At 42.9% G+C, this 51,513-nt stretch carries 35 protein-coding genes and 1 pseudogene; 8 read left to right on the top strand and 28 right to left on the bottom strand.

Going from position 1 to position 51,513, the window contains the following annotated elements; translation table 11 throughout:
- Positions 1–86: 86 nt before the first annotated feature.
- The 4 genes from HWQ41_RS30415 to fdxB form a co-directional block, all read right to left on the bottom strand.
- Entirely contained in the window at positions 87–686 is a 600-nt protein-coding gene (locus HWQ41_RS30415) for a heme-copper oxidase subunit III (protein WP_292771327.1), read from the bottom strand.
- 540 nt (positions 687–1,226) lie between these two features.
- Positions 1,227–2,918 (bottom strand): cytochrome c oxidase subunit I, encoded by a 1,692-nt coding sequence (gene ctaD, locus HWQ41_RS30410; RefSeq protein ID WP_292771325.1) that lies wholly within the window; start codon positions 2,916–2,918, stop codon positions 1,227–1,229.
- A 257-nt stretch (positions 2,919–3,175) separates the two neighbouring features.
- A complete protein-coding gene (locus HWQ41_RS30405) occupies positions 3,176–4,165 on the bottom strand; it encodes a cytochrome c oxidase subunit II (protein WP_292771322.1) in 990 nt (329 codons plus the stop codon).
- A gap of 673 nt (positions 4,166–4,838) precedes the next feature.
- Positions 4,839–5,132: a ferredoxin III, nif-specific gene (fdxB, locus tag HWQ41_RS30400; RefSeq protein WP_292771319.1), complete on the bottom strand. Its 294-nt coding sequence runs from the start codon at positions 5,130–5,132 to the stop codon at positions 4,839–4,841.
- A 1,070-nt stretch (positions 5,133–6,202) separates the two neighbouring features.
- Here fdxB and HWQ41_RS30395 point away from each other — a divergent pair.
- On the top strand, positions 6,203–7,792 hold the full coding sequence (locus HWQ41_RS30395; RefSeq protein ID WP_292771317.1) for a helix-turn-helix domain-containing protein: 1,590 nt from the start codon (positions 6,203–6,205) through the stop codon (positions 7,790–7,792).
- A 172-nt stretch (positions 7,793–7,964) separates the two neighbouring features.
- Here the strand turns inward: HWQ41_RS30395 and HWQ41_RS30390 are convergent, their stop codons facing one another.
- Together HWQ41_RS30390 and HWQ41_RS30385 are read right to left on the bottom strand one after the other, a co-directional pair.
- The gene (locus tag HWQ41_RS30390) at positions 7,965–8,942 is read right to left on the bottom strand and encodes a sucrase ferredoxin (RefSeq protein WP_292771314.1); all 978 of its coding nucleotides are present in this window, start codon (positions 8,940–8,942) and stop codon (positions 7,965–7,967) included.
- A 276-nt stretch (positions 8,943–9,218) separates the two neighbouring features.
- A complete protein-coding gene (locus tag HWQ41_RS30385) occupies positions 9,219–9,386 on the bottom strand; it encodes a hypothetical protein (protein ID WP_292771311.1) in 168 nt (55 codons plus the stop codon).
- 425 nt (positions 9,387–9,811) lie between these two features.
- On the opposite strand from HWQ41_RS30385, the gene HWQ41_RS30380 reads away from it, so the two are divergent.
- Positions 9,812–10,582, top strand: a complete 771-nt coding sequence (locus HWQ41_RS30380) for a Mut7-C RNAse domain-containing protein (protein WP_292771309.1) — start codon at positions 9,812–9,814, stop codon at positions 10,580–10,582.
- A gap of 18 nt (positions 10,583–10,600) precedes the next feature.
- On the opposite strand, the gene HWQ41_RS30375 is transcribed toward HWQ41_RS30380, so the two are convergent.
- Positions 10,601–10,822 (bottom strand): hypothetical protein, encoded by a 222-nt coding sequence (locus HWQ41_RS30375; protein ID WP_292771306.1) that lies wholly within the window; start codon positions 10,820–10,822, stop codon positions 10,601–10,603.
- Between the two features lie 111 nt (positions 10,823–10,933).
- Between HWQ41_RS30375 and HWQ41_RS30370 the strand changes: the two genes are divergently transcribed.
- Both HWQ41_RS30370 and HWQ41_RS30365 read left to right on the top strand, forming a co-directional pair.
- Complete coding sequence (locus HWQ41_RS30370) at positions 10,934–11,944, top strand: ROK family protein (protein WP_292771303.1); 1,011 nt, start codon at positions 10,934–10,936, stop codon at positions 11,942–11,944.
- Between the two features lie 16 nt (positions 11,945–11,960).
- Positions 11,961–12,602 (top strand): HAD family hydrolase, encoded by a 642-nt coding sequence (locus tag HWQ41_RS30365; RefSeq protein WP_292771301.1) that lies wholly within the window; start codon positions 11,961–11,963, stop codon positions 12,600–12,602.
- A gap of 197 nt (positions 12,603–12,799) precedes the next feature.
- Here HWQ41_RS30365 and HWQ41_RS30360 read toward each other — a convergent pair whose 3' ends face one another.
- From HWQ41_RS30360 to HWQ41_RS30310, 11 genes are all read right to left on the bottom strand, one after another.
- A complete protein-coding gene (locus tag HWQ41_RS30360; RefSeq protein ID WP_292771299.1) occupies positions 12,800–13,387 on the bottom strand; it encodes a Uma2 family endonuclease in 588 nt (195 codons plus the stop codon).
- A 52-nt stretch (positions 13,388–13,439) separates the two neighbouring features.
- Positions 13,440–14,549 (bottom strand): glutamate 5-kinase, encoded by a 1,110-nt coding sequence (proB, locus tag HWQ41_RS30355; protein ID WP_292771297.1) that lies wholly within the window; start codon positions 14,547–14,549, stop codon positions 13,440–13,442.
- Positions 14,550–15,005: 456 nt separating this feature from the next.
- Positions 15,006–15,545: a YqeG family HAD IIIA-type phosphatase gene (locus tag HWQ41_RS30350; protein WP_292771295.1), complete on the bottom strand. Its 540-nt coding sequence runs from the start codon at positions 15,543–15,545 to the stop codon at positions 15,006–15,008.
- Between the two features lie 53 nt (positions 15,546–15,598).
- Positions 15,599–16,225, bottom strand: coding sequence for a hypothetical protein (locus tag HWQ41_RS30345; RefSeq protein ID WP_292771293.1), 627 nt, complete (start codon positions 16,223–16,225; stop codon positions 15,599–15,601).
- 307 nt (positions 16,226–16,532) lie between these two features.
- Positions 16,533–17,105, bottom strand: coding sequence for a DUF3727 domain-containing protein (locus HWQ41_RS30340; RefSeq protein ID WP_292771291.1), 573 nt, complete (start codon positions 17,103–17,105; stop codon positions 16,533–16,535).
- 141 nt (positions 17,106–17,246) lie between these two features.
- Positions 17,247–17,744, bottom strand: a complete 498-nt coding sequence (gene ruvX, locus HWQ41_RS30335) for a Holliday junction resolvase RuvX (protein ID WP_292771288.1) — start codon at positions 17,742–17,744, stop codon at positions 17,247–17,249.
- Positions 17,725–18,981, bottom strand: coding sequence for a GNAT family N-acetyltransferase (locus HWQ41_RS30330; protein ID WP_292771284.1), 1,257 nt, complete (start codon positions 18,979–18,981; stop codon positions 17,725–17,727). Before HWQ41_RS30330 ends, ruvX begins: the two co-directional genes overlap by 20 nt.
- Positions 18,982–19,652: 671 nt before the next feature.
- Positions 19,653–19,859 (bottom strand): hypothetical protein, encoded by a 207-nt coding sequence (locus tag HWQ41_RS30325; protein WP_292771330.1) that lies wholly within the window; start codon positions 19,857–19,859, stop codon positions 19,653–19,655.
- A 144-nt stretch (positions 19,860–20,003) separates the two neighbouring features.
- Positions 20,004–20,495 carry a hypothetical protein gene (locus tag HWQ41_RS30320; RefSeq protein ID WP_292771281.1) on the bottom strand — a complete coding sequence of 164 codons (492 nt, stop codon included), beginning with the start codon at positions 20,493–20,495 and terminating at the stop codon, positions 20,004–20,006.
- A 175-nt stretch (positions 20,496–20,670) separates the two neighbouring features.
- Positions 20,671–22,812, bottom strand: coding sequence for a pentapeptide repeat-containing protein (locus HWQ41_RS30315; protein ID WP_292771279.1), 2,142 nt, complete (start codon positions 22,810–22,812; stop codon positions 20,671–20,673).
- A gap of 185 nt (positions 22,813–22,997) precedes the next feature.
- Positions 22,998–23,339, bottom strand: a complete 342-nt coding sequence (locus tag HWQ41_RS30310; protein ID WP_292771276.1) for a hypothetical protein — start codon at positions 23,337–23,339, stop codon at positions 22,998–23,000.
- 638 nt (positions 23,340–23,977) lie between these two features.
- On the opposite strand from HWQ41_RS30310, the gene HWQ41_RS30305 reads away from it, so the two are divergent.
- Complete coding sequence (locus HWQ41_RS30305) at positions 23,978–24,412, top strand: hypothetical protein (RefSeq protein WP_292771273.1); 435 nt, start codon at positions 23,978–23,980, stop codon at positions 24,410–24,412.
- A 35-nt stretch (positions 24,413–24,447) separates the two neighbouring features.
- Here the strand turns inward: HWQ41_RS30305 and HWQ41_RS30300 are convergent, their stop codons facing one another.
- The 3 genes from HWQ41_RS30300 to HWQ41_RS30290 all read right to left on the bottom strand — a co-directional run bounded on the left by HWQ41_RS30300 (position 24,448) and on the right by HWQ41_RS30290 (position 27,069).
- Positions 24,448–24,819, bottom strand: coding sequence for a hypothetical protein (locus HWQ41_RS30300; RefSeq protein ID WP_292771270.1), 372 nt, complete (start codon positions 24,817–24,819; stop codon positions 24,448–24,450).
- A gap of 68 nt (positions 24,820–24,887) precedes the next feature.
- On the bottom strand, positions 24,888–26,069 hold the full coding sequence (locus HWQ41_RS30295) for a glycosyltransferase family 4 protein (RefSeq protein WP_292771267.1): 1,182 nt from the start codon (positions 26,067–26,069) through the stop codon (positions 24,888–24,890).
- A 10-nt stretch (positions 26,070–26,079) separates the two neighbouring features.
- Positions 26,080–27,069 carry a GDP-mannose 4,6-dehydratase gene (locus HWQ41_RS30290; protein ID WP_292771265.1) on the bottom strand — a complete coding sequence of 330 codons (990 nt, stop codon included), beginning with the start codon at positions 27,067–27,069 and terminating at the stop codon, positions 26,080–26,082.
- A 273-nt stretch (positions 27,070–27,342) separates the two neighbouring features.
- On the opposite strand from HWQ41_RS30290, the pseudogene HWQ41_RS30285 reads away from it, so the two are divergent.
- Positions 27,343–27,651 (top strand): annotated as a pseudogene (locus HWQ41_RS30285) (zinc ribbon domain-containing protein); the annotation flags it as partial.
- A gap of 35 nt (positions 27,652–27,686) precedes the next feature.
- Here HWQ41_RS30285 and HWQ41_RS30280 read toward each other — a convergent pair.
- From HWQ41_RS30280 to petB, 3 genes are all read right to left on the bottom strand, one after another.
- Positions 27,687–28,130 carry an anti-sigma regulatory factor gene (locus HWQ41_RS30280; RefSeq protein WP_292771262.1) on the bottom strand — a complete coding sequence of 148 codons (444 nt, stop codon included), beginning with the start codon at positions 28,128–28,130 and terminating at the stop codon, positions 27,687–27,689.
- A gap of 362 nt (positions 28,131–28,492) precedes the next feature.
- The gene (gene petD, locus HWQ41_RS30275; protein WP_292771259.1) at positions 28,493–28,975 is read right to left on the bottom strand and encodes a cytochrome b6-f complex subunit IV; all 483 of its coding nucleotides are present in this window, start codon (positions 28,973–28,975) and stop codon (positions 28,493–28,495) included.
- 259 nt (positions 28,976–29,234) lie between these two features.
- Positions 29,235–29,882: a cytochrome b6 gene (gene petB / locus HWQ41_RS30270; protein ID WP_292771256.1), complete on the bottom strand. Its 648-nt coding sequence runs from the start codon at positions 29,880–29,882 to the stop codon at positions 29,235–29,237.
- Between the two features lie 404 nt (positions 29,883–30,286).
- Here petB and ctpA point away from each other — a divergent pair, with 404 nt between their 5' ends.
- Together ctpA and aroQ are read left to right on the top strand one after the other, a co-directional pair.
- Positions 30,287–31,531, top strand: a complete 1,245-nt coding sequence (gene ctpA, locus HWQ41_RS30265) for a carboxyl-terminal processing protease CtpA (RefSeq protein ID WP_292771254.1) — start codon at positions 30,287–30,289, stop codon at positions 31,529–31,531.
- Between the two features lie 217 nt (positions 31,532–31,748).
- On the top strand, positions 31,749–32,429 hold the full coding sequence (gene aroQ / locus HWQ41_RS30260) for a gamma subclass chorismate mutase AroQ (protein ID WP_292771251.1): 681 nt from the start codon (positions 31,749–31,751) through the stop codon (positions 32,427–32,429).
- 46 nt (positions 32,430–32,475) lie between these two features.
- On the opposite strand, the gene HWQ41_RS30255 is transcribed toward aroQ, so the two are convergent.
- From HWQ41_RS30255 to HWQ41_RS30240, 4 genes are all read right to left on the bottom strand, one after another.
- Positions 32,476–33,177, bottom strand: coding sequence for a Uma2 family endonuclease (locus HWQ41_RS30255; protein WP_292771248.1), 702 nt, complete (start codon positions 33,175–33,177; stop codon positions 32,476–32,478).
- Positions 33,178–33,234: 57 nt separating this feature from the next.
- Positions 33,235–39,138: an AAA family ATPase gene (locus HWQ41_RS30250; RefSeq protein WP_292771246.1), complete on the bottom strand. Its 5,904-nt coding sequence runs from the start codon at positions 39,136–39,138 to the stop codon at positions 33,235–33,237.
- Positions 39,139–39,213: 75 nt separating this feature from the next.
- On the bottom strand, positions 39,214–44,670 hold the full coding sequence (locus HWQ41_RS30245; RefSeq protein WP_292771244.1) for an ATP-binding sensor histidine kinase: 5,457 nt from the start codon (positions 44,668–44,670) through the stop codon (positions 39,214–39,216).
- A gap of 75 nt (positions 44,671–44,745) precedes the next feature.
- A complete protein-coding gene (locus tag HWQ41_RS30240; RefSeq protein WP_292771242.1) occupies positions 44,746–51,051 on the bottom strand; it encodes an AAA family ATPase in 6,306 nt (2,101 codons plus the stop codon).
- Positions 51,052–51,513 lie beyond the last annotated feature (462 nt).

Here is a 51,513-nt window from a genome sequence, read left to right as displayed (position 1 = left end):
GAAGTGGGGATAAGGGGGATGAGGGGGATGAGGAAGACAAAGAGAAGTTTTTTCCAATGCCCAATGCCCCATGCCCCATGCCCAATTTAAAACAAAGTGAGAACGTACACTAAGGTAAATAAAACAATCCAAATAATGTCTACGAAGTGCCAGTAAATTTCTGCCATTTCGATGAAAGTATGATTGGTTGCAGAATATTCGCCGGCAAGACGCGATCGCCACAATACACGTAATATCAATAACAGTCCGATAAAAACGTGCAAACCGTGGAACCCTGTCATGATATAAAAGCAGTTGGCGAAGACGTTGGTAGTCAGCCCGTATCCTAATGTTGAGTACTCATAAACCTGACCACCCAAGAAAATTGCACCCATGATTGCAGTAATTGCATACCACAGTTGCATTCCCTTGACATCATTCTTTTTAATCGCCGTATCTCCGAAGTGAATCACGAAACTACTAGACACCAGAATAATGGTGTTAATCGTCGGCACAAGTAATTCTACTTCACTTCCTTCTGGAGGCCAAACCGCTGTAGTACCTCGGAAAAACAAATAAGTGGCAAAAAATCCTCCAAACATCAGGGATTCAGAGGCGAGGAATGTCAACAGTCCCCAAACTCTTAAATCTGGATGTTCTTCGTGTCCCGCACTGTGATCTTCGCTTGTCGTTGTAGCTATAGTCATAGATTTATTGAGAATATTACTGCTACGTCTCTTGTGGAAGCTTGAATAAAGAATGAAGTGTAAAGCGGCAAAATTTTCATTCCTCATCCAAAATCTTTATTTCCAGCAGTTTTCATGTATTTGAACCACATCTGTCGTAGGGGCACAGCAGTGCTGTGCCCCTACTGCGTGGTCTATTTACCTGAAAATAGCTGTAACCCCAATCCTCACTTGTTCAGGAATTCTAAAAATTCCCAGTTTCAAGTTCAGAAGCTCAAGTTCCGAGTTCTGAGCTTGGCCTTTCGTGTTCTAAGCTTGTCCTTTCGTGTTCTAAGCTTGGCCTTTCGTGTTCTGAGCTTGGCCTTTCGTGTTCTGAGCTTGTCCTTTCATGTTCTGAGCTTGGCCTTTCGTGTTCTGAGCTTGGCCTTTCGTGTTCTGAGCTTGGCCTTCCGAGTTCCAAGCTTGGCCTTCCGAGTTCCAAGCTTGGCCTTCCGAGTTCTCAAATCAAATGACTAGAAATTGCAGTCACCTTAACAGGGATAGCGGTACTCACTCTACTAACTAAGCAGTAGCTTCCGGCGTTGCAGATGGCTGTATTTCAGTACTATGACCATGACCGTAGTCATAAGGGCCATGAGTGACAACCGGCAACACTTCCCAGTTTTCAATTGCAGGTGGTGAGCTAGTTGTCCATTCTAAAGTCAAAGCTTGCCAAGGATTATCACCTGCCAAAGGCCCCTTCAGCCAACTGTAGATCATGTTGATGGCAAAAGGAATTACCGATATTCCCAAAACAAATGAACCAAAGGTACAAATCTGATTGAGGTCGATAAATTGCGGGTCATACATTGCCACTCGTCGCGGCATTCCTTTCAAACCCAACTCGTGCATGGGTAAAAATGTCAGATTTGTGCCGATGAAGGTAAGGGCAAAATGGACACGTCCCCAGGTTTCATTCAGCATTCGTCCGGTCATTTTGGGGAACCAGTGATAAATGCCGGCGTAAATGCCAAACACAGAACCGCCAAACAGAACGTAATGAAAATGTCCGACAACATAATATGTGTCGTGGACGTGAACATCAAAGGGGGCTGTTCCCATCGTCACACCGCTTAAGCCGCCCATGACAAACATCGACAACAAGCCGATGGCGAAAAGCATCGCAGTGGTGAAGCGGATTTTACCACCCCAGAGGGTAGCAACCCAGGCAAAAATCTTTACGCCAGTGGGAACTGCAACTATGAGCGTAGAGATAGTGAAGAACATCCGCATCCAACCGGGTGTGCCACTGGTAAACATGTGGTGTACCCAAACGAACAAACCGACAACGCAGATTGCTACACTGGAATAAGCGATCGCTTTATAACCAAAGATCGGCTTGCGCGAGTGAACTGGAATTACCTCCGACATGATGCCGAAGATGGGCAGAATCATTAAATATACTGCCGGGTGAGAATAAAACCAGAACAAGTGTTGATAAATGACAACGTTACCGCCTGCATCTGGTTTAAAGAAGGAGGTGCCAAAGTTGAGGTCAAACAACAGCAGTATTAAACCGGCTGCTAATACAGGTGTGGAGAAAAGTGCTAGCAGGGAGGTTGCCAAGATTGCCCAGCAAAACAGGGGCACTTGATCCCATTTCATGCTAGGAACCTTCATCATCAAAATGGTGATCACAAAGTTCAGTGAACCCAAAATTGAAGAAGTTCCTACCAAGACGATGGCCAGTATCCACATAGTTTGAGCGATTGGTGCTGTCACCAAACTCAATGGTGGGTAAGCTGTCCAACCAGATTGCGAACCGCCAAAAATGAAACTACCTAATATGAGCGCACCGGCTGGTGGATTTAACCAAAAGGCGATCGCATTCAGCTTCGGGAAAGCCATATCCCTTGCACCAACCATCAACGGCACCAAATAATTACCAAATCCCCCAATGGCGCTAGGGACAATCCACAGGAAGATCATGATCGTCCCGTGATTGGTCATGAAAGCGTTATACACATTGGGGTCTAGGAAGTCTGCATCTGGTGTTGCTAATTCGACACGCAGAGCAACAGCCATCAGTCCACCAATGAGATAGAACACAAACGCCGTCACCAGGTATTGAATACCAATAACCTTGTGGTCAACATTAAATGTAAAATAGTCCTGCCATTTCCACGCCTGCGGATGGGAGGTGTGCCCAGCCACCAGAGTTTTCGGTTTATTTTCTTCTGGTGGAGTATTCCGGGGAAATTCTACCTGCGTCATATTTTTGTCCTACCCTACGGGAAGCCGCCCTCCGGGCGTCTATGTCGTTTGTCATTTGTCATTTGTCCTTTGTCTTTTGTCCTTTGTCATTTGTCAGTTATATAATGTCGCCCATAGTAAAAGCACCCCAAAGAGCCAAAGTTGCGCTTTTGCTCCCCTCCTCGCTTGCGGGGAGGGGTTGGGGGTGGGGTTCCTCTTAATAATGGTTAATTGAGCGGACATAATATTACCAATGACCAATGACTAATGACCAATGACTAATGACTAATGACCAATGACTCTAAAGTTGCTGCACTAATTCCCATATCATGGGTGTGGGGCGCGAGAAACTCTGATGTTGATAAGTCGGCTGGATTAACTGCAACGACTTGATTGAGGTTTTGCTGTAGAGCAATCTGGTTTTCTGTCCGCCAGCTATTATATTCTTCTGCTGTGTGGACAATTACCTGTGTCCGCATTGAACCGTGATAACCACCGCATAACTCAGCACAAACTACGGGATATGTACCTGGTTTGGTGGCGACAAATCGTAGTTCGGTAGGGATACCGGGAAGTGCATCTTGTTTCAGGCGGAAGTTTGGCACCCAGAATGAGTGAATTACATCTTGTGCTGAAAGGTTGAGTTGCACATCAGCACCAACGGGTATGTGCAATTCCCCAGAAGTAATGCCACTATCGGGGTAATTAAATATCCAGGCGTACTGAATCCCTTTGACATCAACAACTAAGTCGGCTGGTTTGTTTAGGGTTTGAGGAGACGCACCGATGCCAATTGTTGGGGCAATTCTTGGGGCAGTTGTTGCTTGGGAAGTATCGCTTAATGTCGCTGCAAGAGCGCTTCCCGGCATCTGAGCAACATGATCTGCTGAATGAGGATGACCCGCAGGCTCAAAGCCTCCCATTCGGTTAAAAACATCTACACTGTAGATGCCCAAGAGGAGGACAATCACTGTTGGAATTGCTGTCCAAAAGATTTCTAAGGGAACGTTGCCTTCCACTCGCACGCCATCGGTTTCGTCACCCGGACGGTGACGAAACTGAATCAAAAAAAGCACAATTGTTCCTTCTACCACTAAGAAGAGTGCGATCGCAATGGTAAACATGACGTTGAAAAAACCGTCTACCAAAGGCGCTTGTTGCGATGCTTGCACCGGCATGAGAGTGTGGTTTTGACCAATCCAAATGCTGATTGCTGTAACTACTATCCCAGCAACCAGAGTCCATAGTGAAACAGGAACTTGTTGCATACATGCTACCTGCTCTGTAAACCGTCTTTTAAGGTGTGATTTTCTGGATTTTGGGAATTGGGTATTAGGAAAGTTTTTTCTCAGTCCCCAATCCCTAGTCCCCATTCCCCATTCCCGATTCCCTTTTCACTTATTAACTTTCTAACGTGCAGCCATAAAAAATGGGGGAAACTTCCAGATTTTTTCCATATCTTTCCCCCAGAAAATTACAAATTATATTTCAACTCCTATGACAAAGTTAGCCCCCTGCTTTCACAAAAGCTAGTTGTTCCAAGGGACACTGTTAGACTCAGAGCTATTTAGTTCTAGACATAAACCGCCCAGAACTAAAGTTCCGGGCTAATAGCTAAAGTCCGTTAAAACGGACTATAATCTTTTCTCAGTCGTCTTTAGACGACTTTCGCTATTAGACTCAGAATTCATTCTGAGGCGGGCTAGATGAGAATGAAATAGCACTGTTGTTAGACCTAATATTGATTAGGCTATATTAGCAGCAAGTTTAAATTTGTTAATAGCTAACATTTTGCGATTTACGGATTTGTTTACCGTGAACTTTTTCTGAGTTCAGGTAAATATTTAAGATTCCCCTCAAGTTACCTTGCCTAGCGCATTTGCGCTTTATACAAACAGTGCCTCCTTGAATGAACAACAATTTTGACTAACTCCAAAAATCTTAATTGTTTAATGCAACATGGGTGTAGCAGTTCTTGGGACAAATCCGTGAACACGCTTCACAACCAATACAGTTATCTGGAGAAGTAACTGCCATTACTTTCCGTTCAACTTCTTCATCATCTTCATCTTCTACAAATTCACCTTCTTCATTGAGTGCCTTCAAACCTAGCACATTGTACCCGCATACTTTAACGCATCTGCCACAGCCGATACATTTATCCTTATCGATTTCCTGAGCAAATTTTGGTGTCCAAGTCTTACCGCCAAATGTCAAGCCTGTTAGTTGTGCCATGAATAAATCCTCAGCAATTTTGCCTGTCAATCTGTTTGTGCATTAATCATCATATTATCCTAATCTTTTATTTCTTTGTTATTCAAAAATTACTTTTGCCTCATAAAATTTCGATGACTTTGAACACAATGCTAAATTATTTTTTATTTCAAACAATAGATGAAAATTATTACCAATAATATGTTTTCCTCGTTCCTATGTAGAGCATAGGAACGCATTCATCGAGTCTCTGACTCAATATCTGACTGGAGGCAGCAGCCCCTAATCAGCCATTCCCATGCTCTGCATAGGAACGAGAGAAGGAAAAATTGAGGGCTTGAAACCTACCTTGGTGGGTAAAGCCTCGTGTAGATACGGTTTCTAACCGCCGATTTAACTATTATTTCCAGCAAATGCAACTATATCTATAACAGTGATGATATTCTTTTTCAAATATATTTAGATTTAAGCAAATAAATCTAGATAAACAGTATATGTATATACAAAATTAGATGTTCATTAGTTACAATTTGATATATGCAATATGTATTTTATCAAGCAACAGGTTTCAATTTATTTGATTCAAATATTTAGAGAAATGGTGACAAAATAAATATTATGGTTTACCTCCCCAAAGATAATTAATTTATGAAGGAACTGTAAACTTCATGGCAGAATATTACCCTACATTAAATATTAAAATTATTAATAAATCAGATGCAGTCCAATTGGAATAGGCTGAATTTTTTATTAAAAACACCTTAAGTAAGGTTTTATGGTCAAAGCTTAAATGTTCATTAAGTACCTAATAAAAGAAATGTTAAGATTTTTTTCTAAGCTCAGGACGAACAAATTAATCATTTTTTTAATGAAATGTATAGTTAATAAGAAGTTTTCTTAGGCTCAGTTTTAAAGCCTTAAATATCTTCCAATTGGATGCGAAGTCAAAATATGGATGTGGGGAGTGAGTGTGGTGAGAAAAGATGATTCTCGCCAGAAAGATAATGTGGTAGCGAGTCATGAATAAACAGGACTCATCCAGGGGAGACCTGAGACAGACATCTCAACGATTAGAGTGGGAAAAGAGCCAAATGCCTTATACAATTCCTAACAACAGTTGCGTTGGATGTGACAACTGCCGCCCCCAATGTCCTACGGGTGCAATCAAAATAGAGGACAATGAATACTGGGTTGATCCTGGTCTTTGTAATAATTGTGAGGGCTATTATTCAGAACCGCAATGTGTAATAGCTTGTCCAACTAATTCTCCTATTCCCTCGCAGGCGAAAAAGGGGAGATGCAAAGTTGAGCCGAGAGATGCTACCAGCTTAGACTTGTTTTCTAACGGCAAGAATAACCCATTTGCTTCAGCGATCGCAATTTGGGAAGCTTGTAATGTATTAGCACAACGCACATCCCTACATTGGGAAACCGATGAAGAAGGCTACATAAGTTACAGCCGACAAGTCAATCAAGGACGAGGTGCGATCGCTTTTCACATCCAAGATCCATTCAAAGTGAACGACAAGGCCACAGATTTAGCCGCAATTGAGGGGCTTGACATCAGAGCCGCTTGCATACATCTGATTTTTGCAGCTTATGCCACAGCTTTAGATCAACCTTGGGAGCAAGAATTTGCGATCGATGAACGACAAATCGAGAAATATTTGGGGATGGAAAAACGCAAAGATTTGAGCAAAGCTGCCAAGCTAGCTTTAATGAAAAATATCGTTCAGCAAGCTTGCTCTCTGATTATCTCCATTGACTGGCCCCAACAAGGTCGAATTAACGGATTCTCTGTTGTAGGAAGCCGCTTATGGCACTTAGTAGATATTCAGCACCACTTTCAAGAAGATAATCTTGGATGCAAATATCTGATTGGGCTAACTTTTAAGGTGAAAGCAGGCATTTGGGCACAATATTTTTTAAACAAACAAGCGTGTAAAGAGCGAACCGCATTCTATCAATACGGCAGTCTCCCCAAAACGCTGCTAACCACAGTCATGAGCATTTGGCAGCAACATGAAGGTGCAGTCCGACTAATGCTGTGGTTGCTGTTTAAAACCAAAATGGGCAAGGAACAACGCATTACCATTCCTACCTTGCTGCGTATTGCTTACGGTGAAGAAAAAGTTGCCCTTGCATCCAGACAACGGGAAGAACGCAAACGTCTGCTGCGAACTTTTGAAAGCGATTTGGAAATTCTCAATCACTATGGAATGAAACCACTTTTCGATCCAGTTACCTACCCACCAGAAATTCAACCTTTGTGGGCGAAATTAGTTGATCTTCCCGAAGATCCAGATGAAGCATTGGAATTTTGGACTAATGACGGTGGTGCCGAAACTCGCCTCACAGATACAGGCCCCCGTGGTAAGTGGAATCTGCTAATGAATGCACGGATTTTGGCTTTTGAACTCCCACCAGAATGGGAACAGCAAATTTCAGAATCGGAAAAAAAGAAAACAAGAACTGCTAAAGCCAAAAGGAAGCCCAAAGCTACAAACGATTTGCTGGGTGAACAGATTTTGCAGGCGCGAAAAAATTTGAATCTCTCCCAAAGGGAGTTAGCAAAGCTTACAGGTAAAAGTCAAAGCTGGATTCGAGATATCGAAAATGGTCGTTTAAAAGCCAAATTAGAAGACCAAATACTCTTACGGAAAGTCTTAAATATGCCTTAATCTCGATTCGGGATTGGGAATTTGGAATTTAAGCGCAGAGGGGCGCAGAGATTTTGTTAAGAATTTATGCAATGTTGTATTTAGTACAACATTTAATTAATTCATAGTGAACTAAATTTGGCAAGACTCTGAGTTACTTTGCATCCCTTTGCGTTTAAAAACACTACAGTTATTATGTACTATAACTCATTACCTTATTAGAGGTGAGCCAGAGACTACCTACAGCATATTTAGTTACTACCAACTCTTGTGTAGCATTGCATGAACTCTTCAGTTGTTGAGTCTTGGTTTCATCTTTCAGAAGTTTAGCCTGGTAAGTGTAGAAAGAACCAGAAGGCTTTTCAAAACTTAGTTCAGCGAGAATAGTATTATTGTCTAAACTTTGCTCCAAAATTTTGCCTGCAACTTTGTAGTTAAACCAATCCCATCCGTTCTGGAGGATTAGTTCTCTTTCCAAAATCTGAAGTGCAGCAGGCAGAATTCCCCAGCCTCGATAGACTTTATTTAAGCATTGAATATCGCCAGTCCGGGTCAAAATCGATCTGAATGAATCTTGATCGAGAACACCGTAATATCTTCCTTCTGGCAAGTCTATAACTGTTGGTGCAAACCGATGTCCACCAAAGTGCGATGATTTCCAAATTCGCACATTGTCCAAGCACAAATCAGCAATAGTTGCTGTTAACTTGAAGTAAAAGGGAGCGCCATATCTGGCACAGCACTTATCATGGCTACCGTGGGTACACACTAAAATATCTCTAGTTGTACTAGTTTCTAACTCAGAATTAGAATTGATACCCCATAACCATTTTTGGACAACTGCTGCTACTTGCTCAATATTTTTTAGCTTAAACTCTTGCTTGCAGAAACCATTACTCAGCCCCTCTTTTCTTTGATAAATCAAAAGTGTAGTGTAGTTTACTTTGTGTGATATATCATTAGCAATTAAGAGGAATCTAATTGGTAGTTTCGCACGCTTCACTTCTTCTACCAAAATCCTCAAATTCTGGGGCACCCACTTGGAATTGAAGGCTTCTGATGTCCAAGGTAGAGGACACTCAACTAAAATATAGGTTTGGTAATTGGTGGCATTACCAATAATATCTTCTCCTGCTTGCCGTGAATGGTCAGAACAAAAAACAGTATTCATCTAGCTATACTCATTAGCGTATTTTATGGACAAAAGGTATTAGAAACTACAATTGTGTTCTTAGCTACAATATCCTTAACTTAAGGAGATAAAAAAGAACAATATGTATTTGCCAGTTCCAACTAAGTAGCCATTTTATAACATCATTTCTAATCAACCTCTTCCCCATTAATAAATTCTCCACAATAGAGATAAACAGTGTCAAGAGATATTTTTCCGTAGTAGCGGCGTTAATTTTGTATCTAGTTTTATAGTTATCTGGTATTTCATAAATTTTCACTTGCTGAAACTCGGTTTTTCTGAAGTTGGTTTTTTTGGCAAAATCAAATATATTACTTGATAAACAGTTGCTGCTTTGGCAAGCCAATACTGTTTTAAGACTTTTTCCACACTATCTGCTTTTAATGTATCTGTAGATTCAGATATATTGCGAATATTTCTCAATTAGCTGAGAAAAATAAAAATAATTAAATCAGGGGTAAATGCTTTACTGCCCCTTACTCCATGCGCGATAAGTTAATGATCAAAACTAGTGACTAATTATTAGTAGCATCACTAACATCAACAAACCTGGTATTTAGCCCTTTACCTCATCTAACTTCCTGAAGCTCTTGTCAGGGTTTGATGATAGGCATCTGCTTTGACTGTAGCTGAAGTCAATAATAAATGCAAGTATTTGATAATCTTTATAATTTCTTTACAATTTTTAGCCTCCAGGAGGTTGGTTAAATCAAGGTTAACGGGCATTTTATAATGGAGATAGCTGACTAAAACAAGCATTGATACTTTCAATATAATAGATAAAATTTTGCAATTGTGACAAATTGTTGCTAGTAAGGGCGCACTTACTAATCCAAATATCTGTAGCTATGGCGATCGCATATTTCTATTTTCATGCAGAATTGAATAATTTTTTACCACGGCATCATAAGCAGGTGAGAATCTCTCATTTTTTTGAGGATAAAGCCTCAATTAAGGACATGATTGAGTCGTTGGGTGTCCCTCATCCAGAAGTTGATTTTATAAATGTTAATGGTGAATATGTAAATTTTTCTTACATTGTTTCGGATGGAGATACTATCAATGTTTATCCAATTTCAGCTAGGAGTGTTATTATACCAAGCGTTTCTGTTCTGCCAAAACCGCTCAGTATTATCCGCTTTGTTTTAGATATTCATTTGGGCAAGCTGGCGACATCTCTACGACTTTTAGGTTTTGATACTTTATACCGCAATGACTACGAGGATGAGAAATTAGCCCAAATATCCTACAGCCAAGCGCGGATTCTCTTGACTCGTGATAAAGGTCTATTGATGCGTAGTTTGGTAAAGCACGGGTATTATGTTAGAAACACTAACCCTCAACAACAAATCATAGAAGTACTACAACGCTTCGACTTGTTTAAATTAGTCTTACCATTTCAACGGTGTTTGCGCTGCAATGGATTATTAGAACCTGTAGATAAGCAATCGATCATTGATCAACTGCCAGAAAATGTGCGATGCCTACGGCGGCAAGCTACGCAGATTGAGCAATTCCAGCGTTGCCAAGACTGCGAGCGCATTTATTGGAAAGGTTCACATTATGAACGATTACAACAGTTTATTGATGGAGTACTTAACTCACAAAAAGGTGAGTAACTTAGTCATGCCAATTATTTAACCAGCTGAAATATTCCCACTAATTATTTGACTACCCCCGATTCTGGGATCTTCATCTTCGCGATTCAAATCATCAGGAGTAGGGTTTTGCTTACTCTGTCCACTAACTTCGTCTGGTTCAATGGGATCTGCCTCTTGAGCTTTATCGATATCAAGAGAGCGAGGAGGTTCTTTGGCGTGAGAGAAATCAATGAGTGGATTGGGTTGCTCAGTAGTCATGAGTTGCTAAATAATAGTGTAGTTTTTTCTAGTGTTAAATGTATCTTGAGCGCAAACATCTTTCTGAAGAAAGAAACTACTTTGTGTGATGGTGTAATAAAAGGTGAGTGAATGACATTAATTTTAGCTCTCGATTTTGGCGGAACTAAGCTGGCGGCAGCATTGGTAAATATCGGTTCGAGAAAGTGGTTGCGTTATGAACGCCGCCTCTCACCAGCTAATGCAGATGCTAGCACTGACTTGGAAATTATGCGATCGCTCATTTACTCGCTGCTAGAAGACGCAAAACCTGCTGCGATCGGTGTCAGCTTTGGGGGGCCTGTAGACGCTTTTACAGGGACGGTGCGACTATCTCATCATGTCGCCGGATGGGAAAACATTCCCCTCAAAGGGTTGTTGGAGGATGAGTTTGGTATTCCTGTTGGTGTAGACAATGATGCTAATGTTGCTGCTTTGGGTGAACATCGTTTTGGTGCCGGTCAGGGATACGATAGCCTGTTTTACATAACTGTTAGCACTGGCGTGGGTGGTGGTTGGATACTCAACGGGCAGCCTTGGCGGGGTGCTGGTGGGATGGCTGGCGAAATTGGACATATCGTTGTAGATCCTGCTGGGCCAGTTTGTTTATGTGGTAAGCGGGGATGTGTGGAACGTTTGGCGTCGGGGCCTTATATGGCGCAAAATGTTAGGGAAATTTTGGAGAACGTAGACGCCCTAGCGGCTTCCCGGAGGGTACCACAGAGGCGCGGAGGACTCAGAGATGGAGAGGTTTTGAGGGGTTTAGTGGGGGATAATTTAATGTTACTGACGGGGCAGTTGGTAAGTGAAGCGGCGGCGGCTGGTGATGATTTGGCTAAGGAAGTTTTGCACAAGGCTGCTTGGGCGCTGGGTGTGGGTATTGGCAATGTGGCGAACTTGATGAATCCGCAGCGCTTTGTGTTGGGAGGTGGTGTGACGAAGGCGGGAGAGGATTTTTGGCAGGTGCTGCAACGGGTGGCGCGGGAGACAGCTTTACCAGAAGTTGATTTTGAAATTGTGCCGGCGATTTTGGGTGATGATGCGCCATTGTGGGGCGGTGTGGCGATCGCTTTGATCACAAATCCCGAATTTGTAAATGAGTGACGCGTGGAACGTATAAGTGCAAACAGAATTAGTTATTTTTGACTGTGATGGAGTATTGGTAGACAGCGAGGTATTAGGGAATCGCGTTCTTGTGGAATTCGTCGCTGAGTTTGGACTTGCAATCAAGCTTGAAGAAGCAATTTTGTTATTTAAGGGTTGCAAAATGGCCGATTGTGTTGCTGTCATTGAGCAAAGACTTGGGAAAAAGATGCCGCAAGATTTTGTAACTCAGCTTCGTATCCGTACCGCTGAAGCATTCGAGCGTGAACTACTTCCTGTAGAAGGAATAGAAGCAGCTTTAGACAAGATTAATCTACCTATTTGCGTTGCTTCCAGTGGCCCACCGGAAAAAATTAAGTTAGCTTTGCGTGTAACTAACCTACTGCCTCGATTTGAAGGACGTATCTTTAGCTCATATCAAATTGGAAGTTGGAAGCCAGCACCTGACTTATTCTTATACGCGGCTAAAAAGATGGAAGTTCAAGCTGCATCCTGTACGGTTGTAGAAGATAGCGTTTTGGGTGTACGTGCAGGTGTTGCCGCTGGTATGAGAGTTTTAGGTTACACCGAGCAAAGTCAGGCTACTCTACTTGAGGTATGTGGAGCGCGTGTCTTTTACTCCATGTACCAACTGCCTTCTTTGTTGTCACACCATTAGACTTATTGCATGAATCAGATTATGAACTCTAACTTCAACTCTACCAACATGATGTCAGCTTTTGATTAGCCATCTTTTAGTAGATTCAATTGTTGCTTTCTTTAATTATGAGTCTTACGGTAAAAATTAAGTTAAGAAAAAAATTATTGCTAATTAAAAACTCCATCCCTTTATGGATGAAACTCTCCTGACTCCTTTTACTGCTGAATGCCCTGGCGAAACTCTCTAATTGCTTCCAAGGGAGACGATAACAAAAGACAACGATTGAGCAGGGATAAATCTAATTCTGCTAGCAACTCACTTTTAACAACTTTCTCATATTCTTGTTCTCGTAAGCAGTAAACTTCAAATGTGCCATCTTCCCAAAACCAAACTTCGGGGACTCCCATTAATTTGTACTTCTGTAGCTTGATGGGACTACCGCTAGTAATCACTACTTCAATACACAAGTCTGCTACAGGTTTGTCCGTTCCAAAGCAATAAGATAAATCTGCTTGATATTCTACTATTTTGGGAATAATCTGGCTAAAACTGCCACTGGGAAAAAATTCAATGCCTTTGACTTCAATATAAGTAATCAATAGTCCAGCAATTAAACACTTAATCACCTCATGAGGTTTACCAATACTCACAATTTCTAAAATTCCCTCACAATAAAACAACCGCACTCCCGGTACATTTTCAAAGCTAGCTTGAATTGCTTTAAACTTTTCCCAACTTAATCCACGTTTGAAGAAGTGTTGTTCTTCTGGGAAGTTAACAGCATTTTCTAAGGTTTGAGTCATAATATTTTTTACTCTCCCAGTTAGTAGTCACGAAATTTATCTCATTTCCATCCTAAGTCAAAACCAAGTTATCTCGATGAATCACGGTTTCTACACCGGCATAACCTAAAATTGTCGGAATTTCCCGCGAATGATGCCCACAAATCTTTTGCAGTTCATTGCTGTTGTAATTCACAAGTCCTCTGGCAATTTCGTTACCGTTGGTGTCACACAATTGCACAGCATCCTGTGTGTCAAACTCTCCATCTACTAGCTTAATTCCAGCAGCTAATAATGATTTTCCCGCTAGAGAAATTGCCGCGATCGCACCTTCATCTAAATACAATTTACCCGCAGGCACAAGTCCGTAAGCTATCCAACGTTTACGCGCCGAAGTTGGTTCCGGTTGCGGTTCAAAATGCGTTCCAATCAGTTCACCTTGGATAATTTTTTCGATATTCCGGGGAAATCGCCCTTGGGTAATTACGGTACGCACTCCCGCAGCGATCGCAATCCTCGCAGCCGAAATTTTTGTCACCATACCGCCAGTACCCCACTGAGAACCTTGGGAACCTGTTTGTATTTGTAATTCTGTTAATTCCTTAATGCTACTAACTAAAGCGATCGGCCGGGCATCTGGTACGGAACGCGGATCAGCTGAGTACAGCCGATCAACATCGGTGAGCAAAAATAGCCAATCTGCTTCTACTAGACTGGCAACCAATGCCGAAAGGGTGTCATTGTCGCCAAATTTTAGTTCGTCTATTGCTACGGTATCATTTTCATTGACTATGGGAATCACTCCCAGTCTGAGTAGTTCCTGAAAGGTGTTGTAGACGTTGAGATAGCGGCTGCGCTGTACTAAGTCACTGCGAGTCAATAATACTTGAGCGATCGCCTGTTGCAGAGTAGTAAATAAATCATCGTATATACGAATTAACCTGCCTTGCCCAACTGCTGCTACAGCCTGTTTGAGTGCGATCGCCTTCGGACGTTCAGTTAAGCCCAACCGCGCACAACCCACCCCCACAGCGCCAGAGGAAACCAAAATCACCCGATGTCCTTGGCGTCTTAAATAGCAGAGTGTTTCCGCCAAGGTAGCGATCGTAGAAAGTGCTAATTGTCCCGTTTCTGGTTGGGTTAGGCTAGAAGTACCGATTTTGACAACAATTGTTAGTGACATTTTTCAATTTTAGATTTTAGATTTTAGATTTTAGATTTTATAGCAACGGACAAGAAGGTTAGGACATTAACTGATGATAAAACCTATATACAAACAGACTTTCAACCCAGTCCCCAGTCCCCTGCTATAGATTTCAGATTAGACATCTTGCATAAGTTTTTTAGACCCCTACCCTAAAACGCGCCAGATGAACAGACTAAAGCCAATGGAAACAACCTTTTAGGCTTTAAATCTACCCACATTAGATTCAATCCAAAATCCAAAATCTAAAATCCAAAATTGTAAAGCGCCAATCCCTCTATAGTGAAGGCTGACGCTTTACGGGTGTATATTTACTTAGTATGAGTTAGGATCTTTTTTGGCTGATCCCATATTATTAATACTTATGATCCCCGATTTTTGAATCAGATAAAGATTCCTTAATTATTTCTTTAGATTTACTTTCCTGACGATTTCTCAACTTTTGTGAATCTTCTTTTTCTTGGGGGTAATAGAGGCTCCCAGAATTTCAGATATCCAGACTTCAAAGTTGCGGACGGGATGAGAGCGCAGGGCTGCGTCGGCATGAACAATCGGCTCGACTAAAATGGTAAACATCCCCAGGCGATTACCTGCTAAAACATCGGTAAACAAGCGATCGCCTACCATCCCTACTTGATGCACTGGTAGATCCATTCCCCTAAGTGCTGCCCTAATTTTGCGTCGGGAGGGCTTGGCTGCACCTAAGTAGTAAGGTAGATTGAGCGATCGCGCAATTCCACCAATTCGCGCTTCACTGAGGTTGTTACTCACCAAGCACAATGCAGTACAGGTGCGAATTTGCTCCACCCAATGTTGTAGTTCTGGGGAAGCCACCCCGATTCTAAAGGGTACTAAGGTTTCATCTACATCCAATACCAGCCCCTTCAGCCCGTATTTTTGGATAATATCTGGTGTTAGGTTCAACACTGAACCTTCTAAAATCAAGTCAGGCTGTAAAAGATTGTTCCAGGTCATAGTCAACAGTCAAATTTAAATAGCTCAGACAAATGAGCATAACCCAATATAGTTTAGTTAGTCGAACTCCATTCTGGGATATCTCCCTGAACACTTTGAGATAAAATCCCTAAAATCTTATCTATCTCTTTGATGTAATAATTACTCAAATCAATAAATATATCGTTTTCTTCTAACTTCAAAAACTTCCAAATATCCCCTGTTGTTACCGCGCCGGAAATTTTTCTAATTTCATTTCCTTCTTGTTGATTAAATAATTGTGCTGCCAACATTGCCGCCGCACATTGACCTAATCCACCTTTAATATTTTCATTTTTTGCTTCAATAATAACCACCACTGGCACATTAATTGTTAGTTGCTCTTTAGAACGACTGATGATAAAATCACAATAGCCATTCAGACCGTTTTCTGCATCTACGTTAAAATCTGTTCCCGAAAATAAACTAATTGGATAATTAGCCCTGCGTCTTACCTCCAACAATATCGGAGTGATAATCATTTCTGAACGAGCTTTTTCAGTATTAATTGCTAAAGCCAGTTCTGTAGTTTCTTCTAAAGAATTTTTGAGTTTCTCACTTGCCTGTAAAGGTTCTATATTGGCACATAAATCAGTTTCTTCATCAATGCGGATGCTGAATGACTTTTTAAATTTACTTAATGTAAAATCGCTATAAGCCATTTTCAGCACCTCATACCAATTTTGGATTTTGCGTTCGCGTAGCGTGTCGGAGACAAAAGTTGCGTGCGGGGGTTCCCCCCGTTGAGCAAACTTTTCAAGACAGATTTTAGATTTTGAATTGAAAATCCCTACAAAAATGCTTTTTCCAGGATTTTAAACAATACTAATAGTCCCAATTTAGTGTCAATGTTTCATCGCTTCCACATTTAAAGGGACATGGTAAAAGGTTTAAGTAGATTTTGATTACAATGAAAAATTCCCAATTAAAAAATTCAAAATGTTAGATTTTCATTTTGAATTTTTAATCTTATTCTACTTCATTAAAAAGATGTTCCTCTAACAGAGGTTGCACTTTGCGAAACTCCTCTGGCGAGAGTAATTCAGGTTCACCTGTTTTCGCTATCCGTGCAAAAAACAACAGGGGATCGAGGGGTGTATAAATTGCATACTCCTGATCTTCATCATAGAAGCTAGCGAGTAGCTGTAATTGCTCTGGCTCTAAATCAGCCTCTTCGTCTTCAATTTCTAAGGTGAAGAGTTCTGATTCTTCAACTGGCGGTAAATCACCTGCAACTGTCAGAGCATAGGCTGTGTTCTTCAATATCAGGTTTTGCTCAGATAGTACAGCTTGAGCATTAGCAAAAATTTGCTCAATCGTGGTGTCATCTTCTACCAGAACCGCTTCTTCTTCCTCACCGTCACCTTCCCAAGAAAAAATTTCTACAGGTGAGTCTACAGGAAGAAGCAAAACGTATTCTTGTCCATCTACCTCCAGGGAATGCTCTATGTAACATTCGAGCGATCGCCCTTTGTCATCGGTCAAAGTGATGGAACCCGCATGAGCGTTATCATTTTCTTCAGGAAATGGAGAGGAAAACATAGCCGAAATGTAGAAATTTAATAAATACCAGCAAGTTGGGAAATCGCTTAACTATTTAATGACATATTATGCCAAGCAAATAGCTTTAGACATAGATACAACTGCTGGCTAATCGTTTTCAGAATATCATGTTAAAAGGTATCAGTACTCAATAGCCGCCACTGAACTGCGGGAGTTGGCACGCTTAACATCCAGCCATTGTTGTAAAATCAAAGCGGCTGCCTTGCGGTCAATCAAACCTTTATGGCGTGACGGGGAGCGGTTCTCAGCTATCAGCAGTTGCTCTGCTTGAAATGAAGTTAATCGCTCATCCATATATTCCACAGGCAGTTTCAGTGCTCTAGCAAGTCTTATAGTAAATTTCTGAACTTGACGTGCCTGAAATCCTAGTGAGCCATCCATTGAATAAGGTAAGCCCATAACTAGAACTTGCACCTCGCGTTCATTAACTATTTGTCGGATTTGCTCGACATCCTGCTCAAAAGATGTGCGCTCAATTGTGGTGATCCCCGTGGCAATTAAACCCGTGCGATCGCACCCAGCCACACCAATCCGCTTGCGACCGAAATCCAATCCCAACGCTGAAATAAACGGTTTTGCTTGCTCTTGGGATATCACACTAATTCTCCTGCTGTACATCTGCTGATTCAGGAATCGGCGATGCTTCTATGCTAGGGTTTTTTGCCGAAAAGTTAATCGGTTCTGACAAGCTTTGCAGTGGTTTCTCTGACGATTGCAGCTTTGGTGGTTGTATCCATGACATCCCACCTGGTATAGGTTTACGAGTCGGTTGTAAACCTTGCAGCATGTCAGTCCACTGGATTCCTTCTAAGGAGACGAATTTAGACTCCCGTAGCTTGTGCCACACAGAGCGAGACATAACTAATGTATGTTCTATGCGTTTTGCTCCAATTCGTTCCAAATACTCTTCTCGCTCTGCCTGATAGTCTGAGGAAGCTAGTTGTAACCCTTGCTGGGGAAAATCTTGGGCAATGCGAGCCAGCTGAGATAGTAATTCTGGATATAGCCAGGTGTAAGCAGGATGAACCGTCAACGTTGCAGCGTGGGGGACTTCACCATTACGGTCAAGTTGCACCTGAAAATAGCCGATCGCAGCTTTGCGTTGGGGTTCAAATACGTAACCACTGACTACTTCTGTTTTGGTCAGCCATTGCTTCACTGCATCAGTTAAAGCGCCGAACAAACTGGTTTTAAAGTCGCGGGTGTTACGGTCAAAAACCTGACGTACCAAAGGTGGCATCGATGCCGTATCAAGCTGATATAGTAACTGGGCATCAGCATTACTTACTGGCAAGAGGTTGGGCAAATCTGGCTCTGCTTGTGCCAATTCAACCAGTAATTCTGGCCCAATTTCCCAGTACGTCATTTCTGCCAGACGCTGGAATCCATTTTGTCGATATAGTGCCAGCGCCTCTATGTCATTGATGTTAACTTCCAGTAGCCAAGTGCGAGCTTCCAAAATCGATTCAAAGCAATGACGCAAAAGTTGCGAGCCAATTCCTTGTTTATCGACACCACGCTCCAACAGCACTTGATCAATCCGCCAAGTGCTGCGTGTTCGGTTAAACGGTGACACTTGAATCATTCCTAAAAGTATCCGCCCTTGCTCTGCAACGTAGGCACAGAGGCGATACTGTAGCGGGTTAGGAAACCAACTCAAAAATTTGAGTAATCCATACCAGCGACGCAGCCTTTGCATCTGGCTGATGGCAAAACCTGCTCCCTTCGGAGTGAGGGCTGCGAATGACTCTTGAGTTATGCGCTCAATCCCGTCCAGATCCCGGTATTGGACTGGTCGGATAACAACGCTGAGGTTTCGAGGAAGTAATGAAGTCATTTTAATTCGAGCCGCCATTTAGCCTTCACTAACTGATCTTCAAAGGAACTGCTGCATTGGCACTCTCAGGTCTAAAGACACTGAGATTCTTGGATCAACGACGGACTTTAAAACCCAATATCCTTGCGGCAATGCTTAAACCTTCTGACCGTGCCACAGCACCAATCAACGCAGCCCAAGTTATTGAATTCCTCCAGAGTCTATCTTCTCAAGCGTACTAGGATATTTAAACCTAGAGTTTGAGCGTGCCCCGCCCTACTTTTTTATCAACATATCAACAATATTTGTTTTTTATGGATTTGGGTACTTTTTTATTACCCTAACTGTTTTAAGAGTTTTCGTCGGCTCTTTCCCCCTAAATTCTTAGCTGAAATTGTGTCTTAACTGTTTCACAATGCTAAAGGAGTTACACCTTGGCAAGATGATTATATCACGAACGACTCTTCCTAAAGTCGCACGAGTAACTTAATACCTCAGCCCTAAAGGGACTGAGACTGAGTTTTACGCTTACCGAGTGTTTTAGATAATATTAACTACTTTCTGCCCCTTACTATTGCGCCAAAAGGGTGATTTTAGTAACTTAATACTTAAAAAAGCAGAAAAAGCAGACCTTGTGAGAACACCATTGGCATTGACCCAACAACATCTGCCTTTATTTTATTTGAATTTTGATTAAAGTTTGAATATTTTTATAGCCCTTGTCGAGAAACTAGCTTTTCAAAGTGGGCTTGGGTTTGATGGAGTAATTGCTGGCGACTATCTACCAGTGTTTGCTTCAGGGTTGGAACAAGATTGCGAGCTTGCAGAGTCATGTGAAGTTGCAGATTGGCGACATATTCACTGAAATCTTGATTCACTTCATCTGTGCCCGCATCCGTTAATAAATTTGATTCCATTGCCACTGTGTTCTCCTGTGTTAATCCTGTGCTGTCTCTAGACATGACCAAAAACTATCACGTTGTTTGGACTAACTTCTTAATTTGCAATGAAGTTTAACGCTTCTTAGAGATAGCGATCGCTGTCGGGTTTTCATCTGCCCATTAAAATCTCAAACCAATACCGCCTTGTACCGAGACAGCTGTACCACTACTATCACGATAGGCATCAAAAGCGATGATGGCGTTGCCAAAAAGGACAGTATTGCTATTTGGGATCATATAATCAATGCCCGGTTGTAAAGCAAAACTAATTTTGTCGCCCACAGGAGAAGATCCACCACCACCAGCCAACACTAACCCAGCACCCAGGTAGGCATCAGCTTGCCAGTTGAGGGGGAAATCGTAGGAAACCGTTGGCACAACTGCCGTATTCTTACCAATTAACACTTGGGCGCGGAGTGAAATTGGTGCTTCCAAAAGCTTGTAGCGTCCCGCTATCACCCCTCCGAGTTGGATACCATCGGTAATACCAATAGCGGGGCCTATACCGATATAACTGCCATAGGCTACTTGAGCTTGTGCTGGGTTAGTACTCGCCAGACTCAAGACTAAGCCAGCCCCCAAAACTGAAACCAGATATGGAATATACTTCATAACCGAACTCCTCACACCAATTAGTCATTAGTCATTAGTCATTAGTCATTAGTCATTAGTCATTTGTCATTTGTCATTTGTCATTGGGAAAACTCTTCCCTCGTCTCCCTTGTCTCCCTTGTCTCCCTCATCCTCCCCTGCTCCCCTGCTCCCCTGCCTCTTCCCCTCTCTCATTCTACGGGCAACGGGGATGAATGCCACCTTGAGTACAAATGTACGCTAATTGCTTGGCATCTAAATTTTTGGCTTGAGAAAAATCAACCCCTTGAACTACGGCAGATACTGAGCCTAAATCTGGGGTTTGGACAAATTGATCTGCTGGATCTTGTTTGCTAGGGGCGAGAATTGCCCCCTTAAAATCTGCTCCGGCGACATTCGCCCCTCGTAAATCTGCAAGACTCAGGTCGGCATTTTGCAAGTTAACGTTTTCCATCTGGGCAGAACGCAAAACAGCACCAGCTAGACGAGTAGCGCTGAGGTTAGCATTGCTGAGATTAGCACGATCCAAATAGGCTCCTGATAAATCTGCCCCTTGCCAATCAGTGTTCGTTAAGTTGGCAAAGGATAATTGTGTTCCTATAGCACTAACGCGACCTAAACGCGCAGCATACAGATTGGCTTCGTTCAAGTTGGCGTCGCCTAAATCAGCCCCAGTTAAGCTGGCTTTTTCTAAAACTGCGTTTCGCAGATCGGCTCCTACTAGTTGGGTGCTGTTGAGTTTGGCCTCAAATAGACGCGCATTAGATAAGTTGGCTCTGTTGAGAGTGGCGCGGCTCAAATCGATATGGTTCATCAAGACTCGGCTAAGGTTAGCATCAGTAAGATTGGCTTGCTGCAACTGAGCTTGGCTTAAATCAGCGATCGCATCGTCGTAGGTATCCCAGCGTCCATCCTCACCCGCACCCCGGAAGCGGCTACCCTTCAAACTGGCTTGGTTAAGATTTGCAGATTTTAACTTAACTCCTGATAAATCAACGTTGTCTAGTACCAAGTTGAAGAAGGAACTTCCGGGAGTACCACTTTGACCTAATTGGGTGCTACTAAGGTCAACGCCGTTGACTTTACCACTGTAAACGGAGAGAATCTTGTTGATTGTCCCCTGGTTTCTTTGTAGCCGTCCTTGCCGTAATTCCCGCTCTTGGCTTGCTGTGCTACCCACAGATTCCAGTTCACCCACCAAAAACTGATTCTTATTTTTTAGTTCCGGGATGGCTTGGGGGCCAACAGTTGTCAAAGCTTGTTGAATCGTATCCAGGAGGCTGGGGTTAGTTTCGCTAACCAAGAGATCCGCCAGAAATTTTATGGACTGTGGGTCATTAAGACCACCCATAGCCAGAATTGCAGTTTGGCGTTGCTCATTAGTAGCCCCAGAGTTGGGACTCAATGGTTTGACAAGTTCGAGGAACTGTTGGCTGTTGATTTGCTTAGTTGCTCGCTGGGATTGTTGAATTTGGATATAAACTTGAGTGCCGATTAAAGTTGCCAACACAGCAGTCATACTCGTAAGCCCTACCCCAAACAAGGTAAGATTAGGATTTTGCTGTATTCGCCGCCACAGATTAGGCGACTGGTTGGTTTGGGCTGCCGCTAATTCTTCATTTCCCTCCTGCCATTCTTCTGCTTGATCATTACCGCTAGCAGACTGAGCTTGTCTGTTGCTAGCTGAGAGTGCATCTATTGTAAAAGTGCCTGCGAGTTGATCATGCAGTGCGCGACGCCCTCGGCGCGACGGTAAGCCGATCCCTTCACCCACAATCATTAACAAAGACAAAAATGTAAATAATCCTAAATTCGGAAAAGCAAAGCTGTAGCGCCACAACAGATAGGCGATGGAAATGGGTACAGTCCAACGCCCAACTCCTTCTCTAATCACAACTGCCCCCAATCCGGGCGGCGTCCCTTGCTCGTTGACAACCCGCACTTTTAACCAACGTTTAGGAATTGTGCTACCAGTCTTAGCCAATAAATACAATTGCCACCACGAGAGAGTTACAGGCGCTAACAGGGCGATTGTCCACAAAATATTAGTCGGCCATGCGACGTTAGGGATGCCATAGCTCACAGGCAGAGCCAGGGGTCTGGCGATCGCTCTTTCTGTTACTACCAGCACGGGGTTAAGCGGCACTCGGTTCAGATCGCTTCTAGAATTGGCATAGACACCAATACCGAAGGGAATCAACCCACTAGTAACCACTAGTGTGATTTCAGCTGCCCAAGCAGCAAAACGCCTACCTGCTAGCAACAGCGACTTGGCTCTTTCCGGTTCTTTTGACTGATCAGATTGATTACTAGTTCTCCTGACAATTGGTGTCGTCATCGCATAATTCCCTTTGACATTATTTCTACGCCGCGATCGGCACAATTAAAATAGACTAAGCTCATCGGCAAAAAGAAAAGCATATTGAAATAGAATTTAGGAGTCATAAGTCAGGAGCCTTTTGTATTCTGGCTCCTGACTTTCATAACTCTGGGCAGAGTCCGAAGTAAATGCATATCAACTTATTACTTACGTTGAAAGCTACTAGACACAAAAAATTTGTATCCAACATACACTAACACTGCCAAAAGTGCCAGACTGATCACAGATGCAACCAGTTTAAACACTGTTTGCAGCATTGCCAAGCCTACTAGCACCGTCACACCCAAAACTACCAGCTTTTTCGCCCCAGACAAGCTGTTGAACCAAATCTGAAATCGCTCCAGTTGCAAGTTCAAGTTGGCAAAAACAGACTGAGGCGTTTGTTTTTGTTCTTGTGGTTGTTGAACCACCCCAGGTGGGGAATTAATCTCTGCCTCTAGCTTATTGAGGCGACGCTGTAAGTCTTCTTCTGGTTGAGGATTCATCAATCTTTTCTACCTCAGTTAGCACACTTATTCAACAACAGACCAACCAAATTCTATTTTTGGTGGTTGTCTTAGTGATTTTAGCTAATGTCTGTGCGTGCAAGACCTTTCTGGGCAGGTAAAAATTATGTTTTTTCTTGTTGCCTTTTAAAGCCCCCTTTTTAGTCGGGCTGTTTCATTCCCTAAAAGGCGCTTGTAAATCCGTTTTAAGGAGCTTGGGGGATCTGAGTGCGTAGTCCTGCTGGCATTGCAACCAGGACTACGCACATCAAATCTTCACAAATTAACCCATCCCCTTCTCTACGAGAGGCTGCACCAACGGGGCGGGAACTCTTAATAGGGAACTCTTAACAGAAAAGAGAGAATTAGCCCCGTTCGCGGTAGCGTCTCCAAGAGTTGCAAGGTTTTAAGCCTTGCCCCTCGCGGGCGAAAAAATCCTTGTATCACAAGGTAGGTTGAAACCCCACCGCAAGTGTCTGGCTTAATTTTCCCTGTTAAGAGTTCCCCGTTCCCTGTTCCCTTTCATTCAATGGTATTAGGTTATACGGCAGCTTTTGGAACCAAGATTGATTGCTGTCGTCAATTAAATCACTACTGTATAACAATATTGCTCTAAAAAATCTGGAGCATTAATTAAAATGAAGACGCTTAGGCTACTTGCAATTGTTCCCATAGCTTTGGCGATGAGTTTGGTTTTCACTGAGGCTAATTTGGCACAGACACCAACAGTCCAAATTAGTCGGAATCTCCAACCAGATCCACTGATTTTGAAAGGAAAGTCTGGGGGAACTGTCAAAAGTAATTGTGGCAATATTACCACTGAACCTAATCAAGTTATCCAGGTTACAGAGTCACTACCTTACTTGCGATTAACAGTAGAAAGTCAAGGCAAGCCAACGCTGTTGATCGACGGGCCTGGGGGGCGCTTTTGTGTACTAGCAGATAGTTACTCTGGAGGTAAGTCAGAACTTTCTGGTTTCTGGCAGGCAGGAAAATACTCGCTGTATGTGGGCGAAGTATCCCCGCGACAGTATAGCTACACCCTCTCAATCTCGCAAATAAATAGTCATTAGTCATTTGGACTTTGCTAATGACTAATGACCCTTGACTAATCTTCCAGTGATTGGGCTATAACTTCGACAGCAGTGACATCAATTGTGCCTTCTGGTGTGAATCGCTGAAAATGACTATTTTGTACTAACAGTGACTCCCCACAGTTAGGACACTGCAACTGACTGTTATTTAAACCTGTAAATTCATATCCACAGACGGGACACTGATCAGCAACCAAGTTGCGTTGCAACCACCAACGAAAGCCAAAAAAAGCCACAATGGGTGCCAACAACAGCAACCCGAAAATAATTAGCAACGAATTAACCAACCAACCCAAGCCCACTGATGCCAGCAACCAAATAACTGCCAGCAGGGTGAGCCAAGGGCGGAGATTTAAAAGATTCAATTGAAATGACTTAAAGCTCATTTTTTAAATGTCGTCCTGCTCTCCCTCTAGGATAGCGATTTTAGTCATTGGTCATGAGTCATTTCGACTCAAATGGACTTGATTACTGAGGATAGAAGCATTTTTTGCAAGTGCTGTTGGAAGGCATCTATGCCAAACAGAGCGATCGCCTGTTCTCGCAGCCACTCGCCATCACATCGCTGGTCATCCCCTTGAAGCATTTCTATACAAGCGGCTGCTACAGCATCAAAACTGCGGTGTGGTACTCGCCATCCCAGTTTACCATCTTGCAAGGGGTCAGAGGAACCATCGTCGTCACCGGATAACACCGGCACTCCACAAGCCATTGCCTCCAGATAAACAATGCCAAAGCCTTCTTGCGAAGGCATAATATAGGCATCAGCAAGGCGGTAATGTTCCATTAATTCTTCTGTGGCAACGAAACCAGCAAATACGACGCGATCGCTAACACCTAAATTTTTTGCTAGCTGCGCCAATCGTGGTTGATCATCACCGCGACCAATTACCAAATATTTCACTTCTGGGAAAACCTGAGCGATTTGTGGTAATGCCCGAATCGTGACATCTACACCCTTGTAAATATCCCCTGACCATAACCGCGCTACTGTCATTAACACCTTAGCACCAGTTAAGCCATACTTCTTGCCTAATTCTGGCTGCTTGCAACCAGGAGTAAATTTATCCCCATCAATTGCACAAGGCATCATCTGTACCATTTTCGGGTTTAGACCATTAGCAACACAAGCGCGATCGCGGCTGTAGCGACTTATTGTCCAAATTCCAGCTGCTGATGTCAGGGCGCGACGTTCTTGATTTTTCAGGGGTTCCCAGACTTCTTTACCGTAAGTTAGCACGGTGTAAGGAATCCCCAAGAGCTGGCAAAGAGTTTGTACTAATACTGCTAAGTTAATATGACCGCAGAAAACTTGCTGCGGACGGCTTTGCAACAGACACTTAAGTAAAGCTGCTGCCATTTGCAGTCTCCCCAAATAGGGAGACTGATTTTTAAAGTAATGAAATTTTAAGTTCTCGTCTTCAAACGGATTTAAGCTATCAGGACTATCTCGGAGCAAAAAGACTTCTGCCTTGTAGTCTTGGCTCAATCCCAGATAGGCGCGAAAAATATCTTTTATATATGATTGAATACCACCTTCGTGGGCAAAAATTTCTAAGAACACGAAGACATGGTTCGTTTTTTTATTAACTTTATCACCTAACTTGAGGTTTTCTGTCACTGTAGTGATGTGCATGTTAGGTTATTTACACTCGCGGTAAGGGCGCGAGCGCACCGCTTTGTAACCGCTCTAAATCTGTTTTTACCATTTTTTCTAAAAGTTCCTCAAAGCTCACTTGGGGTTCCCAACCGAGGTTTCTTTTAGCTTTACTGGGGTTAGCTACTAGTTGAAAATGCTCATCTTTTCGCAATAAGCTGGTATTTATGACTATATGCTGCGTCCAATCCAATCCGACAGACTCAAAGGCTGTGGCAACTAAATCTCTAACACTGTGCAGTTTACCCGTGCCAATCACATATTCTTGTGGTTCATCAACTTGCAACATTAGCCACATTGCTTCTGCGTAATCTCCGGCAAAACCCCAATCACGTTTAGCATCTAGGTTACCCATTTCTAAGGTGTCAGTTAAACCTAATTTAATTGATGCGGCTGCTAAAGAAACTTTGCGTGTAACAAACTGAGGTGGGCGTAGAGGAGACTCGTGATTATATAAAATTCCGCTACAGGCAAATAGTCCATAGCGCTGTCTGTGATGCACCATCGTCCAGTGGGCGTGCATCTTGGCCGCAGCATAGGGATTTTTGGGACGAAAAGGAGTTTCCTCATCTTGAGGCGAAACAGATACATCGCCAAACATTTCGGAACTGCTAGCTTGATAAAATCTGGTAGGCAAACCAACTTTTCGTACTGCTTCCAAAAGCCTGGTAGCCGTACCAGTTATGAGATCCAGGGTTCCCAATGGGTCGTTCCAGGAGTCGGGTACAAAACTGGGAGCCGCCAAATTGTAAATTTCTTGGGGACGCAGATGTTCAACTGCGGTCAACAGCGCCGCATTATCCCTCAAGTCAACCGTAAAAATTTCTACCTGATTTGCCAGTGTTCCCAGTTTTGTCAAATTAGGTTGTCGATGCGGGGGTACTAATCCTACGACTCGGTAACCCCGGTTGAGGAGCAAATGGCTGAGATAGTAGCCATCTTGACCAGTTATTCCTGTAATTAGGGCTGTCTTAGTCATATGTCCCCGATCTCCTCTATCTCTTTAAGCACTAAATGGCAACTTGTTGGAGAACAAAAAATAAGACTCTCAACACTGCTGACAAATCTTAACAAGGGAGCTAGTGTAACTCGAATGCTATCTTTACTGTATTCATTAATTCTTTTTATACAACAATATTTTTTGAGGTTTTACAAAAAAATCATAATAACTAAGGAATTTCACGTAAAAAATATATTACTCAAATTCAAAGAATATTGCAATTTAACCACCGTCAAGATGAGAGCAAATTCAAAATATACCTCCTACGAATACTTTGGAAAAGTGTTTAAACGGGTCACGGTTGCGGTTAATCCGCAATATACAAGCTCTTATTGCTCTAGTTGCGGTGAAATTGGAAAGATTACACTATCCACTCGAACACACGTTTGTAAGTGTGGTTGTGTGATGGATAGAGATGAGAACGCTGCTAGAAATATCCTTAGTCGAGGATTGGGTACGGTAGGGCATACCGGAACCTTTGCACTTGATGCAAGCAAGGCTTGGGGAGATCAAACCGCTACTCTAGTTGGTGCAAACCTGTTTGAGCAAGTTATGTCTTAGATTCAAGAATCCCCGTCTCTTTAGAGCGGGGAGTGTCAATTTTGTGATTCTACAGAGTATTTGACGATGAGGAGGCAATTTCTACCATCTGCACCACGTTCGTATACAACACGGTCAGCCAACCGCCGGAGGAGGAACCATCCATACCCGCCTACTTGCAGCGTACCTGGCTCTGGCTCTGCGATCGCATCAGGATTAAAAGGTTTTCCATAATCCCAAATTCTAATCTCTAGTCGGTCAATCCACAGAAAAACGTTAATCTCAATGGTTGTTTCCGGGGGTAAAGCATGATGAGCATGACGAACAGCGTTGGTAAAGCCTTCTGCTAATGCTAAATTGAGGCGATCAAGTTGGGTTTTTGACCAGCCAAGTTGAGACAAATGTTGCAGACAAAATTGCTCGAACCATTCTTGCACCTGGTTTAGGAGACTGAGTTCGCTCTTAACCGTCAGATGGTCTTGCTGCACTATGCTAAGCATTAACTGTGACTTAAATATAAGTAAACCCAAGTTGCTAGTTATTAAATTTTGCACTATTCGCAAAATTTCTCTGATAGAGAAAAATCTTAATTGAGATATTCTGTTTACCAAAATACAAAACATGAGCGATTTTGGCATTTCGAGGGTTGTAACTAGCAACTTACGTTAACTAAGTAAGTGAAAAATGTTTGTATTTGGTGACTTTTGGTGATTTGAGATTTTGGAATAGCTTTTCCATCCCAAACTTCAGATCCCAGATGCAATCTGAACTATTAAAATTGACGCCTGTTGATTTTTTTCAAAAGCACATCTGCATATGCTCTTGAAACTCACAGGCGTCAAAGCACTTTGTGGTGACTAATTTAGAATAGTCCCAAGGTCAAAGATTTATCCAATGGCAAGGCAGCACCAATACCCAGCCACAGGGTGACAAGGGTACCAAAGAGGAATACTGTGGTTGCAACTGGACGGCGGAAGGGGTTTTGGAATTTATTGACGTTCTCAATAAAGGGAATGAGGATCAGCCCCACTGGTACGGAACCCATTGCTAACACTCCTAAAAGTTTGTTAGGAAGCGATCGCAAAATCTGGAAGACTGGATATAAGTACCACTCCGGCAAAATTTCCAATGGTGTGGCGAAAGGATTTGCTGGTTCACCGTTCATCGCGGGATCTAGCACAGCTAGAGCTACAATCGCAGCGAACGAACCCATGATCACGATTGGAAAGACGTAAAGTAGGTCATTAGGCCAAGCGGGTTCACCATAGTAGTTGTGACCCATGCCTTTAGCGAGTTTGGCTCTTAACTGAGGATCGCTCAGGTCAGGTTTTTTTTGTGTTGACATTTTGAAATGTGCTCTCCTGCTTAAGTTAAATTAAAGCATTTGTGAAAGCTATCAGCTACTAAGAAACCCTAGCAAAAGCGGCAAATAGCGTTTGTCTATTTACGGTCAGCCGCCTGGAGGGTCTTTACAGCTTTCGGCTTCAGATACAAGTGTTTGTTTTTTGGAACTTATGTACAATTAATTTCTTGTGTTTCATAAGTTTAAAACAAACAACTTGATCTGAAAACTGACAAATGTTGCCTTTCGCTAATAGCTAAGATTACAAAGGACCGGAAATGCCTTGTTTGCGGATCATTAAGAAGTGAAACAGCATGAAGACTGCAATCAACCAAGGCAGCACAAAGGTGTGTGCGCTGTAGTAACGAGTTAGTGTTGCTTGACCAACACTCGAACCGCCGCGCAGCAGGTCGGAGATCAGAACGCCAACCACGGGAATTGCTTCTGGTACGCCGCTAACGATTTTCACAGCCCAATAACCAATTTGATCCCAAGGTAGGGAATAGCCGGTGACTCCGAAAGAAACGGTAATCACAGCTAGGATGACACCACTTATCCAGGTCAATTCGCGGGGCTTTTTGAAACCACCAGTCAGGTAAACCCGGAAGGTGTGCAAAATCATCATCAATACCATCATGCTGGCAGACCAGCGATGGATGGAGCGAATTAGCCAGCCGAAGTTCACTTCAGTCATGATGTACTGCACTGAGGAGAAAGCTTCAGCTACTGTTGGTCTGTAGTAGAACGTCATGGCAAATCCAGTAGCAAACTGGATGAGAAAACAAACCAGGGTAATTCCACCCAGGCAGTAAAAGATATTGACGTGGGGAGGGACGTACTTGCTAGTGACGTCTTCAGCGAGTGCCTGAATTTCTAGGCGTTCCTCAAACCAGTCGTAAACGTTGGCCATACAATCTCAAGTCCCTAAGAATCGGTTGCGGTTGATAAATCCCGAAGTTCTGAATCGGCAGAAGCCGTCGCTCAGACTTCTCTCCCAATTAGCAATTTTGGGATTTTAGTAAAGGGGAGTTTTTTTTTGCTTGTCAGCTTTGGGCGTGCTAAGAGACTTCAGAAACTTTACACTTTGTAAAGATGGAATATATTGCGATCTCTTTACGCCCCTACACAGAAAATGGTGGACACAAAGTAGATTTTATCCTTTGGTGAGTGGATACGATGCATCAGTTGACTGAACAACTTGATGAGAAAAATGCACCACTTCTATAAAAAAAGTAACATAATCGAGAGATAGATTTCATCAACAACAGGGCAAGTAGGCATTTCTAGGCAATTTGGGTTGAGGTGGAATTGATAATGGGGTTCATGAATAAACAAGTCTTTCGGGTTGGATTTTCATTGTTAATGGCGTTTTGGTTGGCGTTTGGTACGCTCACCCAGCCGGCGCTGGCTTTGACCACGGAACAAAAGCTGGTTTCGGAAGTTTGGCGAATTGTTAATCGCACTTATTTAGATGAGACGTTTAATCATCAAAACTGGGCGGCTGTCAGACAAAAGGTTCTGGAGAAGCCGCTCACCGACTCAAATGCCAGTTATACGGCAATTGGGACGATGCTCAAGAGCCTCGATGATCCTTTTACCCGCTTTTTAGATCCAGAACAGTACCGCAGCTTACAGGTCAATACTTCTGGGGAACTGACTGGGGTAGGATTGCAAATTGCCCTGAATCCTGAGACTGGGAAGTTGGAAGTAGTGGCTCCCATTGCAGGTTCACCAGCAGATAAAGCCGGGATTAGACCACGCGATCGCATTCTCAAAATTGAAGGCGTTTCCACAGAAAATCTTACCCTTGATGAAGCTGCGACCAGAATGCGCGGGCCGAGTGGTAGCCTTGTCACTCTGGTGATCGAACGAGACGGAGAGACAGAAACGGAAATTAGACTAACACGCGATCGCATTGCTCTTAACCCTGTGGTCTCAGAATTGCGTGTTTCCACTGAGGGTACACCCATTGGCTACCTTCGCCTGACTCAATTCAATGCCAACGCCTCAACAGAATTGGCACACGCTATTTCTAGTCTAGAAAAAAAAGGCGCTGCTGCCTACATTCTGGATTTACGAAATAATCCTGGGGGACTCTTGCAATCAGGAATTGAAATCGCCCGTCTGTGGTTAGACTCCGGCACTATCGTCTACACTGTTAACCGACAAGGTATTCAGGGTAGTTTTGAAGCCCTTGGGCCAGCCTTGACGAATGATCCTCTGGTGATTTTGGTGAATCAAGGAACTGCTAGTGCCAGTGAGATTCTTGCCGGCGCACTCCAAGATAATGGTCGTGCCCAGTTGGTAGGCGAAACCACCTTTGGAAAGGGCTTAATTCAATCGTTATTTGAATTATCAGATGGTTCGGGCTTGGCAGTCACAATCGCTAAGTATGAAACTCCTCAACATCGGGATATTAACAAATTAGGTATTAAGCCGGATAAAGTGATTTCCCAAGCAGCCATTAACCGCGAACAGATTGGCACCGAAGCGGATCTGCAATATCAAGCAGCAGTGGAACTTTTGCTTAAAAACTCCGTGGTGGCGGGAAAGGCGTAAAAAGTTAGGAGTTAGGAGTTAGAAGTTAAGAGTTAGAAGTTTGCCTTGTTCCCAGTCAGAGACTGGGAATGACCGGATAATTCATGCAACAGTTTTTTGTGCTGAACTTGCTTTTTGTCAGTAACTATGAGATATTTTGTCTGAGATTGAAAATACTGTATTCCTATCGATTTACTGAGAATTCCTGCTAGGTAGCAGGGTGTATAAACTTTTTGACATGAATTTAAGTTTTTTCAGAAAGCATCCACTGTTGTTTGTCATCATAATTTTCTTTGGACTTTTTTTCAGTAGTACAGTAGTTGCTGCCAACTTAAAATTATATTTCGCTGCTCAGAACTCTGGGTCAGTACAATCAGCAAATCCTCAAGCTATTGCGATCGCAGATCAACAACTACCTGTAGATAAATTACTAAAATTGATCCAGCAGCGATTGCTAATTGCACATGATGTCGCCCGCTGGAAATGGAATCACAAACGTCCTATTGAGGATCTAAAACGCGAACAAGAGTTACTATTAAAGGTTAGGCAACAAGCAACAACCCATAGTCTAGAACCCGATACAGTTGCAGCATTTTTTCAAGCACAAATAGAAGCAGGAAAACTCATCCAAACAGTTGATTTTCAAAACTGGCAAAAGCAAGGCATTAAATCTTTTCCTAACGTGCCAGACTTAAACCAGACATTGCGACCATCTTTAGATAAATTAAACACAGAATTTGTCTTTGCTTTAAAAGAACTGACTCCTGTTCTAGGTTGTCCGCAGATACGGGAATTAATTCAGTCACGTTCCCAGGTGATTATTCAGGGAGATGGTATTGATCAGCGAGTGCAGAGCCTAGCAATTTCACCCCTGCTGCAATTTCAAAGCGCTTCTTGCAAAGTGGGTAACTTCCGTTGATCGGGCTAGCGACACCTAATGCCAATTATGTATCCAGTCTTTGAACTTATCCATCCGATTGGACTGCCTGGGCTAACTGCTGCACAAAGGCTTGATGTTCTATAGAATTCAACCCTGTCTGCAATCCGGCTAACACCTGTTGCATATCCCCCGCCAGCAAGGCAGATTGATCTAACCACAATCCTGGAAAGACTTGACTTTGAATCACACCTGCCGCATCAGGGTACAGATTTATATACTCTCCTGATTCTAGGTGGAACCAATCGATGCGCTGCTCAAACACCTGCCACACGAGGTACTCCTGTATTCCATTCCGCCGATAAGCACGCTTTTTATCACCCAGATCGACCGTGGCACTACTGGCGGCAATTTCGGCAACCAGTTCTGGCGCTCCTTCCACATAACCATCCTCGCTCAGGTGCGATCGCCCACCCGCCTGAGCATCAATCAATAACACCGCGTCGGGTTGAGGTTCATTGTCCAAGTCAAGGCGAACGGTTGGGTTATCACCAAGACGCACTCCGGGGGTCGCAATCTTGTAAGTCCATAACCAGCCCATCAAGTCACCATGAGGTTCAGCATGGGGTTCAAAACGCAGAGGTGAAGCCATGTAGACAGTTCCTTCAATCAATTCGGCTTTTTTCAGCTTGGGCATGGCACTGTAGCGCCGCTCAAATTCAAAGCGGGTTAAGCGATCGCCGTTTTCCAATGGGGGAACTATCAAACGCCAAAGCGAGGAACGAGGCATAATTAGGGCAGCAACAAATTATTTTTATCCTACAATAAATGACTGTGATTTTCTCCCTTATGCCGACAACGGTAGCTGAATCACAAATTCAGTTCCTTCGCCAAGTTGAGAATTCACATTGATTACTCCGCCATGTTTTTCTACAATAATTTGACGAGCGATCGCGAGTCCTAATCCCGTACCATTACCGACAGCTTTCGTCGTAAATAAATGGTCAAATATCTTTTGTTTTACCTCTTCAGGCATCCCCTTACCATTGTCAGCAATGGTAATTTCTACACCTTCATTTTCTACTGATGTTTTAATTGTTATGCGGTTAGGATTAATCTGAATTTCCTCAAAACTTCGATTTGTATTTGATTCATCCAAGGCATCAATAGCATTTGCTAAGATATTCATAAATACTTGATTTAATTGTCCAGGAAAACACTCAACTTGAGGGAAAGTGCTGTACTCAGTTATCACTTCAATTGCTGGACGTAGCTCGTTAGCCTTGAGACGATGTTTCAAAATTAAAATCGTGCTGTCGATGCCTTGGTGAATATTAAACGGCACTTTATAATCTTTGTCGGCACGGGAGAAAGTTCGTAAACTGGTGCTGATATTTTTCAGCCTGTCGCACGCCATAGTCATGGAATCAATCATCTTGGGCAAGTCTTCTAAGCTATAATCTAGGTCGATTTCTTCGGCGTGGTCTTTGATTTCATCACTTTTGTTGGGTAAACTTTCTTGATAGAGTTTCAGGTGTTCGATAATATCAGCGAAGGTCGGTTTAGCTTGTTTGAGACTGGCAGCAATAAAACCCAAAGGATTATTCATTTCGTGAGCCACACCAGCAACTAAATTGCCTAGTGCAGACATTTTTTCACTTTGCACTATTTGTAATTGGGCGTTTTGCAGATCAGTTAACGCTTGTTGTAAATCAAGTGATTTTTGTTGCAAGGCAAGTTCTGGTTTTTTGCGATCGCTAATATCCAAAAATAATCCATCCCAAACCACAGATCCATCGGCAAGCTGTTCAATTCGTGATTCTCCGTGAATCCACTTAATAATTCCTGATGGGGTGACAATTCGCCCTGACCAGTGCCAGAAAGATCGGGTTTGAATGGCGTGAGTTTGGGACTGTAGAAAACTTGCTATGTCGTCTGGATGCACCATGTTGTCGAGAAACTGCCAATTGGACATAGCTTGCTCTGGGGTAAGTTCGAGCAAGCTGTAACAGTCGGCACTAATGTAGCTCAGAGATATTACTCGCTCAGGAGTCATGCGGTATTGAAAAACTACGCCAGGCACATTGTCTACTAGATTGTGGAAGCGAGACTGAACCACACTCAACTCATTCAGTGACTGCTCTAGTTGTTGGCCATTTTCTAGCGATCGCTCATAAAGTCGGGCATTTTGCAGGGAAATTGCCGCTTGGGCGCAGAGTAAATTCAGTAGTTCGACGCGATCGTGGGTAAAGGCTCCAGTAGCGAGATTATTTTCTAAATACAACACGCCAAGCAGTTTACCTTGATTTAAAATCGGACTGCACAAAATACTCTTGGGCTGCTGTTGCTGAATGTAGGGGTCATTAATTAATTGCAGATGTCCTGTGGCATCAACAATTACTACTGGTTGTAAGCTGCGTTTGACAGTATTAATTAAGCCAACTGGTACATCAATAGACTTTTCAAATGGCTCTGAGTTGAGCAGCATTGGAGAAAAATCAACTTTGGTATTTCCATTGTTCTGTAGCTCCAGCTTTGCTAATGCCCGAATCAGTAATTTATCTGACTCCACAAGCATTAACACACACTTATCGGCTCCAGCATTTTCGATGACGATATGCAGCAATGATGAAAGCAGTTTTTCGAGTTCGATTTCGCTTGAGATAGCTTGGGAAGCTTTGAGAATGGCAGCTAAATCTAAAGCAACAGAGATACTGCTACTGCTGGAAGTAGCGGAACTGGTGGATGTGACACTCCCCAATGCAAAGATAGTTTCGCTAGTAGAGAGGGGAGAATGGGTTTGCTGTAATATGGGAGCAAGTAGTTGGGGATAGCGTCTTTCCAAGTCGGCAACCTTGGCTTTTGCCCCCCAACGAGCATAGCCATAGTAGGCTTGGGTCATATATTCCCCAGCGATGCGCTGTTTGCCCCACTCTAGGTAGAACTTTGCCGCCAGTTCGTTGGCAAGTGCTTCTTCTTGGATGTATTCGTTGGCTTTGGCAAGAGCGATCGCCTTGTCGTAAAACTCAATGGCTTCTGCTTTTTGTCCTAACACTCGACATTTTTCGGCTGACACCAAATCCACTTTATGCTGGTGATTCATGGGTGCATGGTGCGCCCAATGCTGTAACTGCGTTTGGTTTTGTGCCACTTTTTGTAATGCTTCTGATGCTTCTTCTGACTGTGGACTTAACTGTGCGATCGCAATTAAAGAATCGTAGAGATAAAATGCAGGTTCACCAATAAATCCAGCACCAGCAATTGAATAGCGTCTGACCTCAATTGCGTAGTTTATAGCTTGCTCAATTTCCCCAAACCAGAAGCAAAGCATCAGCTTATACAAATAGAAAAAATACAGCGCAAATAAGTCATTGGCAGACAGCAGCAGTGGTAGAAATTCTGTCTCTTGCAGAGCTTCACCCGACAAAATCCAGGGATGCTCTGCAAAACCCAACAGATTTAACATTGATTGCCAAAAGATTCGGCAGCGATTAGCTGATGTCAAGTGGTGCAGTTGCACAAAACCATTGCTGTAGGTGCGCGTCTCCTGCTCTAAGATTGCCAGAGGCTGACTGCACCAAAAAGAATTGTTACAAAAATTGATGGCATTATTTCCAGCGAACTCTAGGTTTCCAACTTCTAGTCCAGTTGCATAACCCTCTTGCGCCAGTGGTAACATTTCTTTTGTATGAGAGTTGCGGTGCAGGAGAAATCCTCCTAGCGCAGCTAATACTTCAGATTTAATTGTTTTGGCATCCAATTTGTAGACAACCTGGAGTCCTAATTGACCAAACTGTACTGCTGTCTCTACATCTTTGAGGATGTTACACAGAATGACTCCATACATCTCATAGGCATAGGCGGAAACTGACGTATTGCCATGTTGAATAGATAGTTTAACCAACAAGAAAACCAGCAATGGGAACACAGAGGAGCCAGTGATATGAACTGCGGAGATGATGCTACTGGCAATTTGGACAATTGCCAGTTTCTCTGCATCTATCATCAGGCTGAGGTGAACCAAATCTTCAATTTCTCTGTCTGCAATCAGTTCCTCAATCTCTTGGATTGCCTGTTGAATATCAGTCGGTGTGGGTGTTTTGGGAAACGTTACGCCAAGTTGTTGCAGGATTGTTTGGGCGATCGCAATTGCTGAGGTAAATTTACTTTGGGAGACATGAGATTGAATTCTAATGCGGTAAGCATTAACCTGTTCAGGTAAGGAGTGCGCCTGTTCGGTAACAATATCAATGAACTGTTCCATCGCCTCAAAGTCACCGCCTAGCATTGCCACTTCAGCCGCTAATTCATGCAAGGCGAGGGTCATTTCATACTGCTGTTGCCAAGCTTTTCCTCCCAACAGGGACAATCCCACTGCGACATATTCACGAGCCGCTTGATAGGCGGTGGCGGCTCTGGCTTTGCGACAGGCGGTGAGGTTAAGTTGTGCTAGTTCATCTCGTTCTGTTTGTTGGGTAATTAAAGAAGTTCCGTGATTTAATTGATTGACCAGTTCAAAAATGCGGTCAACTCTAGCTTCTGAGGAAATCTCTTGGAGGAGCAGTTGTCCGATTTGGTAATGAGTCGTCTGTTTTTGCTCATCGGGAATCAGAGAATAGGCAGCTTGTTGGACGCGATCGTGTAAAAATTGGTATGTAACAGTCTCTTGATTTTCCGGTGTACGTGCAAGACTTTCTTGCCCGACATAAAACTTATAAACATCACCGTTCGGTAAAATCAACCCTTCTTGTAATGCTTTCCACAAATCAGCAGCCGTCTGAATTTGGGATTGTGACGTAACAATTGCCAAAGTTGCTAAATCAAACTGATTGCCAATACAAGCAGCTAACTGCAAGACCTGTTGAGTTGAGGTCGGCAGTTTTGCTAATTGAACTGCCATAAATACAACAACGTCATCTGTAACCGCTTGAGTCGTCACTTGTGCAATGTCACATTGCCAACAGCCTAACTCCAAATTAAATTGAATGAGTTCTTCTTGATGCAATGCTTTGAGAAACTGGGTTGCGAAAAACGGATTCCCTTGAGTTTTTTGATATATCAATACAGAAAGAGTCCATGCCAAACTTTCTGTACATTTAAGTGTGTCAGCAACTAACTGATTTACTTGTCCTTGACTCAGTGGTGCTAAAGTAATCGTATTAATGGTTGCTTGTGCTTTTTGAATCTCACTCAAAGTCAACATTAATGGATGTGCTGGATTGACCTCGTTATGACGGTATGCACCAATTAATAAAAGATGACTTGTATCAGCCATTAATAGCTGCATTAACTTCAGTGATGCTAAATCTGCCCATTGCAAATCATCTAAGAACATCACTAATGGATGTTCAAAACTTGTAAAAACTTGGGTAAATTTTTGAAACAATAAATTAAATCTATTTTGTGCCGCCGTTCCTGATAACTCTATGGCGGGTGGTTGTTGACCAATAATGCTTGCTAATTCGGGGATGACTTCAATAATTACTTGTCCATTTTCTCCAACAGCATCTAATATTTGGTTTCTCCATTCCTCTAGCTGGACATCACTTTCAGTTAACAATTGTCCCATTAAATCCCGGAATGCTTGCACAAATGCCGAAAAAGGAATATTGCGTTGAAATTGGTCATATTTCCCTTTGATAAAATAACCGCGTTGTCTAACAATCGGTTTATGAACTTCGTTAACAACCGCAGTTTTACCAATTCCAGAAAAACCTGCTACCAGCATCATTTCTGTTGCACCAAGGCTGACTCTTTCAAAGGCTTGGAGGAGGGTTTTTATTTCGGTTTCTCGTCCATAGAGTTTGTCGGGTATAATGAAGCGATCGCACACATCCCTAAGCGCAATCTCAAAATCTTTAATTGTACCAGTTTCTTGAAGCTGATGTAAACAATTTTCTAAATCAAATTTAATTCCTAATGCACTTTGATAGCGGTCTTCGGCATTTTTCGCCATCAATTTCATTACGATGTCACAAAGAACTTGAGGAATAAGAAAATCGACCTCACCCCAGCCCTCTCCTTGGTAAGGAGAGGGTGCTTTATGCGGGTGAGGTTGATTCATATTTGGTGGTTGTTTTGCAATATGAGAATGTACCAACTCCATTGGATCGTTTGATGCAAAAGGTAACTCTCCCGTGAGTAATTCGTAGAAAGTCACACCCAGAGAATAAAAATCAGTCCGGTAGTCAATCCCCCGATTCATTCTGCCTGTTTGTTCTGGGGAAATATAAGCGAGTGTACCTTCTAACACATTTGGATTAATTAGTGTCTGCGTTTCCCGTGGTAATAAAGATGCAATACTAAAGTCAATTAATTTAACTTGTTTGGTTTCGGGATTAATGAGAATATTAGCGGGTTTGATATCTTTATGAATAATCCGATCGCGATACAATATATCTAAGGTATTACACAGTGCGATCGCTATCTGTAAAAACTCCGTGAGATTTCCTAGACTTTCCCCTGTTCCCCATTCTTTAAGAGAAATCCCCCCGAAGTCTTCCATCACCAACACATAGCCATTTTGGTAAGGTTCTAGGCTGTAGGTTTGGACGATTAGCGGTGAGTTGAGATTTTTGGCGATGGTGTATTGATTGCGAAACTGCACCAATTCGCTGAAACTGGGATAAGGATTTTTCAGCAGTTTAATCACTACTCTTAAGGAGTCTGTTTCTCGATACCCCCGATAAACTAGGGTTTTGGAACCATTGTAGAGTTCTTCACTGATTCGATATCCGGGAATACTGACCATATTGCGCTTATCCTTAAGGCTTCCAGATTTAGTATTCCCAGATATCTGAAGTTGTTTACCAACAAGAGCTAAAGATTATACCGGAATTTCAATGATAAATTCTGTACCATTACCTAGAAGAGAGTTAAAACTCAATTTGCCACTATGGGTTGATTCGACGATTTGACGAGCGATCGCTAATCCTAACCCTGTACCTTTACCGACACCTTTGGTAGTAAATAAGTGGTCAAATATCTTTAGTTTTACCTCTTCACTCATCCCCTGACCATTATCAGCAATGGCAATTTTAACTAGATTATTTTCGACTGAAGTTGTAATTGTAATGCAGTTAGGATTAGCTTTAATTTCCTCATAACTGCGTCCGGTGTTAGATTCATCTAATGCATCAATAGCATTGGCTAGAAGATTCATAAATACCTGATTTAATTGACCAGGGAAACATTCTACTTGAGGTAAATTCCCGTAATTTGTGACAATTTCAATCGCTGGACGTTGTTCATTCGCCTTCAGACGATGTTTCAAAATTAAAATTGTGCTATCAATGCCATCGTGAATGTTAAATGGTACTTTGTAATCTCGATCAGCACGGGAGAAAGTGCGGAGACTGGTGCTGATATTTTTCAGGCGATCGCACGCCATAGACATGGAATCAATCATCTTGGGTAAGTCTGATAAGCTATAATCCAAGTCAATTTCTTCGGCATGGTCGATAATTTCATCACCCTTGTTGGGGAAACTTTCTTGATACAGTTTCAAGTGTTCGATAATATCAGCGAAGGTAGGTTTGGCTTGTTTGAGACTCGCAGCAATAAAACCCAAAGGATTATTCATTTCGTGAGCTACACCAGCAACTAAGTTGCCCAGTGCAGACATTTTTTCACTTTGCACCATTTGTAATTGGGCGTTTTGCAGATCAGTTAGCGCTTGTTCTAAATCTTGTGATTTTTCCTGTTCTTGGGCATACAGTCGGGCATTTTCCAATGAGATTGCCGCTTGAGCGCAGAGGAGATTGAGCAGTTCGACCCGCTCATGGGTAAACGCTCCAGTCGCTAGGTTATTCTCTAAATACAGCACACCAAGCAGTTTACCCTGATGTAAAATTGGACTACACAAGATACTTTTGGGCTGCTGTTGCTGAATATAGTGGTCATTAATTAATTGTGGATGCACAATAGCCTCAACAATTACTGCTGGTTGTAAACTGCGTTTAACAGTATTAATTAAGCCAACTGGTACATAGGTTGACTCTTCAACAGGCTGTGGATTAGTCAGCATTGCAGAAAAATCAACTTTGGTATTTCCATTGTTCTGTAGCCCCAGCTTTGCTAATGCCCGAATCTGTAAATTACCTGACTCCATAAGCATTAACACACACTTATCGGCTCCCGCATTTTCGATGACGATATGCAGCAATGATGAAAGCAGTTTTTCCAGTTCGATTTCGCCTGAGATCGCTTGGGAAGCTTTAAGAATGGCAGCTAAATCTAAAGCCACAGAGATACTGCCACTGCTGGAAGTGGCGGAACTTGTGGATGTGACACTTCCCAAGGCGAAGATAGTTTCGCTCTTTGAGAAGGGAGAACGGGTTTGGTTGAGGATGGGGGCAAGCAGTTGGGGATAGTGGTTTTCCAGGTCAGCAACTTTGGCTTTAGCACCCCAGCGAGCATAGCAGTAGTAAGCATTTGTGATGTAAATTTGAGCAAATTGCTCTTTACCCCATTCCAGGTAGAATTTAGCTGCGAGTTCGTTGGCTAACGCTTCTTCGTTGATGAACTGATGTTCTTTAGCAAGAGTAATTGCTTTGTCATAACACTCAATGGCGGCGATTTTTTCACCCAAAACTCGATAACGTTCAGCCTCGACTAAATACCATTTATGCAAGTGATTCATCGGGGCATTTTCCGCCCACTGGTGCAGAATCGTTTGATGAGTGACGGCAACAGCAAGCATTTCGGCTTGTTCTGGTTCTGGCTCGGTGGGGAAGAGTGCCAGGTTCGTTAGTGCGGCATAAAAATGGAAAATGGGACTAAAGACCATTCCCGATACTGCCATCAAATAGGACTTGACTGTGGTGATGTAGTCGAAGGCAGCCTGATAATTGCCCCATGAGTAGGCAAGCAGCAGTTTATAGATGTAGGCAACGGCGATCGGGGTGAGATCATTATCCTGCTGTTGCTTCGGCAGCATCACCGTTTCATCGTAGATAGTACCAATTAAGCAATCGGGTTGGCTCACCGTTTCTCGCAAATGCTGCACCGTTTGCCGCGTTATGTCCGAATGAATATGCGCCGAATCTTGTTTAACCTGAGCCAAGGCAGCACTGTAAGCGGCGAATTCGGGTTCTAAAGTGTCCAGGTTTACACCTGCGAAAACCGCAATATTCATGTAGGATATTGCGCTGTAGCCAGCAGAGAGAAAATCGCCAGTTTCCATACCAGTCGTGTAGCTATCTTTCAGCGTCGATATCGTTGCTCTCAGCGCTTCGTGGCGATGTTGAATGAAAGCCCCAAACAGGTTTAGAGTGATGGACTTTATTAAGAGAGCATTCAACCGTTCCAGCAACGAGAGCGCTAATTGACCAAATCCGTAGCCTGTTTCGACTTCGCCCAAAAAGGCACACAGCACCATGCCATGAATCGCATAGCCGACTATCGAGGCGGGGGCATTGCCAAACTGGAGCGACAACCGCACCATCGTCGCGCTCAACAGGGGCAGTAACCCTGGCATTCCCTGGATCGCTGCTGGAAACAAAACTCCTAACAGTTGGATCGCGGCTTCGGCTGTGCGATCGCTCATCACGGGCAGGTCAATCAGCTCGGCAATATCTCTGCCGCTTTGAAGGCTTGCCACCTCTTGTAGCACTTTGCCGATTTGGGCTTCATCTGGCGCACTTGGGAGATCCACCCCTAATTGACTCAGTGCCTCTCTTCCCACCGCGATCGCCTCTAACATTTGGCTCTGAGCCGTTAATGCCGCGATTTGAATTTCGTAGATTTTCACTTTGTCAAAAATTGTCTGTGTCTGCTGCAATACCACTGCGGTTAAGAGTTCCATGCCCTCGAAGTCACCATTTAAATAGGCAGCTTCCGCAGCCGTCACATATAGATTCAGAGTCAATTCATACTGATGTTGCCAGCAGTTTGTTTGTAATAGCTTAATCCCCGTTTGCAAATAATCCCTTGCGGCGACGTAAGCTGTAGAATTTCTCGCCTTGACTCCAGCTTTCAAATTCAGTTGAGCTAATGCTTGGCGATCGCTTGGTTGAGTAATTAACTCAATTCCTAAATTCAAATGCCCGACAATATCAAACAGTTTTTCCTCAAGCTCGATCTCGGAGAAATTTTCGCGGAGTAAATGTCCAATTTTGAGATGAGTTGCTGTTTTTTGCCCATCGGGAATCAGGCAATAAGCCGCTTGCTGTACTCTGTCATGTAAAAATCTATATGAAGCTGTCCTTTGTCCTTTGTCCTTTGTCATTTGTTTGTTATTTTCTAATGACAAATGACCAATGACCAATGACGAATTTTGATAAAACTTATAAACATCACTAATCGGTAAAATTAGCCCTTCTTGTAAAGCTTTCCATAAATCAGCAGCCGTTTCTACCTCTGACTGTTCTGAAACAATTGCCAAAGTTGCTAAATCAAACTGATTGCCAATACAAGCAGCTAACTCTAAGACGTGTTGAGTTGATTGTGGCAGTCTTCGTAATTGAAATTTCATAAAAACTAGAACATCGTCTGTAACTGCTTGCTGATTCACCTGTACAATGTCACATTGCCAACAAGCTAATTCAAAATCAAATTGAATCAGCCTATCTTGATGCAATGCTTTGAGAAACTGTGTAGCGAAAAACGGATTACCTTTGGTTTTCTGAGATACCAAGTGAGAAACAGTCCATGCCAAACTTTCTGTACATTTAAGTGTGTCAGCAACTAATTGATTCACTGTGATTTGACTCAGTGGTGCTAAGGTAATTGTATTAATCGTTGCTTGTGTTTTTTGAATCTCACTCAAAGTCAAGATTAATGGATGTGCTGGATTGACTTCGTTATCACGGTATGCACCAATTAATAAAAGATGACCTGTATCAGCCATTAACAGCTGCATTAACTTCAGTGATGCCGAATCTGCCCATTGTAAATCATCTAAAAACATCACTAATGGATGTTCAGCACTGGTAAAAACTTGGGTAAATTTTTGAAACAATAAATTAAATCTATTTTGTCCCGCCGTTCCTGATAATTCTATGGTGGGTGGTTGTTGACCAATAATTATTTCTAATTCGGGGATGACTTCAATAATTACTTGTCCATTTTCTCCAACAGCATCTAATATTTGGTTTCTCCATTGCTGAATCTGTGCATCACTTTCGCTTAACAATTGTCCCATTAAATCCCGGAAGGCTTGCACAAATGCACTGAAGGGAATATTGCGTTGAAATTGGTCATATTTGCCTTTAATAAAATAACCGCGTTGTCTAACAATTGGTTTATGAACTTCGTTAACAACCGCAGTTTTACCAATTCCCGAAAAACCAGCTACCAACATCATTTCTGTTGCACCAAGGCTGACTCTTTCAAATGCTTGAAGTAGGGTTGATATTTCGGTTTCTCGTCCATAGAGTTTGTCGGGGATAATGAAGCGATCGCACACATCCCGTTCTGCAATTGGGAAACTCTTAATTTCACCAGAAACTTGAAGTTGAGATAAACAATTTTCTAAATCAAACTTCAATCCCAAGGCACTCTGATAGCGGTCTTCAGCATTTTTCGCCATCAATTTGTTGACAATCTCCGAGAGTACAGACGGGATTTGTGGGTTAATTTTATGTACTAAGGGTGGAAGTTTCGCAATATGAGAATGTACTAACTCCATCGGGTCGTTTGACTTAAACGGTAATTCTCCAGTCAGTAATTCGTAGAAAGTTACACCTAAAGAATAAAAATCAGTTCGGTAATCAATCCCCCGATTCATTCTTCCTGTTTGTTCTGGAGAAATATAAGCAAGTGTCCCTTCTAATACATTGAGATTGATTGGTGTTTGGGTTTCCCGTGGTAGTAAAGATGCAATACTAAAGTCAATTAATTTAACTTGTTTGGTTTCGGGATTAATGAGAATATTGGCGGGTTTGATATCTTTATGAATAATCCGCTCGCGATAGAATATATCTAAGGTATTGCACAGTGCGATCGCTAGAACTAAAAACTCTTGTAGAGACGCGATATATTGCGTCTTTACAGAGGTGAAATAATTTTTAAGAGAAATCCCCCCAAAGTCTTCCATTACCAACGCATAGCCATTTTGGTAAGGTTCCAGGCTGTAGGTTTGGACAATTAGAGGTGAGTTGAGATTTTTGGCTATGGTGTACTGATTGCGAAACGACAAGAGTTCGCTAAAACTGGGATAAGGATTTTTCAGCAGTTTAATCACTACTCTTAAGGAGTCTGTTTCTCGATACCCCCGATAAACTAGGGTTTTGGAACCATTGTAGAGTTCTTCACTGATTCGATATCCGGGAATACTGACCATATTGCGCTTATCCTTAAGGCTTCCAGATTTAGTATTCCCAGATATCTGAAGTTGTTTACCAACAAGAGCTAAAGATTATACCGGAATTTCAATGATAAATTCTGTACCATTACCTAGAAGAGAGTTAAAACTCAATTTGCCACTATGGGTTGATTCGACGATTTGACGAGCGATCGCTAATCCTAACCCTGTACCTTTACCGACACCTTTGGTAGTAAATAAGTGGTCAAATATCTTTAGTTTTACCTCTTCACTCATCCCCTGACCATTATCAGCAATGGCAATTTTAACTAGATTATTTTCGACTGAAGTTGTAATTGTAATGCAGTTAGGATTAGCTTTAATTTCCTCATAACTGCGTCCGGTGTTAGATTCATCTAATGCATCAATAGCATTGGCTAGAAGATTCATAAATACCTGATTTAATTGACCAGGGAAACATTCTACTTGAGGTAAATTCCCGTAATTTGTGACAATTTCAATCGCTGGACGTTGTTCATTCGCCTTCAGACGATGTTTCAAAATTAAAATTGTGCTATCAATGCCATCGTGAATGTTAAATGGTACTTTGTAATCTCGATCAGCACGGGAGAAAGTGCGGAGACTGGTGCTGATATTTTTCAGGCGATCGCACGCCATAGACATGGAATCAATTATCTTGGGCAAGTCTGATAAGCTATAATCTAGGTCGATTTCTTCAGCATGGTGAAGAATTTCCTCACTCTTTTTGGGTAAACTTTCTTGATATAGTCTGAGGTGTTCAACAATATCAGCAATAGTGGGTTTAGCTTGTTTGAGACTGGCAGAAATAAAACCGAGGGGATTATTCATTTCGTGAGCCACACCAGCAACTAAGTTGCCCAATGCAGACATTTTTTCACTTTGCACCATTTGTAATTGGGCGTTTTGTAAATCGTTCAATGCTTGTTGCAAATCAAGTGATTTTTGCTGCAAGGCAAGTACAGCAAGTTTGCGATCGCTAATATCTCGCATCACAACTACTGCACCGACTTTGTTACCCAAAGGATCGAAAATTGCTTGTCCGCTTGCTAACAAAATTCTCGTAGAACCATGCTTCGGCGCAATTACCATTTCGGCATTTTCGACTATTTCCCCTTGCAAGGCGCGAAACAGCGGAATTTCTGTGATTGACAGAGGTGTTTGTCCATCAGCTTGATAGAGTGAGAAGTGTTCTGCCCATTGTTCTGCTGGTAATGATTCCACTGGTAAGCCATGAAACTCACGAGTTGCATTATTGAATAGGGTCAACTTGCCACTAGCATCACAAACAACAATCCCATCGGTAATATTGTGAATGATCGCATTCAAAAACTCTCGTTCTTTGGCTAGAGATGCTTCGGCTTCTTTGCGTAAGCGAAGCTCGTTGTAGACATCGCTAATATCAATCATCACCCCATCCCATAAGATTGCGCCATCGGCTTGTCGCTCTGGCCGAGCAAGAGATTGAATCCATTTGACGGTTCCTGAAGGCAGGATAATCCGGCATTCTACGTCAAACGGTGTCAGAGTTTGGGCAGAGTAAGCGATCGCTTGGACAATAGCTGGTTGATCGTCAGGATGATTCATGTCGTAAAGGCTATGTGTCCCTGCCATCACCAACTCTGGCGCTAACCCATACAAGTCGATACAGCCAGAGCTAACGTAGGGTGTTGAAGTTGAACCGTCGGCCGCGATCCGGAATTGGTACACCATACCAGGAATATTATTCGCCAAATTTTGGAAGCGAATTTCACTAGCCTGCAATTTTGCTAGAGATTGTGTTAACTGTTGAGCATAGTTCTGGGAATTTCGATAAAGTCGGGCATTTTCCAGAGAAATTGCCGCCTGAGCGCACAGCAAGTTCAGCAGTTCGACGCGATCGCTCGTAAAGGCTCCGGTTGCGACATTATTTTCCAGATACAATATACCAAGCAACTTACCCTGATGCAAAATCGGGCAGCACAAGATACTCTTGGGCTGCTGTTGCTGAATATACGGATCATTGATTAATTGCGGATGCACTGTGGCATCAATAATCACTGCTGGTTTTAAGCTGCGTTTGACGGTATTAATTAAGCCAACTGGCACATCAACAGAGTCTTCAACAGGCTGTGGGTTGAGCAACATGGGGTAAAAATCGACTTGAGCAATTCCCTTGTTCTGTACAGATGCGACACCAGGGGAAAGCTGTGCTAACGCCTGAATTAGCAAACCACCTGACTCCAAAAGCATGAACACACACTTATCAGCTCCCGCATTTTCAATGACGATATGCAGCAATGCCGACAGCAGTTTTTCGAGTTCGATTTCCCCAGAAAGGGTTTGGGAAGCTTTGAGAATGGTAGCGAAATCTAAAGCAACAAAGAGGCTGCTACTGCTGGAAGTGGCAGAACTGGTGGAGGTGACACTCCCCAATGTGAAGATAGTTTCGTTGGTTGAGAAGGGAGAACGGGTTTGCTCTAAGATGGGGGCGAGGAGTTGGGGATAGCGTCGTTCCAAGTCGGCGACTTTGGCTTTAGCACCCCAATGAGCATAGCTGTAGTAGGCTTCGGTCATGTATGACTGGGCAATCCGTTTTTTGCCCCAGTTGAGGTAAAATTTAGCTGCTAGTTCGTTGGCGAGGGCTTCTTCTTGGATGTAGCCGTTTTCTTTTGCAGATGCGATCGCGCGATCGTAGTAATCCATTGCTTCATACATCTGCCCCAACACCCGATACTGCTCTGCTTCAACCAAATAAAATCTGTGTAAATGGTTTGTGGGTGCATGGTTTGCCCATTGTTTAAGCTTCTTCTGGTTGTCAACAACTTCCTGGGGGAGGCTAGCATATTCTCTGCCTTGAGCGTTGGCTACGATCGCCAAATGGGTCAATGAATCGTAAAAGTGAAACACCGGAACCATGAAACAGCCGGATACTCCACTCAAATATTGTTTGGCATAAACTGCCACTTTGATTGCTTGCTCCCACTCATTGAACAAGCAACAAAGAATTAATTTATTAATATACAGTGTTCCCATTGCGTAAAGATCATTTGCCTTCTGATGCAAGGGCAACATCATTTGTTCGTCATAGATTACACCTTGAATTTTCCAGGGACATTCACTCTGGCCGAGTAAATTCAAGACGGATTGGTAAAAGACTCTCAGATAGTTGTGAGCAACTTCCTGTTTGAGTTGAGCCAACGCCTGACTGTAAATCTTGATTTCTGATTCTAGGATTGACAAATCTTTTCCGATAAAAAAGGACAGCGAACAGTAATTGTAGGCACAGTAGGCAGCATATTCTAAAGTACCCATCTCCAGACCGGTGTGGTATCCGTCGAGTAAAGGAGCGAGTGACTCTTGAATATGATGTTTCCAAGGCTTTACGAAGGGATAAACCATGTTAATCGTGCTGGCTTTAAATTCTTTACTGTCAAAGCGTGATAATAGTCCCATTGCCAGTTGACCAACGCGATCGCCCAAATCTATTTCTCCAATAACGCACAGAATTACTCCATACCAAGCATAAGTTTGCGCTGATACCGCAGCATTACCATATTCAACAGATAACCTAACTTGCTTGCACACGATTAACGGCAGTAGTTCTGGAACCGCTTGATAGACTGCTGCTGTCACGGTTGCTAAAATTCGCATCACTGCCAGAGCTTGAAGGTCTGTCATCTCTGGCAGTTCTAGCAAATCTGCCCAATCTTTTCCTTTTAATATATCTTCAGTCTGTTGCAAACTTTGAGTATTATCTGCCTCAGTGGGCTGTTCTGGAAACAACACTCCAAATAATTTCAAAGCAGAAAGAGCGGTTTTAATCGCTTGGGGCTGCTGACTCTGCGCCACGTCAGCCAAAATTCTAACTTCATAAACCTTAACTTTGTCTAGTAATTGACGAGCATTTTGCAGTACCCGCTCAACTATCTGCTCCATTTGCCTAAAGTCACCGCTCAGACAGGCTACTTCTGCGGCTAAATCATGCAGAGCCAAGGTGATGTCATAGCATTGCTGCCAACAACTTGCTGTGAGAAGTTGTATGCCTTTAGTTGCGTATTCAATTGCTGCGACGTAAGCGGTTGCAGATTTTGCTCTTTGTGCAGCAGCTAGGTTTAACTTTGCTAATCCCTCACGTTCAGTTTCTGAGTCAATTAAATCGGCTCCTTTATTTAACTGATTGACAATCTCAAAGATTTTTTCATCTTTTCCCGTCTGGCTGATTGCACTGAAAAGCAATTGCCCAATTTTCAGGTGAGTTGCCTGTTTTTGTTCTTCTGGAATCAGGAAATAAGCAGCTTGCTGGACGCGATCGTGCAAGAATTTGTAAACACAGGTGTCAACTTTCTGTACTGTTTGGACTGTGGCGGCTGATGCTTCAGTTTGATAAAACTTGTAAACCTCATTGGTGGGAATGATAAATCCTTCTTGCAATGCTTTCCACAAGTCCGAAGCGGTTTCTGTCTGCGACTTTTCATAAACGATCGCCAGCGTCGCCAAATCAAACTGATTGCCAATACAAGCTGCCAGTTTCAAAACATCTTGAGTGTTGTTGGGCAATTTCTGAAGCTGTTGGGCCATAAATTCCACCACATCATCGGTGAGAGCCAGCGATCGCACTTGCCCGACATCACACTGCCAAAAACCTGCTTCCCAATCAAAGGTAATCAGCCCATCCTCATGCAGCGCTTTCAAAAATTGAGTCGTGAAAAAGGGATTGCCTTTGGCTTTTTGATAAACCAACTCTGTCAACGGCAGTGCCAGGCCCGTTGCACAACTGAGGGAGTCGGCGATTAACTGATTCACATCTGCTTGACTCAAGGGAACTAGAGTCAGAGTGTTAACGCCAGAGGATGCCTTTTCGATTTCATCTAGCGTTAACATCAGTGAATGAGCCGCAAATACCTCGTTATCGCGGTATGCACCAATAATGAATAGATAACCGCGATTGCTCCCCATTAACAGCTTCAGCAAATTCAGCGATGCCGAATCTGCCCATTGCAAGTCATCGAGAAACATCACTAACGGATGCTCTCTTGTGGTGAAGACTTGAATGAAATTTTGGAACAGTAGATGGAAACGGTTCTGTGCCGCACTGCCCGATAGTTCAGCGATGGCAGGCTGTTTACCGATCATCTGCTCCAGTTCAGGAATCACCTCGATTAGGACTTGCCCGTTCTCTCCAACTGCCGCTAAAATCTTGCTCTGCCATTGCTCTAATTGAGTATCGCTTTCACTCAGCAACTGTGCCATCAAGTCTCGAAAGGCTTGGACAAAAGCAGACAGAGGAATGTTGCGGTTGAACTGGTCGTATTTCCCTTTGATGAAGTAGCCGTTCCACCGGACGATCGGCTTATGCACTTCATTGACGACTGCGGTTTTGCCAACGCCAGAGAAACCTGCCACCAGCATCAGTTCACACCCACCATTGGCAACATGACCAAATGCCTCCAATAACGTCTGCACTTCCGATTCGCGTCCGTAGAGTTTTTCTCTGATGAGAAAGCGATCGCTGATATCGCGCTGTCCCAATTCAAACCAGGTATGCTTGCCTGTTTCTCGCCACTGTTCTAAGCAGGTAACAAGGTCATGTTTAAGTCCCAGTGCGCTCTGATAGCGGTCTTCGGCGTTCTTCGCCATCAGTTTGCGAACAATCTCGCCCAGCATCAAGGGCAAATCGGGATTCAAATCACAGACGAAGGGTGGAAGCTTTGCAATGTGGCAATGCACCAACTCCATCGGATCGTGGGACTCAAAGGGTAGTTCTCCACTCAGTAATTCAAAGAAAGTTACACCTAATGAATAGAAGTCGCTGCGGTAGTCAATGCCCCGGTTCATCCGTCCGGTTTGCTCTGGGGAAAGATACGCTAGCGTTCCCTCCAGTCCGTTAATGCTCTGGATCTCCTGGGTTTCTCGTGGTAAAAGCGAGGCAATACTGAAGTCAATCAGCTTAATTTGTTTCGTGTCAGGGTGAATCAAGATATTGGCTGGCTTAATGTCTTTGTGAATGACGCGCTGTTGATGTAACGGGTGTAGCGTGTCTATCAGTTGTAGAGCAGTAGCAAGGAATTGCTCTAAAGTCAATAGTCGTCCGGCGGTAAATTCCCGCAAAGAAATGCCACCAAAGTCTTCCATGACTAGGGCATAGCCGTTGTGATGGGCTTCTAAGCTGTAGGGCTTAATGATGGGGGAAATATCTAGATTTTTAGCGATCGCATATTGGTTGCGAAACTGTACTAATTCGCTGAAGGTAGGGTATTCTCGTTTTAAGAGCTTGATCACAACTGGTAGGCGATCGCCTTCTCGAACTGCCCGATATACTTGAGTGCGAGAACCTGAATAAAGTTGCTCGATCATTTGGTAGCCAGCGATCGTTACAGTTCCATCAACTTTTGCGCTCATAAAGTTTTCCAAGAATTCCTGTGTACTAGGTTAGAATTCCCAGAACAATATCTTGATTAACAAACTTTACAAAACTTGTATTGGGGCAGGGGGCAGGAAAGCACTTTATTTAGTAGATGTGGCGATCGCTTTTTGATGACTTCCCAAAGTAGTATCAAAACTCCGTCAACGAGTCTTTGAACTGGATTCATCCACCTCTGAACTCCGTCAACGAGTCTTTAATACTCGTGGACGCAGATTATAACTTTAGGGAATCCCAAAAAATAAATTCTCCAATATCTCCAATAGTTTAGTAGGGTGCGTTACTTGAACAGCAGCGCTTTACACTTGCCACGGGTTTAACATCACTGCCTAATATGTCGTGCTTTATAACTATTCATTTCAGTTGTAAAATTCTGTCAATTTTATTTTTTCACTATAAAAGTAACGGTATACCAGTAAGACCTATGTGATAAAATATAC

Source organism: Nostoc sp. NOS(2021), from assembly GCF_017115025.1.
GTDB lineage: Bacteria > Cyanobacteriota > Cyanobacteriia > Cyanobacteriales > Nostocaceae > Nostoc.
The sequence above is the reverse complement of the archived record's forward strand: the minus strand, read 5'-3'. Positions and strand labels throughout refer to the sequence as shown.

What these genes read in the sequence shown, in the direction of transcription:
- HWQ41_RS30415 (WP_292771327.1), bottom strand. Translation starts at nt 686, where the DNA reads ATGACTATAGCTACAACGACAAGCGAAGATCACAGTGCGGGACACGAA.
- ctaD (WP_292771325.1), bottom strand. Translation starts at nt 2,918, where the DNA reads ATGACGCAGGTAGAATTTCCCCGGAATACTCCACCAGAAGAAAATAAA.
- HWQ41_RS30405 (WP_292771322.1), bottom strand. Translation starts at nt 4,165, where the DNA reads ATGCAACAAGTTCCTGTTTCACTATGGACTCTGGTTGCTGGGATAGTA.
- fdxB (WP_292771319.1), bottom strand. Translation starts at nt 5,132, where the DNA reads ATGGCACAACTAACAGGCTTGACATTTGGCGGTAAGACTTGGACACCA.
- HWQ41_RS30395 (WP_292771317.1), top strand. Translation starts at nt 6,203, where the DNA reads ATGCCTTATACAATTCCTAACAACAGTTGCGTTGGATGTGACAACTGC.
- HWQ41_RS30390 (WP_292771314.1), bottom strand. Translation starts at nt 8,942, where the DNA reads ATGAATACTGTTTTTTGTTCTGACCATTCACGGCAAGCAGGAGAAGAT.
- HWQ41_RS30380 (WP_292771309.1), top strand. Translation starts at nt 9,812, where the DNA reads ATGGCGATCGCATATTTCTATTTTCATGCAGAATTGAATAATTTTTTA.
- HWQ41_RS30375 (WP_292771306.1), bottom strand. Translation starts at nt 10,822, where the DNA reads ATGACTACTGAGCAACCCAATCCACTCATTGATTTCTCTCACGCCAAA.
- HWQ41_RS30370 (WP_292771303.1), top strand. Translation starts at nt 10,934, where the DNA reads ATGACATTAATTTTAGCTCTCGATTTTGGCGGAACTAAGCTGGCGGCA.
- HWQ41_RS30360 (WP_292771299.1), bottom strand. Translation starts at nt 13,387, where the DNA reads ATGACTCAAACCTTAGAAAATGCTGTTAACTTCCCAGAAGAACAACAC.
- proB (WP_292771297.1), bottom strand. Translation starts at nt 14,549, where the DNA reads ATGTCACTAACAATTGTTGTCAAAATCGGTACTTCTAGCCTAACCCAA.
- HWQ41_RS30350 (WP_292771295.1), bottom strand. Translation starts at nt 15,545, where the DNA reads ATGACCTGGAACAATCTTTTACAGCCTGACTTGATTTTAGAAGGTTCA.
- HWQ41_RS30345 (WP_292771293.1), bottom strand. Translation starts at nt 16,225, where the DNA reads ATGGCTTATAGCGATTTTACATTAAGTAAATTTAAAAAGTCATTCAGC.
- HWQ41_RS30340 (WP_292771291.1), bottom strand. Translation starts at nt 17,105, where the DNA reads ATGTTTTCCTCTCCATTTCCTGAAGAAAATGATAACGCTCATGCGGGT.
- ruvX (WP_292771288.1), bottom strand. Translation starts at nt 17,744, where the DNA reads ATGTACAGCAGGAGAATTAGTGTGATATCCCAAGAGCAAGCAAAACCG.
- HWQ41_RS30330 (WP_292771284.1), bottom strand. Translation starts at nt 18,981, where the DNA reads ATGGCGGCTCGAATTAAAATGACTTCATTACTTCCTCGAAACCTCAGC.
- HWQ41_RS30325 (WP_292771330.1), bottom strand. Translation starts at nt 19,859, where the DNA reads ATGGAATCAAATTTATTAACGGATGCGGGCACAGATGAAGTGAATCAA.
- HWQ41_RS30320 (WP_292771281.1), bottom strand. Translation starts at nt 20,495, where the DNA reads ATGAAGTATATTCCATATCTGGTTTCAGTTTTGGGGGCTGGCTTAGTC.
- HWQ41_RS30315 (WP_292771279.1), bottom strand. Translation starts at nt 22,812, where the DNA reads ATGACGACACCAATTGTCAGGAGAACTAGTAATCAATCTGATCAGTCA.
- HWQ41_RS30310 (WP_292771276.1), bottom strand. Translation starts at nt 23,339, where the DNA reads ATGAATCCTCAACCAGAAGAAGACTTACAGCGTCGCCTCAATAAGCTA.
- HWQ41_RS30305 (WP_292771273.1), top strand. Translation starts at nt 23,978, where the DNA reads ATGAAGACGCTTAGGCTACTTGCAATTGTTCCCATAGCTTTGGCGATG.
- HWQ41_RS30300 (WP_292771270.1), bottom strand. Translation starts at nt 24,819, where the DNA reads ATGAGCTTTAAGTCATTTCAATTGAATCTTTTAAATCTCCGCCCTTGG.
- HWQ41_RS30295 (WP_292771267.1), bottom strand. Translation starts at nt 26,069, where the DNA reads ATGCACATCACTACAGTGACAGAAAACCTCAAGTTAGGTGATAAAGTT.
- HWQ41_RS30290 (WP_292771265.1), bottom strand. Translation starts at nt 27,069, where the DNA reads ATGACTAAGACAGCCCTAATTACAGGAATAACTGGTCAAGATGGCTAC.
- HWQ41_RS30280 (WP_292771262.1), bottom strand. Translation starts at nt 28,130, where the DNA reads ATGCTTAGCATAGTGCAGCAAGACCATCTGACGGTTAAGAGCGAACTC.
- petD (WP_292771259.1), bottom strand. Translation starts at nt 28,975, where the DNA reads ATGTCAACACAAAAAAAACCTGACCTGAGCGATCCTCAGTTAAGAGCC.
- petB (WP_292771256.1), bottom strand. Translation starts at nt 29,882, where the DNA reads ATGGCCAACGTTTACGACTGGTTTGAGGAACGCCTAGAAATTCAGGCA.
- ctpA (WP_292771254.1), top strand. Translation starts at nt 30,287, where the DNA reads ATGGGGTTCATGAATAAACAAGTCTTTCGGGTTGGATTTTCATTGTTA.
- aroQ (WP_292771251.1), top strand. Translation starts at nt 31,749, where the DNA reads ATGAATTTAAGTTTTTTCAGAAAGCATCCACTGTTGTTTGTCATCATA.
- HWQ41_RS30255 (WP_292771248.1), bottom strand. Translation starts at nt 33,177, where the DNA reads ATGCCTCGTTCCTCGCTTTGGCGTTTGATAGTTCCCCCATTGGAAAAC.
- HWQ41_RS30250 (WP_292771246.1), bottom strand. Translation starts at nt 39,138, where the DNA reads ATGGTCAGTATTCCCGGATATCGAATCAGTGAAGAACTCTACAATGGT.
- HWQ41_RS30245 (WP_292771244.1), bottom strand. Translation starts at nt 44,670, where the DNA reads ATGGTCAGTATTCCCGGATATCGAATCAGTGAAGAACTCTACAATGGT.
- HWQ41_RS30240 (WP_292771242.1), bottom strand. Translation starts at nt 51,051, where the DNA reads ATGAGCGCAAAAGTTGATGGAACTGTAACGATCGCTGGCTACCAAATG.